The following is a 55813-nucleotide window of genomic DNA, read 5'->3' on the forward strand; positions in this document are numbered from 1 at the left end:
CAGCTTTAATAACCTGTTTACCCAGGCGATGGCTGTGCACCCGAAAGGCATTGAGATCATGCGGCCTGGCGGGCTGGTGCACGACCCCATCTCCGCCCTGTCGTTGGGGCTGGGGCTGATGTTTGGTACCGCCGGTCTGCCGCACATTCTGATGCGCTTCTTCACCGTCAGCGACGCCCGCGAAGCGCGTAAAAGCGTCTTCTACGCCACCGGATTCATGGGCTATTTCTACTTCCTGACCTTTATTATTGGCTTTGGCGCTATCCTGCTGGTCGGCGCTAATCCCGCCTTTAAGGATGCCAGCGGCCTGCTGATTGGGGGGAATAACATGGCGGCGGTGCATCTTGCCGATGCAGTGGGCGGCAGCCTGTTCCTGGGCTTTATCTCCGCCGTTGCCTTCGCCACCATTCTGGCGGTGGTGGCTGGCCTGACGCTGGCAGGCGCATCTGCGGTTTCGCACGATCTCTACGCCAGCGTGTTCCGCAAAGGTCAGGCGACCGAGCTGCAGGAGCTGCGGGTTTCCAAAATCACCGTGGTGCTGCTGGGATTTGTCGCTATCACGCTGGGGATTTTGTTCGAGAAGCAGAACATCGCCTTTATGGTTGGGCTGGCGTTCTCGATTGCCGCCAGCTGTAACTTCCCGATTATCCTGCTGTCGATGTACTGGTCGAAGCTGACCACGCGCGGCGCGATGATTGGCGGCTGGCTGGGGCTGATCACCGCCATTGTGCTGATGGTGCTTGGACCGACTGTCTGGGTACAGGTGCTGGGCAATGCCAAACCGATCTATCCGTATGAGTATCCGGCGCTCTTCTCGATGCTGGCGGCCTTTATTGGCACCTGGCTCTTCTCGGTCACCGATCATTCCGTATCGGGCGCACAGGAGCGTCAGCGCTTCCAGGCACAGTTTGTTCGTTCACAGACGGGTGTGGGCATTGAGGGCGGCAAGGCGCACTGAGTCAAGCTAAGAGGGGCGGATCGAACGATCCGCCCTGTGCATCAGAAGTGAACTGAAGCACCTACATAAGGGCCATCGGCAATGACGTTATCTTTACGACCGTCTTTGCCGTTCAGGCTCATGTATTTATAACCTACACGCACATCAACCAGAGAGATTGGCTGGAAGCTGACGCCGCCTGACGCTTCCTGGTAGTCATCGATGTGGCTGGAGAAGGCGTCCGGAGAGTAGTAGTACTCACCGTAAATGTTGAACATTTTGGTCACAGGCACCCGCACGCCGCCGCCGACCGCAACGGCATAGCCATCTTTGCTGTCAGTAGGGTTTGTGGACATCACTTTCACGCCAGGGGAGAGGAACACATCGCCAACGGCGACGTTGTAGCCCAGACCCAGGCTCTCTACGTTGCCGTCATGATCGCTGCGCAGCCAGTCGCCTGAAAGCGCGAAGCCTGGCGAGTTAGTCCCCAGCCCTACACGCACGTGGGTGTAATCTTCACCGACGTTAACGCCGCCATCGATTGCCTGCGCGGATCCTGCCAGCGCCAGAAGCGCCAGTGCGCCTGCGGTAGTTGCCACTGCTTTCATTTTTTTTCTCCTGATGAATTTACTCACGCCTTTATCGGGCGGCTTCGCAGAGTAAACTAACTGTGGCCTGAATAAAATGAGAGAGGGCCTTATCACTGGAGAATTTAGTTAACATTACAAATCATCTGGTAACAGGATGTGTCCCTCAGACCGCTGCCCAGAGCAAATGCCCGATTGCAGGCGCAATCACCACGGTCACCACGCCAGAGAGCATCATCACCAGGCTTGAGACTACGCCCTCTTCCTGGCCCAGCTCATAAGCACGCGCCGTTCCCGCCCCATGAGAAGCCGCGCCGAACCCGGCACCTTTTGCCATCCCCTGTTTTACCGCCAGCCTGATAAACAGCAGATCGCCCACCGCCATGCCAAATACGCCGGTGATCACCACAAACAGGGCGACGAGGTCGGGTTGACCGCCAAGCTGTTTAGCCGCAGCAAGCGCAAATGGTGTGGTGATGGAACGCACCGCCAAGCTGCGCTGGATCTCCTCTGGCAGCGTCAGCAGCCGCGCCAGCCACACCGAGCTGAATATGGCCACGGTTGTGGCGGTGATAACGCCTGCGGTTAACGACATCCAGTGACGCCTGATAATGGCCAGATTCTCATAGACCGGCACGGCAAAGGCGAGCGTGGCGGGTCCCAGCAACCACAGCAGCCAGTGGCTCTCACCAATATAGTTCTGCCACGAGATGTGCGTGACCAGCAGCAGCGCCACCAGGATCAGCGGCGTCATCACCAGTGGCATCAGCAGCAGCTTGTGCCAGCGGCGGTAGAGACGCTTATTGAGGAAATAGATGCACACCGTGGCAATCAGGCAGAGAATGCTGATAAGGAAGCTGGTCATTGCGCGCCCCTTTTCTTCCGCTCTGCCAGCCAGATCTCCAGGCGATAAACCCGATCGACCACCAGCGCCGTCGCTGCCAGCACCAGCAAAGTGCTGAGGCCAATCACCAGCATAATCCGCCAGCCCTCCACCCGCAGTAGCTGGGAGTAGTTCACTACCGCAACCACGGCCGGAATAAAGAACAGCAGCATTTCGGCCAGCAGCCAGCGCGAGCCCGCCTTCACCCAGCCCAGCGGCAGCACGCGCAGCATGATTAAGGCCAGTAACAGCAGCATGCCGACGATGTTAGCAGGCAACGGCAGATGGAATCTCTCCACCAGCTGCTGGGCGACCAGAAAGAAGGCGATATAGAGTGCGACCTGAAGTGGAACCTGAACACGTTGCAGCCAACCCGTTCTTTGCGAGCTAATGACCAACGCCATACTGACTTCTCCCCAAATGTAGTGAGCCACCAGTATAAAACGGTTACAAACAGTGAAAAAAATGACTTAATATTATTCAAACTATGCCGTACAGGAATGATTATGGACGTTCGGGCCCTGCGCTATTTTGTCGAAGTGGTACGCCAGCAAAGCTTTACGCGGGCGGCGGAGCAACTTTATGTCACTCAGCCCACCATCAGTAAGATGCTCCGCCAGCTTGAGGATGAGCTGGGTTGCACGCTGCTGATCCGTGAGGGCCGCAAGCTGCATCTGACCGATACCGGTCAGGCGGTTTACCAGCGCGGGATGACCATCCTGCAGGAGTTCAAGCAGCTTGAAGCTGAGATCAGCGATATTAACGATTTGAAAACCGGCGAGCTGCGGTTAGGTATTCCGCCGATGGTGGGGATGCAGATTGCGGGTTCAATCTCCGCCTTTCGTCAGCGTTATCCCGGCGTGGAGCTGAAAATCTCTGAGTTTGGCGGCTTAACGGTCCAGCAGGCGGTGCTCTCCGGAAGCCTGGATATTGCGATGACCGCGCTGCCGGTTGCCGATGATTTGCCGCTTAACGCTTTGCCGCTGATGAGCCATCCGCTCTGCGTGCTGGTCCCGCGCACCAGGGAGTGGCTGCGGCGCACGCATATTCCGATTGCCGAGCTGGCCTCGCAACCTATCCTGATTTACAACGAAGAGTTCTCCCTCAATCGCCAGCTGATGAAGGCTTTTCAGTCCAGCGGCTTTACGCCGCAGATAGCCGTACGCAGCGGCCAGTGGGATTTTTTAGCGGCAATGGTGCAGGCCGGAATGGGTGTTGCCATTCTGCCGGAGCCGATCTGCCAGCGGCTGGATAAGAAGCACCTGCTCTGGCTGCCGCTGGAGTCCGACCTGGTCTGGAAGCTGGGGCTTATCTGGCGGGAAGGCAGCTATCTGTCAAAAAGCGCTCAGGCCTGGATCGCCTGCTGCCGCGAGTTCTGGCCCGGTCAGGCCCCGACGCTGTCGGTAGGGTCGAGGACCTGAGGGAGAACTTTAATGTAAATCGTGTACGGCAAAAAGGCATCACTTGTCACCAGCACAAAGCCCTATAGCCTGACGTACAGGATCAAAAGCGAAGAAGGCGCGAATGGGACGACCAGCATACTGTATACGAAGCTCTTTCATATTTTTGTACCTGGAGCCTTTCACCGTATATCGCTCTCACTCTTCCTTCTCGATCAGCAGCGCCTCCAGCAGATCGAGATCGTGCAGCAGCTTCTGCATCGTCTCATTGCTGATCTTCTGCGTGGCGCGCAGGTGATAGAGTTCAGCGCGTTCGGCGCGCAGCGCGGTCAGGCGGAAGCGGCGTTCAAGATTCTCGGCGAAGAGCGAACGCTCAAGATCCTCTTTCCCTACCACCCGACGACGAAGATTACCTGTAACCCGTGAGCTCACCTCTTTGATCAGTTCAGGATCGATATTCTCTTCCGTATCCGCTACCAGACGCTCTTCCATCTTGTGCAGGCTCTCAATGGCGGTACCGGCCATGACCGCACGGGCCATCTGAACCTCGTGGCGATGCGCGTTCTTATCCTTGCCGGCAATCCCGCGCAGCAGCAGCGGCAGCAGCACAACGCCCACCAACAGCGAGAACAGGATCACGCCCGTTGCCAGGAACACCAGCTCATAACGCGCCGGGAAAGCGTCGCCATTGCTCAGATAGAGCGGAATAGAGAGGACACCGGCCAGGGTAATCGCCCCGCGAACGCCAGCGAAAGAGGCGATCAGCAGCTCACGCAGCGAATAGGTGGTGAACTCCATCGGCTTCTTCTTCAGCAGCCGTTTGCTGATCAGCTGCATGGTCCACAGCCAGCCGAAACGCACCACCATCAGCGCGGCGTAAATCAGCACCACGGAGAGCATCAGCATCCATAAATCGACGTTCGGATCGGCATCCGCCTGCGTGACCGAGATCTGCAGGATGGCGGGCAGCTGCAGTCCCAGCATCAGGAACACCATGCCGTTAAACACAAATTCCAGCATCTGCCAGACGCTGTTGGCACGCAGGCGCATCGCCAGCGGAGCCTGACGGATAATCCCGGAGCGGGTGATGGTCATACCGGCCGCTACCGCCGCCAGAATGCCCGATACGCCGATATGTTCAGCAATCAGATAAGAAGCAAAAGGCAGCAGCAGCAGCAGTACGGTTTGCGTAGCCGGATCGTCTCCGCTCCAGCGGCTGAACAAACGCAGCGATTTACCATAAAGCCAGCAGATAGCGATACCCGCCAGCAGGCCGCCGATCGCCACTTTCAGGAATTCGATGGTGGCTCCCGATACGGTAAACACCATCGTTCCCATCGCTACAGCTACCGCAAACTTCAGGGAGACCAGGCCGGAGGCGTCGTTCATCAGCGCCTCGCCCTGCAGAATCGACATAATTTTTTTCGGTATTCGCCCCTCCCCCACAATGCCGGAGAGCGCCACGGCATCGGTTGGTGAAAGGACCGCTGCCAGCGCAAAAGCAGGCAACAGCGGGATCCCAGGCACCAGCCAGTAAATCAGGTAGCCAATCCCCACGACCGTGATCAAAACCAGAACCAGTGCCAGGCCGATAATCTCACGCCCGTGATGCAGGAATTCGCTGGTGGGTGTTTTCCAGCCATCTGCAAACAGCAGCGGCGGGATAAACAGCACCAGGAACAGCTCGGGGTCGAAGTCGACATGCAGGCCAAACGTCGGCCAGGCTAGCAGCGCTCCCAAGCCTATCTGCACCAGCGGCAGCGGGATTTGAAAGGGGATAATGCGGGCGGCAACGCCGGAGAGCGACACCATCAGCGTTAAAATGAGGATAGTAAAAAAGATTTCCATGTTTTCCTTATACGTCTTCCTGGGGAGTGCTAAAACTCAGACGAAAATGCGATCGGACCTGGTGAATAGTAAAACAAAAAGGGGAAGGGTTTAAAAACAGGAAGTGCCTATTTGCAGAAAAAATTGGAGAGAAAATGAGAAGCGGGAGCCGCAAGCCGGCTCCCGGAAAATCAGATCGCCCAGCCGCCGGCATAAAATGCCACCAGCGCGACCGCAATGATCACCGTGCCGGCATTCAGCTTGCGCCACTCGCCTGCGAATATCCGGCCAATTACCAGTGAACCGAAACCAAGCATGATGCCGGTAACGATGTTACAGGTCAGGACGATAAACACCGCCGCCAGCAAACCGGACATCGCGTCGACAAAATCATCAAAATCAATTTTCGACACGTTGCTCAGCATCAGCAGACCGACATACATCAGCGCAGGCGCGGTAGCATAGCCCGGCACCAGGTAAGCCAGCGGGGAGAGGAACAGGATCAGCAGGAACAGGATGCCAACCACAATCGCCGTCAGGCCGGTTTTACCGCCTGCCGCCGTACCCGCTGCGGATTCAATATAGACCGCTGCAGGCGAAGCGCCTACCAGCCCGGAGAAGATGCTGCTGACGGAGTCAGTGGTCAGTGCCTTACCGCCGTTGATGATCTGATTATCTTTATCCAGCAGGTTTGCCTGCCCGGCCACCGCACGGATGGTACCCGTAGCATCAAAAACGGCCGTCATGACCAGCGCCAGCACGCTTGGCAGCACCGCAGGTTTCAGCGCGCCGAGGATATCCAGACTGAACACCAGTGAATTGCCTTGGGCATCGCTCAGACTTGGCATCGCAAACAGCCCCTGATACTTCACCGCCGGGTCAAAGATCAGACCGAGAATGGAGATCGCAATAACCGTCAGCAGGATACCACCCGGCACGCGCAGTTTTTCCAGGCCAAAAATCACCGCCAGCCCCAGCAGCGACATCATCACCGGAAACGACGCAAAGTCTCCCAATGCAACAGGCAGACCTGGCGCCGGGTTTTTCACCACCAGTCCTACGCCATCAGCGGCAATCAGCAGCAGAAACAGGCCAATTCCCACGCCGGTGCCATGCGCCACGCCCATTGGCAGGTTGCGCAGGATCCAGGAACGAATGCCGGTGGCAGAGATAATGGTGAACAGGATCCCCATCAGGAAGACGGCACCCAGCGCCACGGGCACGCTGATATGTTGACCCAATACCAGACTGAACGCGGTAAATGCGGTCAGCGAGATAGCACAGCCTATGGCCATTGGCAGGTTAGCCCACAGCCCCATGACCAGTGAACCGAAGCCCGCGACCAGACAGGTTGAGACAAAGACGGCCGCCGGAGGGAAACCCGCTTTGCCCAGCATGGAAGGAACAACGATAACGGAATAGACCATCGCCAGGAAGGTCGTGAGGCCTGCTATGATTTCCTGGCGAACAGAGCTGCCGCGCGCAGAAATTTTAAACCAGCTGTCCAGCGAACCGCCGGGCTGATGAGAAGGAGTCGACATAGTGAAAAATCCCCTGAGATTTCTTATGAGTTATTGCTGCGTGACGCATGAAGCAGACCTCGTTCAACGTTTTACCATCCCAGGACACTCTGTTCACAGACCGCAAAAAACCCCGTTCAGGGCGGCGGTTGGAAAAAAGGCAAACGTTTACTACGCCACGCAAAAGGCTACCATTTAAAGGCAAACGATTATCCAGCGTTTATTACTGCATTTTCAACTGCTGTTTGTGCCTGTTTTTGCACAAACCCTGAGCCAGCTCCTTGCGGTTTTATTTCGCCGCGGAAAGCGGAAACTCTACCCATCTGCCCTGCCGCCTCGTAATAGTGATTTCTTATAGGTGGATGGGCCGGAGTGAATGCTGAAACGCTGGACCTCTTCAGGGGAAAAAAGATTCAGCTAAGCTTCACTTCACCGCCCTTTTGCAGGGCACGCTGCCAGGCTGCGCGGCTCTGCACTTTTGCCAGCCAGGCCTGAATGGCAGGCGAGGTTGCCGCTCCGCCACGGGCGCTCAGCGCCTGAAGAGGAAAGCTCATCTGCACATCGGCAATGCTGAATTGCGCCCCGGCAAACCACTCGTGGCGGCTCAGATGTTGTTCAATAAAGTCCCTGTGGGTCGCCAGCTGCTTATCCAGATAAGCTTTCTGTACGCCCTTGCCAAAAGCGTTGCCAACGGGCCGTAACAGCCACGGCACCGGGGGCTGCCCCATCCGGCTGAAGATCAGCTTCATCACCAGCAACGGCATAAGAGACCCTTCTGCATAATGCAGCCAGTAGCGAGACTGCAGGCGTGCTTCTTCATCCAGAAGTTTCAGCCTGTTTTCTGTGTCATATCGCTCAGCGAGGTACTCAAGGATCGCACCCGACTCCGCAATCACCCGATTATCGTCGGTGATAACCGGAGATTTACCCAGCGGATGCACTTTTTTTAATGCCTCAGGCGCCAGCATGGTGGCTTCGCGCTGGTAAAGCTTAATCTGATAAGGGAGTTCTAACTCTTCCAGCATCCAGAGCACGCGCTGCGAGCGGGAGTTATTAAGATGGTGAACGGTAATCATGCGCTAACCTTGTGTTAAACGAAGAGTTAGCAGTATAGACCCCACTCAGGCATGGGGCTTATTCCTGTTCCGGCTCCAGCAGAATGGCACCGGTACCGCGCGCGCCTAACTGGTCATTGGGGTTACGCAACGGACAATCCTGCATAGAGAGACAGCCGCAGCCGATGCAGCCATCCAGATCGTCACGCAGCCGGGTCAGGGTTTCAATTCGCCGATCCAGCTCTTCGCGCCACTTTTCCGTCAGCACTTTCCACTCTTTAGGCGACATTCGGTGTCCGACAGGAAGCTGCATCAGATGTTCGCCAATCGTCGCCAGCGGGATCCCAATGCGCTGGGCAATTTTCACAATTGCCACCCGACGAAGCACATCGCGGTGATAACGCCGCTGATTACCGGCATTACGGAAGCTGCTGATTAATCCTTTGCTTTCATAAAAGTGCAGTGCAGAAACGGCCACGCCACAACGCTGGGCGACATCGCCCGGAGTCAGCTCCCGCTTGTTAGGGCAATTGCGATTTATTTTCATTCAGGCCTTTACCTCAAGTTAACTTGAGGAATTATACTCAGCAGCCATTGAGAAGACGAACTGAAATTTCTCACCAGGGAGAAGACCAGTATGCATGACGACATCATTCACACCCTTACCGACTGGATTGAAGGCAATCTCGATAAAACGCTGTCGATTGACGAAGTGGCTGCAAAATCGGGCTATTCGAAATGGCATTTACAGCGGATGTTTCGTACCGTCACTAAACAGACGCTGGGCAACTATATCCGTGAACGCCGCCTGACGCTGGCTGCCGAAGCATTACGCCAGACGCAGCGTCCGGTATTTGATATCGCCATGCAGTATGGTTACGACTCACAACAGACCTTCTCTCGCGTGTTTCGCCGTCAGTTTTCGCAGACCCCAACGGCTTACCGCCACATGATGCGTCGCCAGTCGCTGATCCGCCCTTCTGGCTATCGCTTCGACTGCAGCGATTTTGCTACGCACCCCTGTGCCAGCGTGGTCGATAAAACTGTCACCCCTGCCTGCAGCTGACGAGTGCCAGCCGCGCCCTTTCTGCACAAAGAGGGGCGTTGCCCTGGCATTAGCGCTGCAACCGTTCAGGCCCGATGGCGGATCTGTGGCGCGGCCTGCGGATCCTGGCCCCAAAATGAGGGGGAGAAATACCAGCCGCCGCCCAGCTCTTTGATGTGGTACATCGCCGCATCCGCCGTCGCCAGCAACGCCTCCCCGGACGCATGATCTCTGGCCAGCGCCACGCCAATACTCAGGGATTGCGATACCGTTTCGCCGTTCCCCAGCCGAATCGGCTGCCGCATCGCCTCTATGATATTTTCCGCCACCCTGGCCGCCTGGGCGCCGCTTTCGATTCCGGTCAGTAATACGGCGAACTCATCGCCTCCCAGGCGGGCTACCATATCTTCTTTGCGCAGCTTATTGCGCAGGCGTTGCGCGGTTTCTGCCAGTACGTTATCGCCGGCGGCATGGCCATAGGTATCGTTCACCTCTTTAAAACGATCGCCATCGATAAACAGTACCGCCAGTTTCTTCCTCTGCAGAGGATCGCTACGCAGCTTTTTCAGCTGCAGTTCAAAAGCCATGCGGTTGGGTAAGCCGGTCAGCGCATCATGCAACACCTGATGCGCCAGCGAATCATTTTCACGCTGCAGATGATGCTGCCACTCACTAAGCTCATCCAGCAGGCTGTTGAAATCTCCGCTCAGCTTATTCAGCTCTGCAATAGAGGAAGAAGGCACCCGCATTGAGAAGGCGCGTCGTATCCGGACATCGTGAGCCACAGAGGCAATGTTCAGCAGGCCGCTCAGGATCCCGGCGTGCATCCTGTTTGAGAGCCAGAACGCAAGAATTGCGGTAATCAGCAGGCTGCCGCTCAGCCATTTCAGCGCCTGACTGAGGTAGCGCATCACCCGGCTGGCGTCACCAGTCAGCCACACTTCGCCAATCTGCTGTCGGGCATGCATAATGGGCACGCTGACCGGCTGCGGGAAAAGCCAGTGCGTCACCAGATCTCCCACGCCTTCGGCGTGACGGGTGCCGGAAGCGGGCCAGCTGACCAGTACCCTCTTACTGGCATCAAGAACCCTGGCGTGGCCGAACTCTGCTGTCGCACCAATTTGCCGGACAATATCGCTGGCTGTGGCAGCGTCGCCCGCTAACACCGCCGGTTCCAGGCTGTAGCCCAGCGTGGTGGCGACCAGCTGAAGGTTATTTTCTGCATAGCTGCGCAACGCAAACAGCGACAGCACCGACAGCGAGATGCCGCTGAACATCAGCGACACGACAATGATCGCCAGATAAATCCGTTGCAGGGATTTGCGCAGCGTCGGCAACGGCTTTTTGCCCTTCCCTACAGCCTGTTCAGAATAGTCAGACATGCATCCTCCCTCACCTGTATGGCGGTGAATGAGCGTTGAGTAAAAAACACAAAGGCTCCTTTCTGGTTTTATTGCCCGATGCTGACTACTAAGCCGTTATTCAGCGAGCTAATTTTCAGGCAAAGCCTGCCCGTCCCGTAAAATAACAGGGATAGGAGGTAAGGATTTTGAGTATGAAAAAGCCTACAGCCCAGGGGCAGGTTGCACAACTTTTAACAGGTCGGATTCATCCCAAAGAGAAAATTTGGTTTAAGTCTGAAATAGAAGAAGCTAAAAACGTTACGCAATTAAGCTCTGGAGTGAATGACGGGTTATATCATCAACCTTGGGTAAGCACGTGCAAACAAAGCAGATTAAAAAATAAATAGTTAAATGCGCTCTTAACGGAATTAATTTTCATTTCGCGTCTCAAAAATAATTTTCTCGCCGATTCCGCTAATAACCCTCTTAATAACGACATCATCTCTTTTATGGCGACGCAACAAATTGACAAGCGCTGTTCGGAAGTAGTGCTGCAGCAATAAGCCCACTATTCGCCATTTTTGGAATAATTATGTAAACCTCAGGAAATAAAAGCTTATTTATCACGCCCGCAAAAAACTACCATACCAGGGCTGAATTTTGTTCAAATTTTAAAATCGAGTGATATAATGTGACGGTCGTCACACTTCTATGACCCTTTGTGTCTGCTCAGATGAAAAGCAACCTGGCAACTTTTCGGCTGAACTGGTGATGACTTGGCCTTTTGTCAGGGCAGTCTTACCTGGAGTATGAACAGATATGGGTACCTTAACCGCTAGCCTGGTATTGATGAGATGGGAACTGGTGAGTGCAGTAATGATGTTTTTCGCCAGCACCTTTAACGTGAAGTGCCGTAAAACCAGCCGCAACGGCATCGCCTTCATTTTTACTGGTGTAGGGATCGGCATGTCATGCTGGTTCGTTACAGGGCTGTTAGGCATCACGTTGAGTATGGAAAACCTGCACAACTTCTGGCACATCACAAAAGATGTGTTCATCGACGTCATGAGCCACACCCCTACTGATTATCCTATGCCCTGAAAACAAGCGAGCCGCTTTCTCATAGAGAAACGGCTCGTTAGTCCGATCGGGTCATTCAGATCTTTTTAAGCGCGACCGGCAGCGGCGTTACGTCAGAAGTCGCGGGCAGATTTGCCGCCTTCTTCTCCTGTAGCCACATATCACCCATCATTTTATCCAGACCCATATCCAGTCCCGTTACCAGGCCAGCACCCGGGGTAAAGGTAAGCTCACCAAAGTAGATCTGTCCTTCACTGATGTACCAGTCTACCCGTACATAGTCAAAATCACTTGCCAGCTTCTTACTGAGCGCCAGCGCCTTTTCCAGCGTTTCTCTGTCACCGCTGATATCCAGCCCCGTATCACGAATTTTGTAGAAGCACTGCTGCAAGCTGTTTACGTAGAAGTTCATAGAGAGTGGCGCATTACCGCAGCGGTTATAGATAATCTGCAGAACATACTCAAAATTGCCATCTTTCTTGTTAAACATGTGGAATTTATAATCCACGGCGGCAAGTTTACCGTCGCCCACATACTCTTCCACCACGATGCGCGGCTTAATATAGCGATAATGGATCTCACGGGAATGGTGTGAGAAATCGCGGCTCAGCCACTCTTCACAGCGTTTAACTAACAGCTGTTTCTGAATACAATCTGGCTCTTCCAGCAGTATTTCTACCATACCAGAACCGTGATTTGGCTTAATAACGGTATTTTTAAGAGATTTAAGCCCAAGCAGCGTTTTCGGATCTGCCGTTTCATGCAGCATGGGAATTAAATATTCTTCACCAATTGTTTTTGCTATGTAGTCGCGCACCAGAATTTTATCCGAAAGGTTCCCATATCGAACATAGTCGCCGGTGACAAATTTTCTATACAGAATTTTCTCATTAAATAATTTTGGCTGGTGTATGTTAGGTAACCGCTTAAATTTATGAAAATAATGAATTCTGTCCTGATAGGACCAAGGCATTTTTTTGAGCAGGTATAAGACGCCTTTTCTCAATTCTGCTTTGAGTTTTAACATTTTTTACCTCATTTGTAGGTTTTGTAGTTGAGTGAGGAAAGCTGTATTTTAAGAATGACGCCATTCTTAAAGAGATAATTCATTACCGTCAGGGAGAGCAGTTCTGTTACCAGTACGCTCCAGGCAGCTCCTGTTAATCCCCAGAAACGGATGAAGAACCAGTTGGTCACTACGCTAATTACCACCAGTAAAACAATCTTAACCAGCAGATAATTAAAACCACCTTCTTTCACCATATAGCGATAAGCTACTGTTCCCATTGCCGAAAAGCAGGTTGCTAACGACAATAACGTAACGAGGTTTCCCGATTGTGTGTAGTCATGCCCATAAAGGGTAGTGATGATCTTTTCGCCAAACAGCGCGACGACAAGAAGCATCAAAAATGATACTGCCATAACATAGCCATTCAGCCTTGCGGCCAGTTTCACTGCCACATCCGCGCGCTCCCTGAAGATCTCAGAAAAACAGGATGTAATAATTGCCACCGGAATAAAGATCCACGAGGCAGAAATCGTATTGGCGGCGGTAAAGAGCCCCAGGTCGTGCGCTGACCCCACGCCTACCAGGAAAAACTGCGCCAGCTTCACCTGAATCGAAATGAACACGCTGGATATAGCCAGCGGTAAGCCCGCATGCAGCAGATAGCGCAGATAGCTTCTGTGCCTGCGTTTAGGCGGTGGGCTGATGCTGTTCGCCTGATAGAAGCGGCTACGCTTGATAACGTAAGGCACCAGCGTGACGGCCACTATAGAGAATGAAAGCAGCAGAGGGCTCAGCTTGAACCACGCCACCAGAAAACTGATAGCAAAACTAATGAGCATACCGGTGGCATTGGCAACCGTATTCATCCGTGATTCCAGCCGGGCGTTGTTATATACGCTGAAAATATCCTGGGTAACAAACATCGCAGAGAGAAACGATGCGATAGCGAAAACCAGAAAGTTTTCCCGCATTTCCAGCCAGACATAAATTAATACCGGCACGGAGAGCAGTAACAACAGGGCCATTCGCAGCTGTTTGGCAACCGCCATCAGCCGTATTCCTTTAGCCGCACTTTTGCTGATACTTTTAAACAGAATGGTTTCAGTACCGAAAATGGCAATAGTCTGAACAATTGAAAAAAGTGAAGCAGAAAATGCTATTTGCCCGAATATCGAAGGCCCAAAGGATTTTGCGACATAGGATGTGACAAATATCACACCGAATACGGAAACAACCTTTTCCGACATCATCCAGATGGCGTTTGACATAGCGCTGTGTTTCATCGAAGCATCCTTTGTAAAACTAATCACTTGTTGCAATAACTCGGACATCCATGTTGAAAACGAAAAAGTAATACGCTCAAAAATCCTGGCGATTAAAGTGGACCTAAAATTTATAAAACGGATTAATCCTAATCCGCGCTTATTCAAAAGCGTTCGTTTTTCACATCTTCATCAATGAAAATTTTTTTGAAATTCTTCAGAGGCAAATCTTGAGGGATTTTCCCTAAGCCACTTTTGGCGCTAATTATCATGGCACAGATTTTACCGATTACATGCTGGAGTATTCTGAATTACTCGCTGGTCTTGTTCATGACATGAGACGAATTTATATCAAAAACCCGCATATCGAAAGCTAACTCGGGACTTTGGAAATAAAATAGGAGAAATCCCATGATGATATTTCTTCATAATCACTTAACTTAATCGTTGCCATTCAAATCGCGCACTTACACAGGCTGCCCTAATTTATGGAATTATCAGATCCATTTATTATTGCAGTCATTCTCATCACATTATAGTTAAGAAACGGAAGAGCATTTATGAGAAAGTCACGATATACAGAAGAGCAAATCACCAGCGCCATTAAAGCATCTGAATGCGGTGTAAAGGTGAAAGAGATTTGCGAAGAACTGGGCATCTCTGAAGCGACGTTTTACAGCTGGAAGAAAAAATTTGCCGGTCTTTCTTCTGAGGAAGGAAGGAAAATCAAGGGTTTAGAAGAGAAAGTGCATAACATGGAGCGTGAATTACAGACTCTCTCATCCGATAAAGAGATGCTGCAAAGCGTTCTTAAAAACTTCTTTACTACCAATGACAAACGCCAGGCGGTTAATTATCTGCAGGATACTTTTGATATCGGAACCCGCCGCAGCTGCCGTTTGTTGGATATAAGTCGCAGTGTTTACCACTATCCCTACAATGTAGAAAATCATTAATTGAGATCTATCGCACATTTCATTATTACTTGCAGGACCAAATTAAAATATTTCCAATGCTAATTGAAAAGTACGAACCCATTTCAGGGAGACGCTTTTTTGTGATGAGTTAGTTGTCATTATCGTCCCCTAATGATCTGTTCATTTATTCATCACCAGCTAAAAACCTTTTAACTTCAAGTGCTTCTGAGCGCATTTATCTTTGAGTCCAAAGATAAATGCGCCTTTCATGACATTAACTCTTCTAACAGAAAGCACAAAAAACAACCATACTACTTCAAATTTCGTAAACCTTTTCTTTTTATGAATGGTTCATGAATTTGACGCTTCTGGCAAATTCCTACCCCTTCTGCTACTCCCTGTTCCGGCCTGAAAGCCCGCCCTGCGGTTCACCTCAGGGATAAAGCATCCGCTTTACTACCATAAATTAAGTAGAGATGCTTATACATAACCTTATTACTGATTAAAAAACAGCCAAATCAGAAACCCTAACTTAGCCATTTCTAATGTTTTTAACGAATTTAAAGCGCTTTCCTGACCTTTCCCTGACCAGAATATTTGAGTTAAGTGTGGTTTTACTTTACAGAAGGCGTCTCAAAAAAGGCGTTTTTGTCATTAAGTAGTCTCTGTTGACTGTCCAAAAACAGCACAAATATCATTAGCGATTATTCTTATAGCGGAACAATTACTTACTGTGCCAGGTACCAGAGAGCTATATGCAGGCTCTGAGCGGCTCGGCATAGTCTTAAAAACACGCCCTGCATCACATTTCCTGCAAAATAACGGCGGCCTTTGCGGCCAGCCAGGAGAAAAGGAGCGGGTTAACTTATCAGCAGAAATTTATTTATCAGGGATGACTTTAATGATGACGGGTTCGGGTTTGATGCGGGTAGCGACAACTACGCCCGCCATCAGACAGAGGATGCCGCAGAGCGTCAGCAGAGGCGGCCAGCTCTGGCGAATAAGAAAGGTATAAGCCAGTCCGGCGAGGATTTCGAACACGATTAACGGACCAACCAGCACGGTAGGCAGACGCTGGCTCGCTTCGTTCCAGCATAGTGCGCCCAGCCAGGAACAAAACAGCCCAATCGCTATCATCAGAGGGACAAAAAGCGCGGGATGCGGGCCAAAAGGCAACGCGAAATCGGGCTGGGTCATATGCAGCTGAAGACTCACCAACAGATAGCCCACTATCGCCAGCGGCAAGGTGGCGATGCCCTGTGCCGTTGCCCAAGTGGTCGCCTTTTTCTCCGGATGCTCTCGTAGCCAGCGAGCGTTGCGTAGCGGGTACCATGTCCAGCAGATCGTCGCCATTATGGCCAGCGCAATGCCGCTGAGATAGCGCCACGGATCGGTATGCTGAACACTCCCCGTTAACTCTGCGATATTGACGAACACCAGGCCGCCAGCAATCAATATCAGGGCCGGCGTCAGCTTGCGCCAGGACAACCTGCCTTCATGATGACCATAAAGCAGGTTGGCGCTGACGGATATCACCACCGGCAGCGTGCCGATAATCATTGTGGAAACCGGTGCGCCGGTGCGCTGGATAGCATTTGCCAGAAAGGTGTAATAAAGAAGGTTGCCGACCAGCGCCAGTTTAAGTGCTTCACGCCAGTCGCTACGCTTAAGCTGGCGCAGGCGTTTCCAGTCGCGCCAGGCAAGCGGCAAGGCGATCAGGCCAAACGCCAGATAACGGGCGACAGACTGCAGCGCGCCGGGATAGTCGGGCACCAGTAAAGGACCAACAAAAATCAGACCCCACATCATCCCGGCAGCCAGAGCAAACAATACACCTGCAAACATAGAAACCTGCTTTTCAATAAAAGAGAGGCACATTGTCGGCATCAGGAGAGTAAAAAGCTTGTAGCAAATTGCTATCGCCTGCTGGCGTTGACCTGTTTCTGGTAACGCGCGGGGGTAATGCCATAGCGCCCTGCAAAGCTTTTTGTCAGATGGGCCTGGTCGCTTAATCCTACCATCACCGCCACGTTCGCCGCAGGGATCCCTTGCGTAAGCAGCGTTTTAGCATGGTAAAGACGAAACGCCATAAGCATCTGGTGGGGAGTCACATGGAAATGCGCCTTGAACTGACGCTGGAAATGGTAAGGGCTGAGTGAGACCAGGCTGGCCAGATCGGCAAGAGAATGGGTGTCGGCCAGATTTTCACGAAGACAAGCTTTAACCAGATCAAAACGGTGTCGGGCTTCAGCAGGTAATTTTTCCGCAATGCAGGCGTGAGGACGCAGAAGTTCAGTCAGCGAAAGCAGCAACCCGTCCCGCGCCAGCGGATCGGGCGCTTGCCATAGCGCGGCCAGCAAGCCAGAGAGCTGTTGCGCCCGCAGCGGATCAAACCGCACTGCGTCAGTAAACCACCAGCCCCGTTCCCCTGATAACGCTTCAAGCTGCTGTGGCTCGATATAGATCATCCGATATTGCCACCCCTCTTCAGCAGCCGATTCACCGGTGTGCAGTTCATCCGGATTCATCAGTACCAGCGATTGCGCAGGGGCAAGATGCTGAACCCCGCGATAGCGGAAACGCTCGGCCCCCGCCACAATCGTGCCGATACCAAAGGCTTCATGGGTGTGCGGTTCAAAGGCATAACGGGAGATATGGGCGTGATAAAGCTCCACCCCCGGCAACCCCTCAAGGTGGCGAAACTGGGCGCGATCTTTTTCATCACTGAACTGCGCTGGCACACCCTGCACTTGACTCTCCGTCAGAGAATAGAGAAAAGATAAGCTTACGACGTTTGCGCAGGGCGATCCATTCTTGCCGTTTACCCGACTGATTTGCCTTAATTCTTCCGCAAGATAAACGGTTATTCAACGACTAAGAATTTTCTTAAATCGAGCAGGGACGTTTACCGAATGTTGAGCGTCAGAGTGGTTGACTGTGGTTTTCCTTCTGGATGAGCCGCTATGTCTGATACCACTTTACTTCCCTACCCGGAGACGAACCTGACCTTTTTCTTCTCCCTGATCACCGGAAAATTCAAGCCGGGAAAATTGTGGTATGACCGTGAATATCGCATCAAATATCTGTTCCGTTCCCTTGCCGTGCCAACCACGACCTGGAAGATAGTGAAAGCCATTACCGGCGAACCGGTGATGCGCGATATTTTGCCCGTTCAGCATACGCTACCCAGTAAAATACACCGCCCTTACCTTTATAGCGGCATGCCGACAACTGACCGCGCTGATGCGATCATTAACCACTATCGCTATGTGAAAAATTTGCCCGTTCCGCGCCTGCGTCAGGCGATGCTGACCCGCCAGGGCGTCGATTTAATCACCTTCACGGGAAAGAGTGGCGAAACGTTCACCATTACGCTGGCCTGCACCGGCCGTTGTGAACGAGAGGGGGAGGTCAATCTGCTGTTCCGGCGTGAGGGCGTCCAGCTGGCGATGCTGACCTTTGCGGTGACGGAAAGTCACGGCCAACACGTGGCGATGATTGGTGGCATTCAGGGCGCCCACCGGGATACGCCGCACGAGCTGATCCGCGAAGCGACCAAAGCCTGTTACGGGCTATTCCCAAAACGTTTGCTGATGGAAACGCTGAGCCTGATTTGTACCGGCACCGGCATTGAAAAAATCGAAGCGGTCAGCGACAACGGCCATATCTTCCGCAGCCTGCGCTACCGGCTGAAAAAACGTCAGCTGTTCCACGCCAGTTACAATGAATTCTGGGAGACGCTGAACGCGCAGCCGCTTTCAGACAAACTCTACTCGCTGCCGCTCCGCTTCCCGCGTAAGCCGCTGGAAGAGATAGCCAGTAAAAAGCGGTCGGAATACCGTAAGCGTTATGAGCTGCTGGATGCCATACAGGGGCAGTTCAGTCAGGCGATTGCCTGAGACAAGCGGGGGAAATAGCCCTGTTAAACGGGCTACTTATTCTCTTTTTCGACGTCGTCGATTCGCCAGCCTGCCGCCTCTTTATGCAGCGTGATCAGCAGAAGCTGCCGATCGGCAGGATCGTTGCCCAGCGTCACGTCGCCGGTAGCGGTGGTGCCATTCAGGGTAAAACGCCCTACGTTAACATGATCTACCCAGCTGTCGCTGTAGTCCTGATCCTGAAGAAAATAGTCGTCATCCATGCCTTCCGGGCTTTTGATCAGCACGTTGATTTTCTGAAGCAGCCGCGGCGTAACAAAGGCGTTAAGTTGGGGATCGTGTTCATCAATCGGGCTTTCGTCTTTACTTAAGGCCGTTAAGTACCAGCTGTAAAAATTTCTGCTGGTCGCTTCGGGATCGCTGTTCTGTTCCGCGGCCGTTACCTGCCAAGCCAACAGGGCCATCGCTGACGCCAGTAACCATTTTTTCATCTGATGCCATCTCTACCCGGAAAATTCGGAATGCTGAGCTAATTTACCCTTTCACGCTGCGCTTTGAGCAGAAATTCGCTTTTTTTTTAGTAACTGTTTATACAGGATGTGGCCGCAGCCGGCGCCTGTACCCTGTTTTGCTCAGCTCTGCCCTCCTCCCGACTACAAAAGGCAGATTCATCAGAAACGCAAAATGAGCAAAAAATGGCCGTAAACTGACAATAATTGAGATAAACAGCGGCAAACGGACATTACTTATTTTCGTTAACAAATAACCCGGCATTCCGGCAATCTCTTTTCCGGACAACTCATTTTTTTCACTACAATCAGGTTTTACGGGCATGTGGGTAATTTTGCCTGTGTGGTGAGAACGTCGGGGAGAAGAGATGCAACAGATGTTGATAAAGAGTAAGCGCAACAGAACGCACCTTGAAGATCGCCACTTAGCTCTGGTACTCGCTACCGCCGCTGGACTGCTGAACGCAATGGCGCTGGGTGCGTTCGGCTTTTTCCCCTCCCATATGTCGGGTAACACTTCGCAAATCTCGACGGAAGTCTCTTCATCTGATTTAAGCGACCTGCTGATCCTGGCGGCCATTATTATCGCGTTTGTTACCGGGTCGGTCACTTCCCGTCTGCTGGTCATCAGCGGGATTAAAAATAATATCCGGACAATCTTCAGCCTTATTTTGCTGATGGAGGGCATCGCGCTGATCCTGCTATCGCTGTTTGAGCAGTTCTTCTACTCTTCCAGCCATAATAATGAAGTGATTGTACTGCTGGGATTCCTGATGGGCATCCACAACGCCACCTCCACTCAGCTCTCTGACGGTCGTGTCCGGTCCACCCATATTACCGGCACCTTAACTGACGCGGGCATAGCGCTGGGATCTGTGTTGAGCGCGCTGCTGCGCCGTGATTTTTCGAAAGATTTAAAGGCGCAGCGCAGCCAGCTTTTCACCCACCTGGTGACGATCTTTTCGTTCCTGGCGGGCGGGGTTTGCGGGCTGCTGCTGTTTAAGTTTTATGGCTTTACCGCCATGATTGCCGTCGGCGCGTTTCTGGCACTGGTGTCGTTAAGCTCCATCACGCTTACGCTGCTGATGGCAAAAAAACGCGCCCTGAAGCCGGGGATTTTATGAAGTTTTTGACAACTCCGGGTGATAAACCGGGTAATCGGTAAATCCTTCACTGCTCCCACCATAAAGCGTGGCGGCGTGATGACTGTTAAGCGGCCAGCCATTGGCGATGCGTTCCGGCAGGTCGGGATTCGCGACAAAAGGGCGACCGAAGGCGATCAAATCGGCGAGATTATCCTCAACCAGTCTGGCGCCGCGCTCAGCCGTATAACGGCCTGCATAAATGATACGCCCGCTGAAGATAGCCCGGATCTCACGGCGGAAAGCTTCAGGCAGATCCGGGGCATTTTCCCAGTCCGCTTCGGCTATAGAGAGATAGGACACACCGGCGTTTTCCAGTATTTTCACCGCTTCAACGTAGGTTTTATGGGGATCTTTTTCTACCAGCCCAATATAGACGCGCTCTTCATCGGTGCTGGTAAAGAGCGGTGTAAAACGAACGCCCAGACGTTCTGGCCCTATGGCCTCACTGATAGCCTGAACGATTTCACGCAGGAACCTCAGTCTGTTTTCAACAGAACCACCATATTCATCAATACGCTGGTTGGCATGCTCCGAAATAAACTGATTAACCAGATAGCCATTGGCAGCATGGATTTCAACGCCGTCGAAACCTGCACTGAGCGCATTTTTTGCCGCCTGAGCATAGAGGCCGACCAGGGTTTTAATCTCTGTGTGAGTCAGTTCACGGGGCATCGAAGGCGCAACCAGTGTCCCTGTATTCGGCCCGGTTTCGATAAAAGCTTTTACTTTTTCGGCCATGATGGCAGAGGGCGCTACGGGTGCTCCCTCCTCTGGCTGCAAAGCGGAATGGGAGACGCGTCCCACATGCCAGAGTTGCGCAAAAATGATCCCTCCTTCGGCATGTACCGCACGGGTAACTTTTTGCCAGCCCTCAATCTGCTGCTGACTGTAAATACCCGGTGTCCAGGCATAGCCCTGACCGCGAGGCTCGATTTGCGTTCCTTCGCTGATCATAAACCCTGCGCTGGCGCGCTGGCGGTAGTACTCAGCCATGAGATCGGTGGGCACATTACCTGGCTGGGCGCTTCTCTGCCGCGTAAGAGGCGGAAAGACGATACGGTTCTTAAGCGTATAGGGGCCAAGGGTGGTGGTTTCAAATAAAGCTTTATGATTCATGACGTTTTCCAAAATTATCATCAAAAGGATGGTCACCGACTGCGTTCTGTTCCCTGTTCAGCAGGCTGCCTTAACATGTTCAGAGTTTTACTGACCGATCCTGACGCTGCGAGCATTAATTAGACCGGTCGTCTAAATTCTGGGCAAACCGCTGATGCTGGTAACAAGAGCTGCTCCGGGTGTGATTATCGTACGATTACTGGGATAAGCTTTTTGCCGCCTTCTCAATCAGGGCCGCAATTTTCTCCGGCTGTGAGGCGTAAATAGCGTGACTGCCTTTCAGCTCGGTAACAGGGCTGTGCGCACGTTGCGCCATAAAGCGCTCCAGCTCAGGATTGATTGCGCGGTCTTGCGTTGACACCACGGCCCAGCTTGGTTTGGTTTTCCATGCCGGTTCGCCTGCCGGTGTGTTAAAGGCCACCGCTGCCGTCATAACCTGCGAGCGCGCCATGAAATCAGCCTGTTTTGCCGGTAAATCGGCAGCAAAGTCTGCGTGGAAGTTTTCAGGTTTCAGATAGAGGTAATGATCGGAAGTTTCGGTAATCGCCTTGCTGGCTGGCGGATTTTTGCTGGCAAGGTTCAGCAACGACTCGCCTTTCTCTGGCTGGAAGGCCGCTATATAGACCAGCCCCGCCACCGAGGGGTCATTGCCCGCATCGCTGATGATCATGCCGCCGTAGCTGTGGCCAACCAGCAGCGTTTTTCCTTTCTGTTGTTCCAGAACGCGACGGGTCGCGGCCACATCATCAGCCAGAGAGGTTTCCGGCTCCTGCACTACGGAGACGTTATAGCCCTCTTTACCCAGAATACGCGCTACCGGTAACCAGCCCGATCCATCAGCAAAAGCACCGTGCACCAGAACAACATTTTTCACCGGTTCAGCCATTGAAGCCTGAGCATAGGTGGAGAGGATCAGACCTAATGCCGAGGCGTGCCATCAAGGCTGCCCCCCTCCACCGCTGGCAATTATTCAGCCAGTTGCTTAATCAGCTGCGCCGCCGTGGCCGCTGAAGAGGTTGGGTTCTGACCGGTGATCAGCAGCCCATCGCTGACAACATAAGAGCTCCAGTCCGCACCTTTGGAGTAGATGCCACCCTTAGCGATCAGCTCATCCTCTACCAGGAAAGGCACAACCTTAGTCAGGCCTACCGCTTCCTCTTCAGTGTTGGTGAAGCCGGTCACTTTTTTGCCCTGAACCAGCGGAGTGCCCTCAGGCGTTTTCACGTGTCGAAGCACGCCGGGTGCATGACAGACCAGCGCGACATTTTTGTCTGCCGCCAGGAAGGCCTCAATCAGTGCGATGGAGTGCTTATCTTCCGCAAGATCCCACAGCGGGCCGTGGCCGCCCGGGTAAAAGACCGCGTCGTAATCTGCCTGCGACACGCTGTCCAGACGGACGGTTTCGGCGAGCTTCGCAACGGCATCGGCGTCGGCCTCAAAACGATGCGTCAGCTCAGTCTGGAAATCAGGCTCGTTACTTTTAGGATCCAGCGGCGGGTTGCCCCCTTTTGGCGAGGCCAGCGTGATCTCTGCGCCGGCATCTTTAAAGGCGTAGTAAGGGGCGGCCAGCTCTTCCAGCCAGAAACCTGTTTTACGTCCGGTATCGCCCAGCTTGTCGTGTGAGGTCAGAACCATAAGAATTTTCATTTGTAACTCCTGCTAAGTTGAATTTTAAGTTTGATTAGACCGGTCGTCTATTAACAAGGTAAAAAAACAGCCCGGCCTGATGAAATAATATCTCTAAGAACTTTGCTACTCTTCAGTTCAACACCGGTTTGCGTACTTCCGGTTGATGTCTCTAAGCTACCACCCATTAGACTGGTCGTCTACAAGTAATTTGCTTCTTTTTCCTCTCTTTCCTGACTCTCTGCTGTTTAATGAGAGGCTAACTCAATGATAATTGCTTTATCAAAGAGTTAACCAACTGGCTTCTGAAGGCCCACCATAAATTAATCGATTTTTTTCGCCCAGACCGCCTGTGCGTTAGTAAATTCACGCAGCCCAAAGTGCGAAAGCTCACGGCCATAGCCGCTTTTCTTCACGCCGCCGACCGGGATGCGGGCATTAGTGGCAGAAAATCCATTGATGAAGACACCGCCCGTTTCCAGCCGACGTGCAATACGCTCAGCCCGGGTTAAGTCACTGCTCCAGAGATTACCGCCTAAGCCATAATCGCTGGTATTAGCCAGCTGAATGGCATGCTCCACATTGTCTGCAATGGTGATAGCGGCAACGGGGCCAAACGTTTCTTCATCAAATGCAGCCATACCCGGGGCGACATTACCCAATACGGTAGGCTGATAAAAATTGCCGCTTCCCGCAACGATTTCCCCGCCCAGAAGCAGCGTTGCGCCAGCTGCAAGCGTGCGCTCTACTTGCTGATGCAGCTCTTCCCGCAGATCTTTGCGCGCCATTGGCCCGACGTTAGTACGCGGGTCAAGCGGGTCGCCAATCTTCAGTTGACGGACGGCCGCGATAAATTTCTGCGTGAACTCTTCGGCTATCGGCTTTTCCAGAATAAAACGCTTGGCTGCCAGACAAACCTGGCCCGCATTCTGGAACCGCGCTTCTATACCAGCCTTGACGGCCAAATCAATATTCGCATCAGCAAGCACAATAAAGGCGTCTGAGCCGCCCAGTTCCAGCAGGCTCTTTTTCAGCGCCTTACCAGCGATTGACGCCACGGCTGAACCTGCACGCATACTTCCGGTCAAGGTGACGGCTGCCACGCGGTCATCTTCAATTACCTGCGCCACGGTGTCGTTATCCGTAATGAGATTTGCAAACAGACCAGCCGGGAAGCCTGCGCTCTCATAGGCGTCCTGTAAGGCATAAGCGGAGCCCATAACATTCGGTGCATGCTTGAGAATAAAGCCGTTGCCGGAAAGCATAATCGGCCCCGAGGCGCGGATCACCTGCCATAGCGGGAAGTTCCAGGGCATAACGGCCAGAATGGAGCCAACGGGCAGATAAGAGACATGCACCCGATCGTCATTCTCAACAGAGACAGGTTCATCGGCGAGGATCGCCGGGCCGTTATCGGCAATCCACTCAATGGTAGCGGCACATTTCTCGACTTCCGCACGGGCGGCGGCCAGCGTTTTTCCCATTTCGGCGGTGATGATCCCCGCCAGGCTCTCGGTGCGTTCACGCAAAATCGCCGACAGACGACGGTAAGCGACAACGCGTTCAGACATCGGTGTGGCACGCCACAGACGAAAAGCCGCGTTATTTTCCACCAGCAGGCTTTCTACCTGCTCAGCGGTCTGGAATGCATAGGTCGCTATCAATTCATCAGTCGCAGGATTACGTGAAGTTGCGACGCTGACGGCGGGGGTGGTCACTGGAATCGGTTGAGATGACATGATATTGCCTCCGGGTGGTTTAAGAGAGCACGTTGTGTGCTGCTGTGAATCCACTTTAGGCGCGTCAGATCATCCCTGGAAGGCGTCTTGTTATCCTATGACTCGGGGTCACTGGCAACGTGGCGGGGGATATAGGTCACCAGAGACAGGTCCGGACGCCCCTCCGGCGTCAAGGCGACATAGGTAAATTCAATATGGCCGGAGGTAGGATGTAAAAGACGCTTGCTGCCCTCGCCCATGCCTTTCACTTCCGTATCCTGCCACCACTCCTGAAATTCAGGGCTCTGTTCAGAGAGCTCTTTTATCAGGTTATCGAACGGCGCTTTATTTTGCGCATGCGCCCGGGAAGCGCGGAACACAGAGATCATCCCTCTCGCCATCTGCTCCCAATCCAGGATCAGCGTGCGGTAGGGCCGGTAAAGAAACAGCAGGCGCAACGTATTGCGCTCATGAGGTTGCAGCGAGCCATAATCGATAAACAGCTCTGCAATAGCATCATTCCAGGCAAGAATATCAAGCCGGGTATTGCGGATATAGGCCGGGATAGGGTCGATAGCACGAACCAGACTCTCCAGCCCCTCGCTGACGCCATCATCAATCGTACGGGGCAGAGGCTCTTCACGAGGTGAAAGGGCAAAAAGATGGGAAGACTCAATTCTGTCGAGCCTGAGGACTTTGGCGATACGCTGCAGGGCATCCGCCGAGGGCTTGATTTCTCTGCCCTGCTCCAGCCAGGTATACCAACTCACGCTGACGCCAGCCAGTACCGCCACTTCTTCACGGCGTAGGCCTGGCGTACGACGCGTCCCTGCGGGCAGACCAAATTCCTGCGGGTTAAGACGCGCCCGGCGGCTGACCAGGAAAGCGCCCAGTTCACGACGCTGTTCGGGGGAGGTTTTTTTTACCATGTAACGGTTTATCCCTTAGCTTAATCATTTATGAGAGCTATCTTTCTCTGTGCGCAGCGCCTGAAAATCTTATCGCAAAAAGGAAAGGGTTAACATCTCCTCCCCAGAAATCCAACTGAAAGCGTTGCTTCAACAGGTAACCCTGAAAGATTTCCCTGGCATTACATTTCATCGGTGCTGCCGAAAGCTATTTTCATCGGGGTGAGTTAATGGCCCTCAGTCACTAAAGGATTTGCATCCCGGGCTGACTCAAGTAACCACTCTTTGAACGACTGAGCTGCGGCTGAAGGCTGAGCTTTTGCTATCTGTACAAGGTAATAGGCCAGCGGGCTTGACTGAGCATCACCAAAAGGTCTGACTAAACGACCGGCCTGAAGGTCAGCCATGACCAGACTGCTTCGACCCAATGCGACGCCACTTCCAGCCATGGCTGCCTGTAACCCCGCGGCTGAGTCACGGATTTTCTTCGTCGATGATAGTTGATTTATGCCGGTGATAGCTGGCTTCGGTAAACTATCCGGGAAAGTGGTTATTCAGCCAAACCACAAGAACTAAGCTGCCGCTAAAGAAAAACTATACTCTTTACTCTATCCGTATCGGGAGACAAAGGTATGTTTGAAGGATTTATCCATCAGGAAGTTACGCTTTCTGAAGCCGTCCTGAACGTACGTTATGGCGGCAATGGCCCACCCGTGTTGTTACTGCATGGCCATCCCCGTACGCACGCAACCTGGTCAAAGGTGGCCCCTCTGCTTGCTCAATCCTTTACCGTGGTGTGCCCGGACTTACGCGGCTTTGGCCGCTCTTCCAAACCCGCAGACTCCCCCGATCATGCTGGCTCCGCCAAAAGAGCAAAAGCACAGGATTGTATCGAGCTGATGAGCTTTCTCGGCTTTGAAAAATTTGCGTTAGTGGGGCATGACAGAGGAAGTTATACCGCCTATCGCGCCGCTTTAGATTACCCGGAAAAGATTACGCAGCTGGCGGTTCTGGACGGCGTTCCGATACTCGAAGCACTGGAGCGGTGTAATGAGAAATTTGCCCGCCAGTGGTATCACTGGTTTTTCTTTGCGCAACCCGAAAAGCCTGAACGGGCTATCCTGGCCGACCCTGACCAATGGTACGGAGAGCGTCCCGAAACAATGGGGGATGAAGAGTATGAAGAGTTCAGGCGGGCGATCCACGATCCGGCAACCGTCCATGGAATGATTGAAGATTACCGTGCCGGATTGTCGGTAGATCGACAGCATGAACTTCAGGACCGTCAGGCAGGAAGAATGATCGAGTGCCCTCTGCTTTGCCTGTGGTCAGAACATGATGACCTGGAGGAGATCTACGGCGATATTCCGGCCATCTGGAGAAGCTGGGCGCATAATGTACAAGGTAAAAGCATTAACAGCAGCCACCATATGGCCGAAGAGGCTCCTGAGGAGCTGGCGGCTGCACTCCGTCAGTTTCTGTTGTCATGCAGTTAGCATTCAGCCAGATCGATGCTGTGTCAGTGTGACAATGAAAGATGAGCGCGATATATCTGACAAAGTTTAAAGCGCTCACCAACAGGTTAAAAATCAGTCCGACTGCTCATTCAAATTTACTGACTTACCTCAGCAAATTGTTCAGCTTTTATCCTTTCATGTTTAAGCCTACTATCACTACATCGAGGCAACACGGCCTCTCAATAAAATAATCTCTGAGGAATTAAACATGAAAACCATCAAAACTTTCGTTGCAGTTGCGGCACTTTCACTGATTTCTTTTGGTAGCTTCGCCCAGAGCATCACCGTTTCAGCTCCTACCCTGGATGATGCTGAAGCGAAAATCTCCGCTCAGGCTCTGCAGGCTGGCGCCTCTTATAAAATCACCGGCGCACGTGTTGATAATGGTGCTTACGTCTCGGCTGAACTGACTAAATAAAGAGTCTGGCGTTAAAACAGCGCAATGCAGTACCGCGAGATTGAAACAAAAAACCCTGCCTGAGCAGGGTTTCGTTGTTTTTGGGTAATGGTGATGGAAACGCATCCTAATCATGTTTTCCAGACAAAATGATCATCTCCCGCCTGCCCCGAATATGAACCCTGATGGCACCTTCTTTCCTGGTAAGACGAACCCTGATAAGCGTTCGACAATTATCAGGTTCAGATCAATTATGCTTACCGTGATTTTTATTGGCTCGAACAGAATCTGATATTCCCCCAGAAAGTCCGCTGTAAGCGAAAAGCAGACGTTAATTTCACACGCGTATAATCCTTTTGTCGGAAACGCTCTGAAGATAAAGGGTTCAAATTACAGAAGCGCTCAGATTTCAAGTGCAGCAAGAATTATGGCTTCCATTTTTTCCGGGGTATGGATCGGTGCAAAACGTTTGAGCGGTTTGCCGTCGCGTCCGATCAGGAACTTAGTGAAGTTCCACTTGATTCGCCCACCCAGCACGCCTGGCAATTCATTCTTCAGATAACGAAACACAGGGTGCGCTGCGTTTCCGTTGACCTCCACTTTCTCGAACATCGGGAAGCTCACCCCGTAGTTGATGTGACAGGTCTGCGCGATTTCGTCAGCGCCGCCGGGTTCCTGCTTACCGAACTGGTTACAGGGGAAACCAAGCACCATCAGCCCCTGGGCGGCGTACTTCTTGTAGAGTGATTCAAGGCCTGCGTATTGTGGCGTAAATCCACAGTGACTGGCGGTATTGACTACGAGCACCAGCTTGCCAGCATAGTCGGCCATAGGGATGAGCTGACCACTCAGACTGGTGGCAGTAAGTTGATGAAAAGTGGTCATGTCGAAATCCTCACTATTACTCACATCGCAGATTCGTTGTGTAAGACAGGATAATTGCCTGTCGAACAGAACTACACATTTTCCACGTCCGCTGCTGGCAAAAAGCCACCGGTGCAGACCGCTTCAGGCAAAAAGCGCACTGCCGGGTGCTGAGTTAAGCCTGGCATATCCAATGAAGAGATGACGAGCTGCGAGACAAGTTGGGGTGCATGAAGCATGCGCAGAACATAAACCCATTTACCCTGACATCCGAAAACAGAATCGTGGACTGGCACAGGCATAAAGCCCTCAACACTCAGTTAAAAAGCAACCCGAACTATTATTCAAATTTACTGACTTACCTCAGCAAATTGTTCAGCTTTTATCCCTTCATGTTTAAGCCTACTATCACTACATCGAGGCAGAACGGCCTCCCAATAAAATAATCTCTGAGGAATTAAACATGAAAACCATCAAAACTTTCGTTGCAGTTGCCGCTCTTTCACTGATTTCTTTTGGTAGCTTCGCCCAGAGCATCACCGTTTCAGCTCCTACCCTGGATGATGCCGAAGCAAAAATCTCTGCTCAGGCTCTGCAGGCTGGCGCCTCTTATAAAATCACCGGCGCACGTGTTGATAACGGTGCTTACGTCTCGGCTGAACTGACTAAATAAAGAGTCCGGCGCTAAAAACAGCACAATGCAGTACCGCGAGACTGAAACAAAAAACCCTGCCTGCGCAGGGTTTCATTGTTTCCAGGGAACGGTGACTATGATCATATAGTCCATTCAGGTACACCTGGGTCCGGCGCTTTACTGTGAGCTTACCGGGGATCCTCAGATTGTTCAGGCAGGAAGACAGCAATTGACCAGATAAGCAACCCGCCGAGTGCCAGGGCAAAACCTGTCCAGCCAGCCGACGCCCATCCCAGGCCTGATGCGATAGCTAAACCTGCCAGCCATGGACCAAGCGCATTGGCAATATTGAATGCCACATGATTCAATGAAGCGGCTAAATTCTGGGCATCTCCCGCTACCGCTATCAGCCGCATTTGCAGTATTGTCCCGAGTCCTCCCCCACAGCCAACTGCGAATACCGACAGCGCAATTAACCCTATGTTATGTACGCTGAAAGAATAGAATAATGTTGAGAGCGCACTCCAGAGCAGGATAAGGCCCGCTGCAGGCATAATCCCCTTTCTTACCAACCTGGATGCCATCATATTGCCGAAGGTAATGCCTGCCCCGAACAGGCAAAAAATAAGGACGGTAGCAATATCTGATACCTGCTTTATCGTCTGCAATGTTGAAGCAAGATAACTGTAAATGGCAAACAGGCCGCCGAAGCCAATGGCACCGATACCCACGCTCAGCCACACCTGTGGACGGCGTAACGCGCCAAGCTCCTGACGTATGGAGGCGTTAACACTAACCGGCTGAAGCGGCAGTATGCAGCGTAGCGACACCATAACCAGCACTGAAAAAAGTCCAATAACGGCATATCCCATCCGCCAGCCCGCCCACTGGGTAAGCAGGTTAGTCAGCGGTACGCCAAGTGTGGTAGCCAGTGCCAGCCCCATAAGAATGCGGGCTACGGCACTACTTTGACGCTGCTCTCCTGCAATAGTGACGGCAACCAGAATTGCAGCCCCAAAATAAGCCCCATGAGTCATCCCGGTGACGAAACGCAGTGCGATTAAACTTTGCAGAGTGGGAGCCAGAGCGCTGAGTAAATTACCCACAGCGAACCAGCTTAACAACAGCATCAGCAGCAGGCGGCGTTCAACACGCGCCCCCAACACCGCCAGTAAAGGCGCGCCCAGGACAACGCCAAGTGCATAAGCGCTAACTACGTGTCCTCCTGACGGGGCATCGCCACCCAGCTCATGGGTAATGGCTGGTAAAAAACTCATAGTGGCGAACTCACCCGTACCGAAAGCGAATCCCCCTGATGAGAGGATCAGATGTGCCAGCGTGACAGATGCAGACGGGCGTGAGCGTAGGATGTTAAACATTTTTACTGGCGACATTTTCCGGTTCACTCAGTTTCAGTAAGCGACGGTAAAACGTTCACGGTGATGCTGTGGCTGCTCTGCTTCATCCAGCATGGCAACAGCGTAATCTTCCAGGGAAATCCGGCTTTCCCCGCTGCTGTTGACCAGCAGGTGGTCTTTACCGACCCGATACTGCCCGGTACGTTCGCCAGGCACCAGCATGGCTGCCGGACTAAGAAACACCCAGTCCAGCTGTTTCTCTTGTTCTAGCTGCTGCAGAAATCTGGCGGTGCGCAATGACCCTTCCTTCCACTCGGCAGGAAAATCTTTTTGATCTACAACACGTTCACCGGAGGGCAGCAGTAGTGTTCCGGCACCTCCCACTACCAAAAAGCGACTGACCTCTGCACGTTTTACGCCTTCAATAATAGCCAGCGTGGTGCTGCCATCACTGTCTGCCCCAGGGTTGTAAGCGCTGATAACTACGTCATGCCCGGTGAGTGCAGCAGACAGATCGCCTGCATCTGCCACTTTCACACTCAGGTTTCTCTCATTTAATGAAATGCTGTTGATATTTCTTACAATGGCGGTGACCTCATGGCCCCTTTCCAGCGCTTCAGCGAGCAGTTGAGATCCTACATAACCGGTACTACCAATAAGTGCAATTTTCATGAAACCTCCATAAATTTTCCCAATGCGCAAAAACAAACCCTGAATTTTACGGCCTGTTTTATATTGAGATTTATTATGTCATTTTAATAATGTCGTGATTATCTCGGTTTTATTTAATGGTTCTTTAAGGCAGGCTAATAGATGAATGATTTAAAGCAATATGCTGTGTTTGCTGAAGTGGTCGCATCGGGCTCCATGAGCGCGGCTGCCCGCAGACTGAATCTGACTCCCTCTGCCGTTAGCCAGATTATCAGCACGCTGGAGCGACAGTTCGGCGTAAGCCTGTTACACCGCTCAACTCGCAAACTGGTGCTTACTGATGCCGGAGAGCGCTGTTACCCCCATTGTCTGAGATTACTGGAAGCCAGAAATTCTGCCGCCGCTTCGCTGGAACTTGCCCGTGACGCGCCTGGAGGTGAACTGAAAATTGCTGCCCCTTTGGGGTTTGGTGCCTACGTAGCGCCTGCGCTTGCCCCCTTATTGGCGGAATGGCCACAGCTAAGACTGAGTCTGCTCGTTGATGATGAGCTGACAGATCTGGTGGCATCACGCATTGATGTGGCGCTGCGCGTTGGCTCATTACCTGATTCAAGTTGGGTTGGACGCAAGCTGGGTGATATGGAGACGGTATTGTGTGCCTCGCCAGCCTATCTGGAACGTTGGGGAGCGCCGCAAATGACAGATGATTTATATCATCACCACTGGCTGTCACTGATGAATGAGGTCCATTATACGGCTACCACAAACCGTACTAACGCTACCCCTTTGCCAACGTTTCAACTTCATTTAATGGATGAAAATAATAAGCCGGAAAAGATAACGTTAGCGGTCAGAACCACCACTACTAATCAGATTACACTCCAGCAGATGTGTGAACAGGGGGCAGGCATTGCGCGACTTTTTTATCCAGATGTCCGGGCCGCCCTTGAACATGGCATTCTGGTAAGAGTCTTGCCCACTAAGCAGCTTCCTTTTTACCCGCTAACTTTATTAACATCCGAACGTCACCCGGGGCAGGCAAAAATAAAAATGGCTGTCAGTGCGTTAACCTCCTTTTTTAGTTTTTTGCCTACCGTGAAACGGCATTTTTAATGAGTTAACGCCTTCTCTTTTTAACGTGACTGATTTCTGCCTGCTTTTACAGTGAAGGAAATAACCAGGAATATGAGTGCATAATTTTTTAGCTGAATTTTAATTGTCGGTAAACCATGCCCTTTACTCTCTGAGCAAAAAAGTTGCCGATAGATATTTCAGGGAAATCGTAGCGTAAACCGGTTAACGCCGTGCTCGCTATGCACCTCGCAACTTCCCTGATGTAATCGCATGATGCTACGTACAATAGAGAGCCCCAATCCGCTGCTGCCCTGATGGCGTGAAGTTTCGGCACGCCAGAAACGATCGAAAATACGCGCCTGATGTTCAGCATTCAGCTCAGGGCCATGGTTTTCCACTACCAGTTCGGTGCCCTGCAGCTGCGCCTTGCTAAAGACACGGATCGTGGTGTCACGATTGCCATAGCGCAGCGCATTCGCCATCAGATTTGCCAGCGCGCGTTGCAGCAGCTGCGGATCGGCATACAGTTCGCCCTGCAGCGCCATCTCCAGCCGCATCGCCTTTTCTTCCGCCATACCGTCAAAATATCCCTGCAGTTTCTCGCCGAGCTGCGCCAGATCGATGCGCTGTACATCCATCGCCTGACTGGCATCTTCCGCTTTGGCAAGAAAGAGCATGTTGTCGATCATCTTCGCCAGCCGTTCCAGCTCTTCATAATTGGAACCCAGCAACGCCTGATAGTCGCTGACGCTGCGCGTCTGGCTCAGCGCCACCTCGGTCTGGCCAATCAGCGTCCCGACTGGCGTGCGCAGTTCATGCGCCATATCCGCAGAAACCTGGCTCAGCTGCTGATAACCCGACTCAAGACGACTCAGCATCTGGTTAAAGGCGGCGACCAGCGGCTGCAATTCAGCGGGAGCCTGATTGGGTATGCGGTGTGACAAATGGCGCACATCAATCGCATTCGCTTCCGTCGCCAGAGTGCGCAGCGGGGACAACCCCCGTCGCACCAGCCAGATACTGATCGCTGCCACCAGCAATGCTGTCAGTACAGTTGCCAGAATGACCCGATCGCGGTAGCTGTTCATTGTTTGGGTACGGTCACTCAACAGGCGACCAGTAATGATCTCAATCTGCCCGGTGCCATCACGCGTTGGCGTGAGAGCCGCCGCCGAGATAAACGGCGTGCCGTCTTCGGCTTCAAGATGGTGTACCGACGCCAGCGTCAGCGGCTGGTCAGCAGGGACGGGGGTAATGGCAGGAAGCGGACGCTGGCCAGGATTGACCACAATGAGCGGTGGCTGCCCGGGGAAACGCAGCACCAGCAAAGATTCGGTATTGCCAAGCATGTTGGCGAACAAATGCGGTTTCTGCTGGATCAGCGTAATGGCATCTTCATCGCGCAACAGTGTGCGGATCTGATCTATACGCGTCAGCAGTGCGCCATCATCACGCACGCCAATCTGGCTTGCCAGCGATTGGTAAAGCGCGAAGCCGCTGAATGAAAAAATGACAATCACCGTGGCGCTCAGCATCAGCGACAGACGTGCCGCAAGGGAGCGTTTCCTCATGATTCTGCTTCGCAACGATAGCCTACGCCGTAAACGGTATGGATCAGCGGTTGGGCAAACGGGCCATCAATTTTCTGCCGCAGGCGTTTAACCGCCACATCCACCACGTTGGTGTCGCTGTCAAAGTTCATATCCCATACGCGGGAAGCAATCACGGTGCGCGTCAGCACCTCGCCGGGATAGAGCAGAAACAGATGCAGCAGATTAAACTCTTTGTTGGTGAGATCGATGCGCTGACCGCCGCGCTCGACGCGTCGTTTAAGAATATCGAGCTGCAAATCGGCAAGCGTCAGAATATCCGGCAGCTTATGCTGGCCGCCGCGTCGCAATTGCGTACGAACGCGCGCCAGCAGTTCGGCAAATGAAAAGGGCTTGACCAGATAATCGTCTGCTCCCAGCTCCAGCCCTTTAATGCGATCTTCCAGAGTCCCTTTGGCGGTAAGGAATATAACTGGCGCATGAATTTGTTTATCCATCGCCGCCATCACTTGCCACCCATCCATGCCGGGCATCATCACGTCCAGTAAAATCAAATCGTAATGATGCTCCTGGGCATAGAACAGACCCTCCTGGCCATTTTCTGCCACATCCACGATGAAGCCCGCCTCCGTCAACCCTTTGCGCATGTAATCGCGTGCTTTGGCTTCATCTTCAATGACCAAGATTTTCATGCGCGTCTCCCTGGAACAGGTTTTAAGGTTGTGCGTGTTGCGCGGCTTGCTCGATCAATTTCGCAACTTCGTCAGGATGTGACTGATACACCGAATGGCTGGCACCGGCAATTTCCACCGTATAGCTGTGTGCACGTTTGGCGTACATACGCTCCAGATCGGGATTAATAATTTTGTCAGCTTTCGCCACCATGTACCAGCTGGGCCTGGTTTTCCACGCCGGATCGGGAATATTAGCGGTGAACACTGCCGCGTTCGTCGGCATCTGAGCATGTGCTTCAAAATCGGCCTGTGCGGCAGGCAAGTCAGCAGCGAAATCGCTGTGATAATATTGTGGCGCGATAGTCAGATAGCCGTCGCCCGACCTTGCAAACGGATGGGCGCTGTTGGGGAATTTCTTGCCGTTACTGGCTTCAGTTTCGCCGTTATCCAGCGCATGCGCGGCAATATAGACCAGGCCTGCCACCTTACTGTCGTTACCGGCTTCCGTGATGATTGCGCCGCCGTAGCTGTGGCCGACTAAAATCACCGGGCCATTTTGCTCATCGATTATGCGTCGCGTCGCCGCCACATCTTGTGGAAAGCCGGTCAGCGGCTCCTGTACCAGCGTCACATTATAACCGTCATGCGTTAAACGATCGTACACCGGACGCCAGCCCGCGCCGCCAACGAAAGCACCGTGCACCAGCACAATGTTATGCACCGGCTCTGCCTGAGCTTGCGCCGCGCCGCCTGCGATTGCCAGCAGCATGCCCGCTGCAAGGGTAATTTTGTTCAGTTTCATTTTAATACTCCTGTCTGGAAAGGTTCGCCTACAGGATATGAAACGGGTTCTGACATTCGGGTGAGCCAGTTATGACAAAAAAATGACATTGGTCGAAACGTGACTGCCGTTTCTCCGTTGAGAACCATAACTCAAACTTATGTCCCGAATCGTTGATCTACTATACTGACCATTGCAGTTGTAATTTACCTACGAGGCTGCGCACGGTTGATTACCTGACATCAACCTTACCCATGACCTTCAGGAGAACAAAATGCAGAAGAGTAAAACCTTGAAAGGGCTGTTGGCCCTATCGGTAGTAGCAGCTATGTTCAGCACTGTTAGCGTGCAAGCCCAAACGCCGACGAGCGCCGCAGATCAGACCGCATCGAGCGCAAAACTCAGCTCCGGTGACGAAAAAGCGTTGAAGGATATGGCGCAGGCCGATATCAATGAAGTTGCCGCCGCCAAAATCGCGCTGAGCAAGGCCGAAAGCAGCGACGTCAAAGCGTTCGCTCAGAAGATGGTCGAAGACCACGGTGCTGCCTTGACCAAAGTACAGACGGTCGCCCAGCAAAAGGGCGTGGCGCTGCCGACTGAGCCGGACGCCAAACACAAAACCATGGCCGCCAGTCTGGAAAAGCAGAGCGGCGACGCATTTGACAAGATGTATATGGAAAACGCCGGTACTAAAGACCACAAAATGGTGCTGTCGAAACTGCAGAGTGATGCCAAAAAGATCAAGGATCCTGATGTGAAGGTCCTGGCCGATGCGCACACGCCGGTCGTTGAGCAGCACCTGAAGGCTGCCCAGCAGATGTCGATGTAGTCAGGTAAGTCAATATTGACTGTAAGTGTGCCGAGCGATGCTCGTCCATGAGTGGTCGCAAGCTGACGCTCACTCTACGTGTTGACGAATGGAATTGACCCCGAGCAGCCGCCCGACAGGCTGCATGGGGCAAATATTGCGAAGGACCGCTTCTGGTACAGAGCCGTTGGTGCCTCTTATAAAATCACCGGTGCACGTGTTGATAACGGTGCTTATGTCTCGGCTGAACTGACTAAATAAAGAGTCCGGCGCTAAAACAGCGCAATGCAGGACCGCGAGATTGAAACAAAAAACCCTGCCTGAGCAGGGTTTCATTGTTTGCAGACTAAACCAGAGCAATTGACTACTGACCACCCGCACTATCAGTCATCGGAGTTGGTCAGCGTAGCCCTGAAGTGAGGCAGGCTCTGCGGATAATTTTGCTGAATAAACTCAATCATTTTTTCACGGACGTAACAGCGTAAATCCCAGGCTATAGGGGAATTCTGAGCGGTCATCAACAATCTGATTGTCATGGTTTTTTCACTCGTATCAGTAACCTGAAGCACCTGAGTCTGTTGATCCCAGAGTTTTGTTTCACTGAGTACTTTTTCAAAATGCTGACGGAGAGGCTCTAACGGCATCGAATAATCAACATAAAGAAATACAGAGCCTAATATTTGTGCGTTATTACGCGTCCAGTTCTGAAAGGCATTTTCTGTAAAATAGGTGATAGGCAGGACCAGTCGGCGCAGATCCCAGATACGCACAACGACATAGGTCAGGTTTATCTCCTCAATCCAGCCCCACTCCTTTTCAACTACCACCGCATCATCAATTTTTATAGGCTGCGTAAAGGCTATCTGAATACCGGCAAACAGATTGACAAGCGACTTCTGCAGGGCAAAACCAATGATGATGCCAGCAACCCCTGCCCCGGCCAGGATGGTTGTGCCGAATTTTCGAATGCCAGGGAAACTGAGCAGGATCAGAGAAACACAGAATGAGACGAGGAGTACGATAGCGACCTTTTTTACATAGATTATCTGAGTACGAACTTTACGGGCACGAAGATTATTTGAAAGATTAATGTCATAACGTATAAAAAGCATATCCTGCACAACATTCGTCAGGCGAATTAAAACGGAGCAAAATGATAATATGATGAATATATTAACGGTATTTGTAATAATATAAAGGTAAGTTGGGTGAATGTTAATATAATTAACGCCGATATTTATTAACATCAAGGGAATGAAAAGAAACATCGATCCACGAAGATTTTTTTCAAGTGATTTGAATAGCTTTCGGTCACGATTCTGCCAGTAGCGAATAAACTGGAGAAGTATAAATCGGGCCAGGAACCCCACTATGAATGAGAGAGTGACGAGCAATAAAGCAGGTACCCATGATGGAGCACCAGATAACTCACCGAATATCGTTGGCATTTCTTTCCCTTATATTCAGACAACAACTATCAGTTGTCATATCAGTAATAAAACTTCAGTAACCGTTGTTTTCCCGGTTATCTGAGGATTAAATGGTTAACGCACATAAGCTTAGCTGACTGACGTTTAACGCAAAATAACCATGAAAATAAATCAATATAAAGGGTAGCATAAACGCAACTGACCTCACCCAGTAGGCTCCAGAGACGCTGAAAAAGCGCAAGGCAGTGCCGTGAGACTGAAACAAAAAAACCCTGCCTGAGCAGGGTTTCACTGTTTTTATGGAACGTTGACTGAAGCGAGATCGCTTAGAAAGGAATATCGTCGTCAAAATCCATTGGCGGTTCATTGTTAGCCGGAGCATTGTTCTGCTGTGGCTGCTGCGGACGGGACTGCTGGCCACCGCTGAACTGGTTGTTGCTGCCGCCCTGCGGCTGCTGAGGCTGGCCCCAACCGTTGTTGTTGCCCTGTCCACCGCCGCCTGCCGGTGCGCCTGCACCGCCACCCTGACGGCCACCCAGCATCTGCATGGTGCCGCCAACGTTGACCACCACTTCCGTAGTGTATTTCTCTACGCCAGCCTGGTCAGTCCATTTGCGGGTCTGCAGCGCGCCTTCGATATAAACCTGGGAACCTTTACGCAGGTATTCACCCGCCACTTCCGCCAGCTTGCCAAACAGCACTACGCGGTGCCATTCAGTTTTCTCTTTGGTTTCGCCGGTCTGCTTGTCACGCCAGCTTTCAGACGTGGCCAGGGTAATGTTGGCAACGGCGCCGCCATTTGGCATGTAGCGGACTTCCGGGTCTTGACCCAGGTTGCCCACCAGGATCACTTTGTTTACGCCTCTGCTGGCCATGTTGGTGTCTCCGATAATTGTTCTGCTTTAAGTCTAAGCCGGAAATTCTAACATGCCACTCTTTGAGATCCTACTTTCAGATCGGGATCGAAAAGGGTTTATCCAGCTTGCAACGTTGCAGGTTGCGGCCTGAGAAGGATCGAGAAAATTTCCGGTCAGGCACCCGGCAGGATCCGGATCCTGCTCTGCTCTTGTGGCAAAGCACTGGTTATCCATTCAGGTTTTTTTGTGCCATAATAACAGGCTTCATTCTGACCGTGCCTGCACGGTGAGGTCTGTGTTAATCCGGGAATTGTGAATGGATAAGATCGAAGTACGGGGTGCACGCACCCATAATTTGAAAAATATCAACCTGATCATCCCTCGCGACAAACTGATCGTTGTCACAGGCCTGTCAGGCTCCGGTAAGTCCTCGCTGGCGTTCGATACGCTCTACGCCGAGGGGCAACGCCGTTACGTGGAATCTCTCTCTGCCTATGCGCGCCAGTTTCTCTCCCTGATGGAGAAGCCGGACGTGGATCATATTGAAGGGCTGTCGCCAGCCATTTCGATCGAGCAGAAATCCACGTCGCATAACCCGCGCTCCACCGTGGGGACTATCACTGAAATTCATGACTACCTGCGCCTGCTGTTTGCCCGCGTGGGTGAGCCTCGTTGCCCGGATCACGACGTGCCGCTGGCCGCACAAACCGTCAGCCAGATGGTGGATAACGTGCTGGCCCAGCCGGAAGGCCGTCGCCTGATGCTGCTGGCGCCGATCATCAAAGATCGTAAAGGCGAGCACACCAAGACGCTGGAAAACCTGGCATCACAGGGCTATATCCGCGCCCGTATTGATGGTGAAGTGTGCGATCTGTCAGATCCGCCAAAGCTTGAGCTGCAGAAGAAGCACACCATTGAAGTGGTGGTAGACCGCTTTAAAGTGCGTGAAGACTTACAGCAGCGCCTGGCGGAATCTTTTGAGACTGCGCTGGAGCTTTCCGGCGGTACCGCCGTTGTGGCTGATATGGACGACGAAGCGGCCGAAGAACTGGTGTTCTCCGCTAATTTCGCCTGTCCGGTCTGCGGCTACAGCATGAGCGAGCTGGAACCGCGCCTCTTCTCCTTCAACAATCCGGCCGGCGCCTGCCCTACCTGTGACGGCCTTGGCGTGCAGCAATATTTCGACCCGGACCGCGTGGTGCAGAATCCAGAGCTGTCGCTGGCTGGCGGCGCTATCCGCGGCTGGGACCGCCGCAATTTCTACTATTTCCAGATGCTGCGTTCACTCGCCGATCATCTGAAATTTGATATTGAAGCGCCGTTTGAAACGCTGAAGGATCATGCCCGTCAGGTGATCCTGTTTGGCTCCGGCAAAGAGAGCATCGAATTCAAATATATCAACGATCGCGGTGATACCTCCGTACGGCGCCATCCGTTTGAAGGCGTGCTGCACAACATGGAGCGCCGCTATAAAGAAACCGAATCTTCTGCAGTCCGTGAAGATCTGGCGAAATTTATCAGCAACCGCTCCTGTGCCAGCTGCCAGGGAACGCGCCTGAAGCGTGAAGCGCGTCATGTGTTTGTAGAGAACACCACGCTGCCGACCATTTCTGATATGAGCATCGGTCATGCGCTCGATTTCTTCCAGAACATAAAGCTGAGCGGCCAGCGGGCGCAGATAGCGGAAAAAGTGCTGAAGGAGATTGGCGACCGTCTGCGGTTCCTGGTGAACGTGGGCCTGAACTATCTCTCTATGTCCCGCTCTGCCGATACCCTCTCCGGCGGTGAAGCGCAGCGTATCCGTCTGGCGAGCCAGATCGGGGCGGGCCTGGTAGGCGTCATGTACGTGCTGGATGAACCCTCTATCGGTTTGCATCAGCGCGACAATGAACGTCTGCTGGAGACGCTGGTACATCTGCGCAATCTCGGCAACACGGTGATTGTGGTTGAGCACGATGAAGACGCAATCCGTGCCGCTGACCACGTTATCGATATCGGGCCGGGAGCGGGCGTACACGGCGGCCAGGTGGTGGCGGAAGGTACTGTAGATGACATCATGGCGGTTGAGGAGTCGTTAACCGGCCAGTACCTCAGCGGCAAGCGTGGCATTGCGGTACCGCAAGAGCGCGTGAAGGCGGATCCCAGCAAGGTACTTAAGCTGACCGGCGCCAAAGGCAACAACCTTAAAGATGTGACGCTGACGCTGCCGGTAGGGCTGTTCAGCTGTATTACCGGGGTCTCCGGCTCGGGAAAATCGACGCTGATCAACGATACGCTGTTCCCGATCGCCCAGCGCCAGCTCAACGGCGCAACCGTTGCGGAAGCCGCGCCTTATCGTGAAGTCACCGGCATGGAAAACTTCGATAAGGTTATCGATATTGACCAGAGTCCGATTGGCCGCACGCCGCGCTCTAACCCGGCCACCTATACCGGCATTTTCACGCCGGTGCGTGAGCTGTTTGCCGGCGTACCGGAATCGCGGACGCGGGGTTATACGCCAGGGCGCTTCAGCTTTAACGTTCGCGGCGGGCGTTGTGAAGCGTGCCAGGGTGATGGCGTGATCAAAGTTGAGATGCACTTCCTGCCCGATATCTACGTGCCGTGCGATCAGTGCAAGGGCAAACGCTATAACCGTGAAACGCTGGAAATTAAGTACAAGGCGAAGAACATTCACGAAGTGTTGGATATGACCATTGAAGAGGCGCGCGAGTTCTTTGATGCCGTACCTGCGCTGGCGCGTAAGCTGCAGACGCTGATGGACGTGGGTCTCTCCTATATCCGGCTCGGCCAGTCGGCCACCACGCTTTCCGGTGGTGAGGCGCAGCGCGTGAAGCTGGCGCGTGAGCTCTCCAAGCGCGGAACGGGCCAGACGCTCTATATCCTTGATGAGCCGACCACCGGTCTGCACTTTGCGGATATTCAGCAGCTGCTGGAAGTGCTGCATAAGCTGCGCGACCAGGGTAATACCATTGTGGTAATTGAGCACAACCTTGATGTGATCAAAACCGCGGACTGGATTGTGGATCTCGGTCCGGAAGGGGGCAGCGGCGGCGGTGAAATTCTGGTTTCCGGCACGCCGGAGACGGTGGCGCTCTGCAAAGAGTCGCATACCGCGCGCTTCCTTAAGCCGATGTTGAATCTGAAGTAATAATCTTGTCGGGGTGGAGTGTTCCGCCCCGACAAATGACATTTTGATGTTTATTGCGTGACAAATAAAATCTCCGCTTTTCAATAAATCATCCACCTTTTACGCTGATTTTTGCCGTATTCAGCGCAATCCTGCAGGATCAGGCAAGATTTAGACAGATTCCGGCATACCCCCTTTGCGTTTCGCTAACTATCCTTACTGTTCTCTGATCTGTTCAGATCACAGCGCCCTTTGCAGGGACTCATCTAAGCGTTACGTCGAAAAAACTTTCACTGACTGGAGAGACCATGAATATTACGCATGCCTATGCCGCACAGGATGCAAAATCGAAGCTGGCCCCGTTTGAGTACCAGCCGCGCGAACTGCGTGAACACGATGTCCAGATTGAAGTGATGTTCTGTGGCGTTTGCCACTCCGATCTCCACCAGGCCCGCAACGAGTGGAAAAACACCATTTTTCCCGTCGTTCCAGGTCATGAAATCGTTGGCCGCGTCACTGCGGTAGGCGGCCATACTCATAAATATAAAGTCGGCGATCTGGTCGGCGTCGGCTGTATGGTTGATTCCTGCCGGGAATGCGACAGCTGTAAAGAGGACCTGGAGCAGTATTGTGAAAACGGCTTCACCGGCACCTATAACGGCGAAGACCGCATCACGGGTGATATCACCTACGGCGGTTATTCCACCCAGGTTGTGGTGAATGAGGACTTCGTGCTGCGCGTACCGGAGAATCTGGATCCGGCGGGTACCGCACCGCTGCTCTGCGCCGGTATTACTACCTACTCTCCTTTGCAGCACTGGAAAGTGGGTCCCGGTAAAAAAGTGGGTATCGTTGGTCTGGGCGGCCTGGGCCATATGGGCGTGAAAATTGCTCACGCCATGGGCGCACACGTCGTGCTGTTCACCACCTCTCCTTCTAAAGTGGAAGATGGCAAGCGCCTGGGTGCAGATGAAGTCGTGATTTCTAAAGATGCGGATCAGATGGCTGCGCACGTTAACAGCTTCGACTTCATCCTGAATACCGTGGCAGCTCAGCATGACCTGAACCCGTTCATCAACCTGCTGCGCCGCGACGGCAATATGACGCTGGTTGGCGTTCCTGAACATGACCATCCGTCACCGCAGGTTGTTAACCTGATCTTTAAACGCCGCAGCATTGCCGGTTCGCTGATTGGCGGCATCAAAGAGACTCAGGAAATGCTCGATTTCTGCGGTAAGCACAACATCACTTCTGATATTGAGATGATCAAAATGGATGAAGTGAACGAAGCTTACGAACGTATGCTGAAAAGCGACGTGAAATACCGCTTTGTGATCGATATCGATACCCTGCGTAACCAGTAAGCCGGGCAGTTCTGCTGAGACTACTGACAGTAAACGGGCGGAATTTTCCGCCCGTTTTTTCATTCCGAAGGCTGCCCTGCCTTGATAACCACGGCGCTATTTTTACTCACTTAAGCCTTTGCCAGCAGACAGCCATAGCTGACCTTCTGTGATTTACGCTTTGTCAGAATAAGCGGCAGTATGAAAATCGATCTCCCACTTCAGCACTTTGCCGTAGAGCTCAGAGAGGGCAAACTTATCTTCCTCGCTCATTTCTGCTGCGCAGTGGTCCAGCTCTGCTTTCAGCCAGCTCGCCTGCTGATAGAACTCCTCTTCTGCATGCATCTCCACCCAGCGACGAACATCCACATCGCTCTGCATTTGCAGACTGGCGCGTTTACACCAGTGGTAGTACATCCATTCCGCCCCAAACATCAGCGTGACGATCTCCGCATAGCTGCCGCGCTGTGCCACATTCAGCATGCCCTCGCGGAAACGCCGGACGCCCGGCAGGTTATCAGGATAGCTCTCAGGATTGATCCCACGCTTCGCCAGCACCGTCTCAAACCACGCAATCTGCGTATCGACCAGCGCATTCAGTACGCCGATAAGCCAACGCTGCTGGCGGATATCGGGTGCTTTACTTACCCCCAGCGCAAAGATAGCGATGGCGGTAGCGACAAAATTCCCCTCAAACACCAGATAGCGGTTAAACACCTCTGCTGGCAGGCAATCCTGTTCTGTCTCGCAGACAAAGCGATGCTGCTGCATCGCCTGCCAGCTCACCTGATGCTCACGCAACAGACGATCGCTGAACGCTTCCATCTATTCCGCCTCCAGCACGCTGCGGGCTGCCGCCATAAAATGTTTTACGCGAGCCAGCTCCACCTCATTCCACCAGACGCCATCCACCTTTAATGCACTGGCGACGATCACGCCCTGGGTTCTGCTAAGGATCTGCCCCACGTTGTCCGGCGTGACGCCCGACCCGACCAGCAGCGGCAGTTCGGTTGCGCCGCGGATCTCGTCAATTTCGCCCAGCGTCGCGCTGTCACCAGTTCGCTGTCCGGTGGCTATCACCGCATCAGCCTCAAAGAAATCCACATCCCGGGTCAGCTCCTGAATGGAGCGGTCGGCCACAATAGCGTGGCTGCCATGTTTGACGTGGCTGTCGGCAAAGACTTTGATGTGCTCTGCCCGCAGTTGGCTGCGGTAACGCAGTGCTTTAGCCGCCGCGCCTTCAATAAAGCCCTCATTGGCAATATAGGCGTTCGCCCACTGGTTAACCCGCACGAAGTCTGCCCCGCCCGCCAGCGCGGTGGCCAGTGCGGGAATGGCAGCATTAGCCAGAACGTTGATGCCCAGCGGCACGTTAAACCGGGTGCGGACTTTTTCGGTGATCACCGCCATCAGCGCAGCGGTTTCCGGGCCAATATCTTCCGGCTTGGAAAAAGGAATATCGCCATGATTTTCAATGATCAGGCCATGAACACCGCCGGAAATATAATTATCCGCATCGCGTAGCGCGCGCTCAATAATATCCCCCACAGATTTCCCGCGATACTTTGGCGTGCCGGGAAAGGGGTCACAATGTATTACACCAATGACCGCTTTCTTACGTGAAAAAATAGCTTGTATTGCGTCTGTTTTTTCTGCTGATATAGCAACCATCTTCTTCATCCTGTTCAAGGAAACACAATGCGTGTTTATGTCACCGGTAATATCACCGTCGATGAAACCTGGGCAATATCAGATATTCCCAAAAAAGGCTCATCCATTCATGGCAATAAAATCTCACAAGATATCGGAGGAAAAGGGGCGAATCAGGCTATATTAATTGCCCGCTGCGGAATAGAGACAACGCTCATTGCCGCCGTGGGAAATGACAGTAATGGCAGCTGGATCAGAGAGCAAATACACGCTGAACCGTTACGCCTGTTGCCTGAAAAGTTATTCCCCTGTCACAGTGATACCTCAATTATTTTCAATAGCGAAGATGGCGATAATGCCATCGTGACCACCACCGTTGCGGCTGACTCTTTGAGCCTGGCAGAGATTACGCAGGCACTAAACGGCGCACAGCCTGGCGATGTTTTACTGCAGCAGGGCAATTTCTCCGTGGAGAAAACCCGTAGCCTGTTCGAGCTGGCTAAAGCAAAGGGCATGATCGCCATCTTCAATCCGTCGCCCGTAAAACCTGAGTTCGCCCAGCTCTGGCCGCTGGTCGATATTGCGGTACTCAACGAGCATGAGGCTGACTTACTGAAGCCCACGGACGTAAACACGTTAGTGATCACTCACGGTTCCCAGGGCGCTTCGCTTAAAACCCCGGATAACCACCAGTTTTGTGCCGCAACGCCCGCGCAGGCTGTTGATACCACCGGCGCTGGCGACACTTTTCTGGCGGTGATGCTCGCCTCCGCCCTGCGCCGCCAGAGTGAGATAGACGAGTTAGCACTTACTCACGCCAGTAAAGCGGCGGCAATTACCGTCAGCCGCCCGGGTACCTACAGCGCTTTCCCCAACACCGCTGAACTCAACGCGCTGCTGGAAAGCTGACGCGCAGGCCCACTTCTCCGTGGGCCTGCAGATTTATTTGAAAAGAGGACGATAGGCGTCAACGTTCACTTTTATCACCACTGTAGCGGGCACCAGAATTCTCTTTGGCACCCTTTTTCCGGCGCTGATGTCGTTCAGCGCTTTCAACGCCTCTTCGCCCATCTTCTCAGGATCCTGTTGCAGAACGGCGGCAACATAGCCGCTGTCGATGCCGCTGATGGCTTTAGCCGTAAGATCCCAGCCAAACACCTTAATCTCCTTTTGCCGCCCCTGGTTTTCAACGGCAGCAATCGCCCCCAGCAATGCCGGCTCGCCGGTGGCGTAGATGGCGGTTAAATCAGGGTTGCCGGTGATCAGATTCTCTGCCGCCGTCATGGCGTTATCCTGAATATTGCGCCCATCCACCACGTCGGCCACGGTGATCTGCTTGTTGGCGGTGATGATCTCCTGAAACCCTTTCTGCCGGTCGTTCTGAATAGCCGAGTTCAGCGCGCCAACAATACCCAGCCGCGCCTTGCCGTTCATGTTTTTCTGTACATAATCAAGGAAATAGCGACCAAGAATTTTGCCGCCCTCAATATTATCCACGCCAACCTGTGCCGCCTGCGGCCCTTCAGGCAGCACGGCATCAATGGCAATTACCGGGATCTTTGCCGCTGCCGCCTCTTTGATGGCGGGCATAATGCCGTTGACGTCAATGGCATCGACCAGGATGCCCTTCACGCCCTGCTGAATATAATTTTCGATGGCATCATTCTGCGCAACCGGATTATCAGTAGCATTAAAGACCACCAGATCTTTTCCGCTGGCTTTAGCGGCCTCCTGCGCCCCTTTATTCATCAGATTGAAAAACAGCGCCTGCTGATTAATCTGAACCAGGGCATAAGTGGGCGCGGCCGCCCAGGCCGTAGCCATATAACTGCCCGATGCCAGTAATATTGTTGCCAGTGCCAGAACACGCAATTTCCCGGTGTTAAATACCATCATCATTGTCCTCAGTGGAATTGAGTTATAACCAGCTTGCCGCAGCGAAAATTAATCCGGCGGGGTCGGTGTTGGCAGGACAAATATCAGCGTGGTGACTGACGCTCTTTTTTAAAAAAGAGACGATCGGTAGAAACCGGAAAAAAACATTTTTGCAGCCGGTCCGTGTCGGCGCAGGAATAAAATGCTTTTAACAGGGTGGGAATTTCTTCCCGGGCCGTGCAGGTAAACTGTCTATTACCATTCTCCGTTGCCGTTTTTTTGTCAAGCGTTAATTTTGTTAAGGTCTGAAGATTGGAAAAAATGGTATAACAGCGGCGCTTAACTATGTTACAGATATCCTTCTCTCTGATATGGCCTGCATGATGATAAAAAAACGCGTTCTGCTCTCTGATGTGGCAACCCTTGCAGGTCTCTCTAAAGCCACTGTTTCCCGCTACCTGAACCACAGTATCGTGCTGCCGCAGGAAACCATTACGCGGATTGAATCGGCTATTGCGCAACTGGATTACCGGGGTAACAGCCTGGCTCGCCGTCTGAGTAAAGGCGGCAGCGAAACGCTGGGGCTGGTGCTGCCGGATATCACTAACCCCTTCTTTGCAGAACTGGCCGATGCCGCCGAAGAAGCGGCGTTTGAGCATGGTTACAGCCTGGTGCTCTGCATTACCCGCAACAATCCCGAGAAAGAGAGTCAGTTTATCCGCTGGCTGGATACCTGCCAGGTGGATGGTCTGCTGTTTACCACCAATCGCCCCGATAACGGCCTGCTGCGCAAGGAGATCCAGCGTCATCAGCGCATTGTGCTGCTGGATGAGGATATCCCCGGCAGCACGGTACCCAAAGTCTTCGCCGATAATGTGCAGGGCGGTATGCTGGCCACGCAGCAGCTGATTGCTGCCGGACACCGGCAAATCGCCTTTATCGGTGGGCCGGACGAGTTGATGAGCGTGCGGGAGCGCTATCAGGGTTTCTGCACCGCGCTGGCGCAGGCCGGATTGCACTGCCCGCCGGAGTGGGTAATGTATGGAAATTATCAGCGCGAATTTGGTCAGCGGGCGCTGCACCAGCTGTTCAGCCGCGACAGTCGCCCTACTGCCGTTTTTGCCGCCAGTGACTTTCTGGTACTGGGTCTGCTGGATGGCCTGCGCGAGCTGGGCCTGCATGCACCACAGGATCTCTCACTGGTGGGCTTTGATGACGCCAGCTACGCCGACTTCACTCAGCCCCGCATCTCCACTATCCGCCAGCCCGCCAGGGAACTGGGCAGAACCGCCGTCAACCTGATGCTGCGTCTGCTCAACGGTGAAGAAAATATTGCCCCTGAAACCCGTCTGCCAGTGACATGGATCGGGCGCGACTCCATCCAAATCCGTTAACCCGGCCCAAAATGGCGCACTATTCGCACAAAAATGGCGCAAAAACTGTTCACCTCTCCCTTACAGCCTGCATTCTCGTAAACCGGTTTACTAAACCTGTAAATATTTTCACCATTTATTTCAGTTAGTTATAAAAATTATTTCAGGCTCTTTCTCTCTTCTGGCATGGAAGCTGCTTTACTTTCTGCGGCGAACAAATATTTAAGCGTTTTTCCCGATGTGCAGTGCGGAACGGCCCGTCTGCCAGGTAAACCGGTTTACAAGATGTGAACCGCGACCGACGGGCCCTTTTTCTGCCATCACCGTCCTTACCGCTATCCGGCGAGGGGAGTTAACGATGCAACAGCCACAACCCGTTAAAGCGCGGGTAGAAATGGTCAATATCACCAAGACTTACGGCTCTATTCGCTCGCTGCGTGGGGTTAACCTCAAGCTGGCGCCGGGTGAAGTGCTGGGGCTGGTGGGAGATAACGGCGCGGGGAAATCTACCCTGACCAAAGTCCTTTCCGGTGCCGTAGTGCCCACCAGCGGCGCTATCCGCATTGACGGGGAAGAACAGCATTTTGCTAATCCGGCCGACGCGCGTCGCTGCCATATCGAAATGGTCTATCAGGATCTCTCGCTGTGCGACACGGTGGACGTGGCGGGCAACCTGTTTATGGGCCGCGAGCCGATGAAGCATCTGCTCGGCATCCCTTTTCTCGATCAGACAAAAATGCATGCTGATGCCCGTGAGATGCTGAAAGGCCTGGGGATTTCCATCCCTGATACGCGGCTGCTGGTGCGTAATCTCTCCGGGGGGCAACGCCAGGCGATTGCGATTGCCCGTGCCGCCGCCTTCGAACCGAAAGTCCTGATTATGGATGAACCCACCGCCGCGCTGGCCGTGGCGGAAGTGGAGGCGGTGCTGGAGCTGATCCGACGCGTCAGCGCCCGGGGCGTCAGCGTGATCCTGATCACCCACCGACTGCAGGATCTCTTCCTGGTTTGCGACCGCATTATGGTGATGTATGAAGGTACCAACGTGGCGGATCGCCTGGTGGCTGACACCAGCCTGAGCGATATCGTTAACCTGATTGTCGGTGAGAAGTTCACCGCACATTCAGCCGCCGCGCACTGAGGTCAACGGGATGAGTATGATCAATTTAAGCACTCCACGCGTTATCCGGCACTCACTGCCGCGCCGCCTGCTGCATAACCACTCGGGCGTGGTCAGCATCGCGCTGTTTTTTGTTTTCTGCTGCGTGGTGTTCTCGTTTATCACCGGTAACTTTCTCAGCAGCACCAACTGGCTGAATATCATCCGTCAGAGCGCCCCGCTGCTGATTGTCGCCACCGCTATGACGCTGGTAATCACCACCGGCGGAATCGATCTGTCGGTAGGCTCCACGCTGGCACTGGTGGGCGCGCTTTCTGCTATCGCGCTGAATTACTGGGGCCTACCCTGGCCGGTGGTGCTGCTCGGCGGGCTGATACTGGGCGGTCTGGTTGGCGCTATCAACGGGTTCTTTATTGCTTACGAAGGGATCCCTGCCTTTATCGTGACCCTTGCCACGCTTGCGGTGGTACGTGGCGTGGCGTTGCTGATCACTCAAGGCTACTCCATTCCCATTCCGGCAGACAGCCTGTTTACCGCCATGGGACGAGCCTGGGTGCTGGGCATTCCAATGCCGGCGCTTATCGGCATTGTGGTGTTAATCGTCGGGCATATTCTGTTGAACCATATGCGTTTTGGCCGCTATGTCACCGCTATCGGCGCCAATGCGGAAGGCGCGCGCCGCAGCGGTATCAATACCAAAGCGGTGACGATGCGCGTCTATATCATCAGCGGTATGGCCGCTGCGCTCGCCGGAATGATTATCACCGCCCGCCTGGGCAGCGGCTCCTCCAATCAGGGCGAAGGGTTTGAGCTGCAGGTGATTGCAGCAGTGGTGTTAGGCAGCACCAGCCTGTTTGGCGGCTTCGGCACCATTATCGGCACGCTGCTGGGCGCCATGTCGATCGCCATTATCCAGAACGGGCTGATCCTGTCACACATCTCGCCGTTCTACACCCAGATTGCTACCGGCACCATTATCCTGCTGGCTATCTGGCTGAACACCCGCATTCTCAACCCGGCGCGAGCGCCGTCGAAAGGATAGCTGATGAAAGGATCGATTTTTCGCCATGCAGAGCCGTTGCCGGTAGGCGTCAGCAGCGGTTATGTGATGACGGTGCTGGGGCCCCTGCCGCTGGCAGAAATGGGCGTGACGCTGATGCATGAGCATATTCTGTTGGATGCCTCCGGCAAATGGGTTGCCCCCTGCTGCTGTAGCGATCGCCATATCGCTGAGATGCCGGTCAGGATTGAGAACCTGGGCGAACTGTCGCTTAACCCGTTGATGAGCCGCGATAACTGCCAGCTTTTTGATGTGGAGGTCGCTATTGAGGAGCTGATGAAATTCCGCGCCCTGGGCGGTGAAACGGTTATCGACCCGACCAATATCGGCATCGGTCGCGATCCCAAAGCGCTGCAGCGGATTGCACGGCTGACCGGCCTGAACATCATCATGGGGACCGGGCTCTACCTTGAGCCTTCCCATCCCGAATGGGTGAAAACCATTTCCGTGGAGCAGCTCACTGAAAAGCTGATTTACGACGTGGGTGGCGCAGCGGAAAAACCTGAAGTGATAGCTGGTCTGATTGGCGAAATCGGCGTATCAAGCCGGTTTACGGCGGATGAAGAAAAATCCCTGCGTGCAGCAGGCCGCGCCAGCGCGGCTACCGGCGTGCCGATTGAAGTTCATCTTCCCGGCTGGGAAAGGCTGGGACATAAAGTGCTCGATATCCTGGAGCAGGAAGGCGCAGATCTGCGTCATACCGTGCTGTGCCATATGAACCCCAGCTTTGCCGATAAACGCTATCAGCGTGAGCTGGCTCAGCGCGGGGCTTTTCTCGAATATGACATGATCGGCATGAGCTACTACTACGCCGACGAGTCCGCCCAGTCTCCCTCTGACGAAGAGAATGCCCGCGCCATCTGCGAACTGATCGACGACGGCTTTATTGAGCAGATCCTCCTGTCGCAGGATGTGTTTCTGAAAACCATGCTGACCCGCTACGGCGGCCACGGCTATGGCTATATCCTCAAACATTTCGTGCCTCGCCTGCGCCGTCACGGCGTCAGCGGCGAACAGCTTGAAACCTTATTAATTGCCAACCCGCAGCGCGTTTTTGCCGGGTAAAGGGAGTGGTTATGCCAAAGAATATTTTACTGGTCGGGGAGTCCTGGACCAGTACCTCAACGCACGTAAAAGGCTTCGATCAGTTTGCCACCGCCACCTGGCACAACGGCGCGACGGATTTCCTTGCAGCGCTGGCTGACAGCGATTACGCCATCACGCATATGCCCGCCCATGAAGCGCCGGTGAGTTTTCCGCTGACGCTGGAAGCGCTGCAGCAGTGGGACGCCATCATTCTCTCAGATATTGGTGCCAACACGCTGCTGCTGCATCCCGATACCTGGCTGAAAAGCGTGCGTACTCCTAACCGTCTGGCGCTGATCCATGATTACGTCGCCGCTGGCGGCAGCCTGATGATGATTGGCGGTTATTACAGTTTTCAGGGCATTAACGGCGGCGCCCGCTATCGCAACACCGCAGTGGAAAAAGTTCTGCCTGTGCGTTGCCTGGCCTGGGATGACCGCATTGAGGCGCCGGAAGGCATCTACCCTGAGATCAGGGAACCGCATGCCGTGTTCAGCAATATCTCTGGTGACTGGCCCTGGCTGCTGGGCTACAACGAAGTGGAGATGCAGCCGGAAGGAAAGCTGCTGGCCACCGTGGCGGGCACATCGCATCCGCTGGTCGCCGTACGCGAATATCAGCAGGGCCGTTCTTTAGTCTGGACCAGCGACATGTCCGCCCACTGGCTGCCCAGCGAGTTTGCCGCCTGGTCGGGTTATCGCCAGCTCTGGATCAACTGCCTGGCCTGGCTGACAGAGAGAGCCGCATAAGCGGACACCCCCTGACTTCAACTGCCCACGCAAGGAGAACGCCGGATGGATCATCGTACAACTGAACTGGCCCAACGTTTACTGAGTTTCAACACCATTAATCCCCCCGGCGGTGAGGCGGCCTGCATGGCGTTTTTCGCCGGCTGGCTGGAAGCGCAGGGTTTTGAGGTCACGCTTAGCTCGTTTGGCGAGGATCGCGTTAATCTGATCGCCAGCATCGCTGGCAAAGCTGAAGGCGCTCCGCTGGCTTTTACCGGCCATCTGGACACCGTGCCGCTGGGCAATCAGGCCTGGCAACACGATCCGTTTGGCGCCACCATCGAGGGCGACCGTCTCTACGGACGCGGCGCCAGCGATATGAAAGCGGCGATTGCGGCCTTTGCTGTCGCCTGCGTTACGCACCAGGCAGCAATCCGTGAAGGAACCGGCGTGGTATTGCTGATTACCGGCGGCGAAGAGACGGGTTGCGATGGCGCAAAAGCGCTGATCGCCACGGGAAAACTTCCCGCTGTCGGTGCGCTTATCGTCGGGGAACCTACGGCCAACTACCCGGTAATTGGCCATAAAGGGGCGCTCTGGCTGCGTTGTGAAACACGCGGTAAAACTGCGCATGGCGCTATGCCGGAGCTGGGGATCAATGCGATCTATCTGGCCGCTGAAGCGCTGGGTAAGATCCAACACTTTGAGCCAGGCGAACCGCATCCGCTGATGAAGAAGCCGACGATCAATGTCGGGCGTATCCAGGGTGGCCTGAATATCAACTCCGTTCCGGATCGCACCCAGTTTGATGTGGATATCCGCACCGCGCCCAATTTACACCACGCCACCATCCGGCAGAATCTCTCTACCGCGCTGGGGGAGAGCGTGGTGATCTCCACGCTGGTGGATCTGCCTGCCGTGCTGAGTGCGGAGGAGAATAAGTGGATTGAAAGTGTGTATCGACGTTGCCAGCCACTGCATGCAGAGCCGGTAACGGCAAAAATTGTGCCCTATTTCACCGACGCCTCGCTGCTGCTGCCCGCAATGGGGCATCCGCCCTGCATTATTCTTGGGCCAGGTGAACCCGGCATGGCGCACCAGACGGATGAATATTGCCTGCTGAGCCGCCTGAACCAGGCGGAAATGCTCTACGGTGAGCTGATCCTGGACTGGCAAGTTTAAGCAATTCTGGCAGCAGAAAATCGTTATGTTCAGCCCTACCGCAGCTTATGCTGAAAGGCCATCAAACCGGTTATGACGCAACGAGGTTTAACGTGAGTCAATGCGTGTGGCGGCTGGGCAATCAGTGCGTGCCGCGCGTATCCAGCGCCTTCTGCAGTGAAGCATCCACCAGATAGTAAATCTGCGAATCTTTTAGCGTGCCGTCCAGCAGCACGGTGCTCCAGTGCGACTTGTTGAGATGTTCGCTGGGCTGCACATCATCATGCGCGTCCCGCAGTAACTCCGCCAGCGCAGGTGTCGCTTTCAGCGCCACCGCCGGGCGGCCATCAACTTCATGTACCAGCGCAAATAATACGTCGTCGACTTTAATCTGCGTCGCTTTCCAGTCGCTGTGAACGCTCTGCTCTGCGCCCGGTTTATCCATGCAGTAAGTCAGAAGATCCGAAACGTTCATGCTTTAATTCCCCTTGCAGCGTAGTCATCGTGGTAGGTGAGTATAGGTGATTTCTTTCGCCTGGCCGTCCCTCCCTTCGGAAAATGCGCGATCGGTTTTTTTGTTATCGCAATAACTAATCGCTTGCAAAATAATTCCGCTATGGCAGGATAGCCCCAACGAAGTAAGTAGCACACTATTTAATAGCCAATTAAACTCCTGATAAGGGCGCTGCAATGAACACTAAAAAAACTGCCATAGCCGCTTTACTGTTAGCCACTACCTTGTCTGCCGGGGCTGCCGAACCGGGCCCTGCTCCTACGGCAGGCGTGGCAAAATTCCTGCACGCGTTAAACAGCGGCGGCGGGAAACCTATCGAACAACTTTCCCCGGCAGATGCCCGCAACGTGCTTATCCGGGCGCAGAAAGGGGCAGCCCTTCCTCCGGCAGAGGTTTCAGAGAAAACGATTAATGTGATGGGGAAACCGCTGACCCTGACCATTGTGAAGCCGCTTCACGCCGAGGGTACGCTGCCGGTGTTTATGTTCTTTCATGGTGGAGGCTGGGTGTTAGGTGATTATCCAACCCACGAGCGCCTGGTGCGCGATCTGGTCAATGAGTCGGGCGCCGCTGCCGTCTTTGTTAATTACGATCCTTCACCGGAAGCGCACTTCCCGGTAGCGATTACGCAGGCCTATGAAGCAACAAAATGGGTAGCTCAGCACGGTGAAGAGATTGGTGTGGATGGCAAACGTCTTGCGCTGGTAGGCAACAGCGTGGGGGGAAATATGGTTGCTGCCGTCGCGCTGCAGGCGAAAACGAATCATACGCCAGCCATCCGCTACGATGTCATGCTCTGGCCGGTGACCGATGCCAGCTTTAACACCGCCTCTTATGGGCAGTTTGCCGACGGCTATTTCCTGACGAAAAACATGATGAAATGGTTCTGGGACAGTTACACCCTGTCGGCGCAGGATCGCAACAACATTCTGGCCTCGCCTTTACGGGCTACCTCAGCGCAGCTTCAGGGCTTGCCGCCAACGCTGATTCAGACCGCAGAGCTGGATGTGCTGCGTGATGAGGGTGAAGCTTTTGGCCGCAAACTGGATGCAGCAGGCGTCCCCGTTACCGTGACGCGGTATAACGGCATGATCCATGACTACGGCTTGCTGAATGCCCTGAGTCAGGAACCCACGGTCCGCACCGCTATTCAGCAGGCCTCTGCTGAGCTGCAACGCCATCTTAAATAAGCAGAAGAGAAGGCCACCTGCCGCGCAGGTGGCTTGGGTGAATCCTCTGCATTAAAGAGCAGCCTGTGGAAGCTAGCGGATCATTTCCGTTAGCTTCCTGCTCAGCAATGCTGTTACGCAAAAGCTGGCAGATTAATTCTCGCTGGCTTCCTGTTCAGCAATGCTGTTACGCAACTGAATAATTTTTTCATTCAGCTGCTGCACAGCATCCCCTTCAAGCCCTGAGCGGCACAACAGCGTCTCGGAAAGGCACAGGGAGGTTTTCTCCAGCAGTTCCCCCTTTTCTGTCAACGTGATCAGGACCTTACGTTCATCCTCCAGGCTGCGTTTGCGGCACACGAACCCTTCGTTCTCCAGTCTCTTCAGTAAGGGCGTCAGGGTGCTGGTTTCCAGCGCCAGCGTTTCGGCAATCTGGCTTATCATCAGCTCGCCCTGTTCCCACAGCACATTGAGTACCAGATATTGAGGATAGGTTACCCCCATCTCATCCAGTAGCGGCTTGTAGAGCCGTTTAATCGCCAGTGAGGCGGAATAGATGGAATAACACAACTGCTCTGCCAGACGTGGGTGTTCAGACATGCCGGCCCCTCCTTAGAATTTCAAGCGCCTGAGACTACCACAGCCCCTGCACTCTGCTGAGAGCATATTTATTCCCCCTGCAGCGTGGCCACAATTTTCCGGGAGCCGCCGTGGATGCGGTGTTCTCCCAGCCAGATACCCTGCCACGTCCCGAGAACCAGATGCCCACGGTTGATCGGCAACAGCAGCGAGGTCCCTAACATCGACGATTTGATGTGTGCAGGCATATCATCCGCCCCTTCATAATCGTGTTCGTAGGGCGCTTTTTCAGGTACAGCCCGCAGGAAATGCTGTTCCATATCGCTACGCACGGTGGGATCGCAATTTTCATTCAGCGTCAGCGAGGCGGAGGTGTGTTGCAGCAGCAAATGGAGCAGCCCAACCTGCACGTCGCTGAAGCGCCGCAGTTCATCGACAATTTCATCCGTCACCAGATGAAATCCACGGGATTTAGGGCTTAAGGTAATTGTCTGCTGATACCACATTGTGATGCTCCTTCACGAAACGAGTGCTGTTAAGTGTGCAGCAAGTGGCGAAAAGGTAAACCCGCTAGCGGAAAAAGATCGGAAACGACTGCGGCTCCCGTGGGGAGCCGCAGAAATTATGTAGTGAACAACAGTCATTCACTGCAAAAAGCGTTACATCAC

57 protein-coding genes and 1 pseudogene (2 of these 58 running past the window's edge) are annotated in these 55813 nt (G+C 53.3%); 23 read left to right on the forward strand and 35 right to left on the reverse strand.

The genetic code is table 11. From position 1 onward, the window contains the following. A protein-coding gene (locus Q3V30_RS19200) for a cation acetate symporter (RefSeq protein WP_306208525.1) crosses the window boundary here: on the forward strand, positions 1-958 show its 3' portion. The gene continues 701 nt to the left of window position 1, outside the view; only the last 958 of its 1659 coding nucleotides appear in the window; its start codon lies beyond the left edge, outside the window; its stop codon occupies positions 956-958. A gap of 41 nt (positions 959-999) precedes the next feature. Here the strand turns inward: Q3V30_RS19200 and Q3V30_RS19205 are convergent, their stop codons facing one another. The 3 genes from Q3V30_RS19205 to Q3V30_RS19215 all read right to left on the reverse strand — a co-directional run bounded on the left by Q3V30_RS19205 (position 1000) and on the right by Q3V30_RS19215 (position 2811). After that, positions 1000-1545 carry a YfaZ family outer membrane protein gene (locus tag Q3V30_RS19205; RefSeq protein ID WP_306208526.1) on the reverse strand — a complete coding sequence of 182 codons (546 nt, stop codon included), beginning with the start codon at positions 1543-1545 and terminating at the stop codon, positions 1000-1002. 145 nt (positions 1546-1690) lie between these two features. After that, the gene (locus Q3V30_RS19210) at positions 1691-2389 is read right to left on the reverse strand and encodes an LrgB family protein (protein ID WP_306208528.1); all 699 of its coding nucleotides are present in this window, start codon (positions 2387-2389) and stop codon (positions 1691-1693) included. After that, complete coding sequence (locus Q3V30_RS19215; protein ID WP_306208530.1) at positions 2386-2811, reverse strand: CidA/LrgA family protein; 426 nt, start codon at positions 2809-2811, stop codon at positions 2386-2388. The genes Q3V30_RS19210 and Q3V30_RS19215 overlap by 4 nt, the downstream gene beginning before the upstream one ends. Positions 2812-2913: 102 nt before the next feature. Here Q3V30_RS19215 and Q3V30_RS19220 point away from each other — a divergent pair, with 102 nt between their 5' ends. Continuing rightward, entirely contained in the window at positions 2914-3828 is a 915-nt protein-coding gene (locus Q3V30_RS19220; protein ID WP_306208532.1) for a LysR family transcriptional regulator, read from the forward strand. Positions 3829-3870: 42 nt separating this feature from the next. Here Q3V30_RS19220 and Q3V30_RS19225 read toward each other — a convergent pair. The 5 genes and pseudogenes from Q3V30_RS19225 to soxR all read right to left on the reverse strand — a co-directional run. Continuing rightward, positions 3871-3996 (reverse strand): annotated as a pseudogene (locus Q3V30_RS19225) (type II toxin-antitoxin system RelE/ParE family toxin); the annotation flags it as partial. A 9-nt stretch (positions 3997-4005) separates the two neighbouring features. Continuing rightward, positions 4006-5655, reverse strand: a complete 1650-nt coding sequence (locus tag Q3V30_RS19230) for a Na+/H+ antiporter (RefSeq protein ID WP_306208534.1) — start codon at positions 5653-5655, stop codon at positions 4006-4008. A 170-nt stretch (positions 5656-5825) separates the two neighbouring features. After that, positions 5826-7175, reverse strand: a complete 1350-nt coding sequence (locus Q3V30_RS19235) for an NCS2 family permease (RefSeq protein WP_306208536.1) — start codon at positions 7173-7175, stop codon at positions 5826-5828. Between the two features lie 392 nt (positions 7176-7567). Beyond that, entirely contained in the window at positions 7568-8230 is a 663-nt protein-coding gene (locus tag Q3V30_RS19240) for a glutathione S-transferase family protein (RefSeq protein ID WP_306208538.1), read from the reverse strand. Positions 8231-8288: 58 nt separating this feature from the next. Continuing rightward, complete coding sequence (soxR, locus tag Q3V30_RS19245) at positions 8289-8756, reverse strand: redox-sensitive transcriptional activator SoxR (RefSeq protein ID WP_306208540.1); 468 nt, start codon at positions 8754-8756, stop codon at positions 8289-8291. Between the two features lie 90 nt (positions 8757-8846). On the opposite strand from soxR, the gene soxS reads away from it, so the two are divergent. Further along, positions 8847-9275 (forward strand): superoxide response transcriptional regulator SoxS, encoded by a 429-nt coding sequence (gene soxS / locus Q3V30_RS19250; RefSeq protein ID WP_306208542.1) that lies wholly within the window; start codon positions 8847-8849, stop codon positions 9273-9275. Positions 9276-9340: 65 nt separating this feature from the next. On the opposite strand, the gene dgcN is transcribed toward soxS, so the two are convergent. After that, entirely contained in the window at positions 9341-10636 is a 1296-nt protein-coding gene (gene dgcN, locus Q3V30_RS19255; protein WP_306208544.1) for a diguanylate cyclase DgcN/YfiN, read from the reverse strand. A 173-nt stretch (positions 10637-10809) separates the two neighbouring features. Between dgcN and Q3V30_RS19260 the strand changes: the two genes are divergently transcribed. Together Q3V30_RS19260 and Q3V30_RS19265 are read left to right on the forward strand one after the other, a co-directional pair. Beyond that, positions 10810-11004 (forward strand): hypothetical protein, encoded by a 195-nt coding sequence (locus tag Q3V30_RS19260; RefSeq protein WP_306208547.1) that lies wholly within the window; start codon positions 10810-10812, stop codon positions 11002-11004. 412 nt (positions 11005-11416) lie between these two features. Continuing rightward, positions 11417-11698 carry a YjcB family protein gene (locus tag Q3V30_RS19265; protein ID WP_306208549.1) on the forward strand — a complete coding sequence of 94 codons (282 nt, stop codon included), beginning with the start codon at positions 11417-11419 and terminating at the stop codon, positions 11696-11698. 55 nt (positions 11699-11753) lie between these two features. On the opposite strand, the gene Q3V30_RS19270 is transcribed toward Q3V30_RS19265, so the two are convergent. Next, positions 11754-12704, reverse strand: a complete 951-nt coding sequence (locus Q3V30_RS19270; RefSeq protein WP_306208551.1) for an ATP-grasp fold amidoligase family protein — start codon at positions 12702-12704, stop codon at positions 11754-11756. An 8-nt stretch (positions 12705-12712) separates the two neighbouring features. Then, a complete protein-coding gene (locus Q3V30_RS19275) occupies positions 12713-13969 on the reverse strand; it encodes an MATE family efflux transporter (RefSeq protein ID WP_306213253.1) in 1257 nt (418 codons plus the stop codon). Positions 13970-14508: 539 nt separating this feature from the next. Between Q3V30_RS19275 and Q3V30_RS19280 the strand changes: the two genes are divergently transcribed. Beyond that, on the forward strand, positions 14509-14904 hold the full coding sequence (locus tag Q3V30_RS19280) for a transposase (RefSeq protein WP_306208553.1): 396 nt from the start codon (positions 14509-14511) through the stop codon (positions 14902-14904). Positions 14905-15744: 840 nt separating this feature from the next. Here the strand turns inward: Q3V30_RS19280 and Q3V30_RS19285 are convergent. Both Q3V30_RS19285 and Q3V30_RS19290 read right to left on the reverse strand, forming a co-directional pair. Further along, a complete protein-coding gene (locus tag Q3V30_RS19285; RefSeq protein WP_306208556.1) occupies positions 15745-16710 on the reverse strand; it encodes a DMT family transporter in 966 nt (321 codons plus the stop codon). A gap of 71 nt (positions 16711-16781) precedes the next feature. Beyond that, positions 16782-17615, reverse strand: coding sequence for an AraC family transcriptional regulator (locus tag Q3V30_RS19290; protein ID WP_306208558.1), 834 nt, complete (start codon positions 17613-17615; stop codon positions 16782-16784). 213 nt (positions 17616-17828) lie between these two features. Here Q3V30_RS19290 and Q3V30_RS19295 point away from each other — a divergent pair, with 213 nt between their 5' ends. Then, entirely contained in the window at positions 17829-18764 is a 936-nt protein-coding gene (locus Q3V30_RS19295) for a VirK/YbjX family protein (RefSeq protein WP_306208560.1), read from the forward strand. A gap of 32 nt (positions 18765-18796) precedes the next feature. Here the strand turns inward: Q3V30_RS19295 and Q3V30_RS19300 are convergent, their stop codons facing one another. Next, positions 18797-19234: a DUF3828 domain-containing protein gene (locus Q3V30_RS19300; RefSeq protein WP_306208562.1), complete on the reverse strand. Its 438-nt coding sequence runs from the start codon at positions 19232-19234 to the stop codon at positions 18797-18799. Positions 19235-19620: 386 nt separating this feature from the next. Here Q3V30_RS19300 and Q3V30_RS19305 point away from each other — a divergent pair, with 386 nt between their 5' ends. Beyond that, a complete protein-coding gene (locus Q3V30_RS19305) occupies positions 19621-20376 on the forward strand; it encodes a YoaK family protein (RefSeq protein ID WP_306208564.1) in 756 nt (251 codons plus the stop codon). On the opposite strand, the gene Q3V30_RS19310 is transcribed toward Q3V30_RS19305, so the two are convergent. The 6 genes from Q3V30_RS19310 to Q3V30_RS19335 form a co-directional block, all read right to left on the reverse strand. Beyond that, positions 20371-21513 (reverse strand): alkene reductase, encoded by a 1143-nt coding sequence (locus Q3V30_RS19310; RefSeq protein WP_306208566.1) that lies wholly within the window; start codon positions 21511-21513, stop codon positions 20371-20373. The genes Q3V30_RS19305 and Q3V30_RS19310 overlap by 6 nt on opposite strands. Positions 21514-21709: 196 nt before the next feature. Beyond that, positions 21710-22399 carry an alpha/beta hydrolase gene (locus Q3V30_RS19315; protein WP_306208568.1) on the reverse strand — a complete coding sequence of 230 codons (690 nt, stop codon included), beginning with the start codon at positions 22397-22399 and terminating at the stop codon, positions 21710-21712. Positions 22400-22479: 80 nt separating this feature from the next. Beyond that, positions 22480-23160 (reverse strand): type 1 glutamine amidotransferase domain-containing protein, encoded by a 681-nt coding sequence (locus tag Q3V30_RS19320; RefSeq protein WP_306208570.1) that lies wholly within the window; start codon positions 23158-23160, stop codon positions 22480-22482. Positions 23161-23462: 302 nt separating this feature from the next. Next, positions 23463-24878, reverse strand: a complete 1416-nt coding sequence (locus tag Q3V30_RS19325) for an NAD-dependent succinate-semialdehyde dehydrogenase (RefSeq protein ID WP_306208572.1) — start codon at positions 24876-24878, stop codon at positions 23463-23465. Between the two features lie 95 nt (positions 24879-24973). Continuing rightward, on the reverse strand, positions 24974-25786 hold the full coding sequence (locus Q3V30_RS19330) for a helix-turn-helix transcriptional regulator (RefSeq protein ID WP_306208574.1): 813 nt from the start codon (positions 25784-25786) through the stop codon (positions 24974-24976). A 206-nt stretch (positions 25787-25992) separates the two neighbouring features. Continuing rightward, positions 25993-26319: a LysR substrate-binding domain-containing protein gene (locus Q3V30_RS19335; RefSeq protein WP_306213254.1), complete on the reverse strand. Its 327-nt coding sequence runs from the start codon at positions 26317-26319 to the stop codon at positions 25993-25995. A 78-nt stretch (positions 26320-26397) separates the two neighbouring features. Between Q3V30_RS19335 and Q3V30_RS19340 the strand changes: the two genes are divergently transcribed. After that, positions 26398-27261 (forward strand): alpha/beta fold hydrolase, encoded by an 864-nt coding sequence (locus Q3V30_RS19340; RefSeq protein WP_306208576.1) that lies wholly within the window; start codon positions 26398-26400, stop codon positions 27259-27261. A gap of 229 nt (positions 27262-27490) precedes the next feature. After that, positions 27491-27700: a YdgH/BhsA/McbA family protein gene (locus tag Q3V30_RS19345; protein ID WP_306208578.1), complete on the forward strand. Its 210-nt coding sequence runs from the start codon at positions 27491-27493 to the stop codon at positions 27698-27700. Between the two features lie 381 nt (positions 27701-28081). On the opposite strand, the gene Q3V30_RS19350 is transcribed toward Q3V30_RS19345, so the two are convergent. Then, the gene (locus tag Q3V30_RS19350) at positions 28082-28564 is read right to left on the reverse strand and encodes a glutathione peroxidase (RefSeq protein WP_306208580.1); all 483 of its coding nucleotides are present in this window, start codon (positions 28562-28564) and stop codon (positions 28082-28084) included. 442 nt (positions 28565-29006) lie between these two features. On the opposite strand from Q3V30_RS19350, the gene Q3V30_RS19355 reads away from it, so the two are divergent. Next, positions 29007-29216, forward strand: coding sequence for a YdgH/BhsA/McbA family protein (locus Q3V30_RS19355; RefSeq protein ID WP_306208578.1), 210 nt, complete (start codon positions 29007-29009; stop codon positions 29214-29216). Positions 29217-29365: 149 nt separating this feature from the next. Here Q3V30_RS19355 and Q3V30_RS19360 read toward each other — a convergent pair whose 3' ends face one another. Together Q3V30_RS19360 and Q3V30_RS19365 are read right to left on the reverse strand one after the other, a co-directional pair. Further along, on the reverse strand, positions 29366-30571 hold the full coding sequence (locus Q3V30_RS19360) for an MFS transporter (RefSeq protein ID WP_306208582.1): 1206 nt from the start codon (positions 30569-30571) through the stop codon (positions 29366-29368). A gap of 18 nt (positions 30572-30589) precedes the next feature. Then, on the reverse strand, positions 30590-31207 hold the full coding sequence (locus Q3V30_RS19365; protein WP_306208584.1) for an NAD(P)-dependent oxidoreductase: 618 nt from the start codon (positions 31205-31207) through the stop codon (positions 30590-30592). 141 nt (positions 31208-31348) lie between these two features. Between Q3V30_RS19365 and Q3V30_RS19370 the strand changes: the two genes are divergently transcribed. Continuing rightward, on the forward strand, positions 31349-32299 hold the full coding sequence (locus Q3V30_RS19370; RefSeq protein WP_306208585.1) for a LysR family transcriptional regulator: 951 nt from the start codon (positions 31349-31351) through the stop codon (positions 32297-32299). A gap of 158 nt (positions 32300-32457) precedes the next feature. Here the strand turns inward: Q3V30_RS19370 and Q3V30_RS19375 are convergent, their stop codons facing one another. The 3 genes from Q3V30_RS19375 to Q3V30_RS19385 are packed head-to-tail and all read right to left on the reverse strand — an operon-like array spanning position 32458 to position 35286. Continuing rightward, entirely contained in the window at positions 32458-33831 is a 1374-nt protein-coding gene (locus tag Q3V30_RS19375) for a heavy metal sensor histidine kinase (RefSeq protein WP_306208586.1), read from the reverse strand. Continuing rightward, positions 33828-34502 carry a heavy metal response regulator transcription factor gene (locus Q3V30_RS19380; RefSeq protein ID WP_306208587.1) on the reverse strand — a complete coding sequence of 225 codons (675 nt, stop codon included), beginning with the start codon at positions 34500-34502 and terminating at the stop codon, positions 33828-33830. The genes Q3V30_RS19375 and Q3V30_RS19380 overlap by 4 nt, the downstream gene beginning before the upstream one ends. A gap of 22 nt (positions 34503-34524) precedes the next feature. Continuing rightward, positions 34525-35286 (reverse strand): alpha/beta hydrolase, encoded by a 762-nt coding sequence (locus Q3V30_RS19385; protein ID WP_306208589.1) that lies wholly within the window; start codon positions 35284-35286, stop codon positions 34525-34527. Positions 35287-35539: 253 nt separating this feature from the next. Between Q3V30_RS19385 and Q3V30_RS19390 the strand changes: the two genes are divergently transcribed. Continuing rightward, positions 35540-36094, forward strand: coding sequence for a DUF4142 domain-containing protein (locus tag Q3V30_RS19390; RefSeq protein ID WP_306208591.1), 555 nt, complete (start codon positions 35540-35542; stop codon positions 36092-36094). A gap of 362 nt (positions 36095-36456) precedes the next feature. Here Q3V30_RS19390 and Q3V30_RS19395 read toward each other — a convergent pair whose 3' ends face one another. Both Q3V30_RS19395 and ssb1 read right to left on the reverse strand, forming a co-directional pair. Beyond that, on the reverse strand, positions 36457-37521 hold the full coding sequence (locus tag Q3V30_RS19395) for a mechanosensitive ion channel family protein (protein ID WP_306208593.1): 1065 nt from the start codon (positions 37519-37521) through the stop codon (positions 36457-36459). Between the two features lie 308 nt (positions 37522-37829). Continuing rightward, a complete protein-coding gene (ssb1, locus tag Q3V30_RS19400) occupies positions 37830-38378 on the reverse strand; it encodes a single-stranded DNA-binding protein SSB1 (RefSeq protein WP_306208595.1) in 549 nt (182 codons plus the stop codon). A 298-nt stretch (positions 38379-38676) separates the two neighbouring features. Between ssb1 and uvrA the strand changes: the two genes are divergently transcribed. Further along, positions 38677-41508: an excinuclease ABC subunit UvrA gene (uvrA, locus tag Q3V30_RS19405; RefSeq protein WP_306208597.1), complete on the forward strand. Its 2832-nt coding sequence runs from the start codon at positions 38677-38679 to the stop codon at positions 41506-41508. Positions 41509-41795: 287 nt separating this feature from the next. Further along, a complete protein-coding gene (locus tag Q3V30_RS19410; RefSeq protein WP_306208599.1) occupies positions 41796-42851 on the forward strand; it encodes an NAD(P)-dependent alcohol dehydrogenase in 1056 nt (351 codons plus the stop codon). Between the two features lie 153 nt (positions 42852-43004). Here the strand turns inward: Q3V30_RS19410 and Q3V30_RS19415 are convergent, their stop codons facing one another. Both Q3V30_RS19415 and Q3V30_RS19420 read right to left on the reverse strand, forming a co-directional pair. Then, positions 43005-43655: a TenA family protein gene (locus Q3V30_RS19415; protein WP_306208601.1), complete on the reverse strand. Its 651-nt coding sequence runs from the start codon at positions 43653-43655 to the stop codon at positions 43005-43007. Beyond that, positions 43656-44501 carry a BtpA/SgcQ family protein gene (locus tag Q3V30_RS19420; RefSeq protein WP_306208603.1) on the reverse strand — a complete coding sequence of 282 codons (846 nt, stop codon included), beginning with the start codon at positions 44499-44501 and terminating at the stop codon, positions 43656-43658. 27 nt (positions 44502-44528) lie between these two features. Between Q3V30_RS19420 and Q3V30_RS19425 the strand changes: the two genes are divergently transcribed. Then, positions 44529-45389, forward strand: a complete 861-nt coding sequence (locus Q3V30_RS19425; protein WP_306208606.1) for a ribokinase — start codon at positions 44529-44531, stop codon at positions 45387-45389. Between the two features lie 33 nt (positions 45390-45422). On the opposite strand, the gene Q3V30_RS19430 is transcribed toward Q3V30_RS19425, so the two are convergent. Further along, a complete protein-coding gene (locus Q3V30_RS19430; protein WP_306213255.1) occupies positions 45423-46376 on the reverse strand; it encodes an ABC transporter substrate-binding protein in 954 nt (317 codons plus the stop codon). Between the two features lie 350 nt (positions 46377-46726). On the opposite strand from Q3V30_RS19430, the gene Q3V30_RS19435 reads away from it, so the two are divergent. The 6 genes from Q3V30_RS19435 to Q3V30_RS19460 all read left to right on the forward strand — a co-directional run bounded on the left by Q3V30_RS19435 (position 46727) and on the right by Q3V30_RS19460 (position 52904). Further along, complete coding sequence (locus Q3V30_RS19435) at positions 46727-47749, forward strand: LacI family DNA-binding transcriptional regulator (RefSeq protein WP_306208609.1); 1023 nt, start codon at positions 46727-46729, stop codon at positions 47747-47749. Between the two features lie 373 nt (positions 47750-48122). Continuing rightward, on the forward strand, positions 48123-48869 hold the full coding sequence (locus tag Q3V30_RS19440; protein ID WP_306213256.1) for an ATP-binding cassette domain-containing protein: 747 nt from the start codon (positions 48123-48125) through the stop codon (positions 48867-48869). A gap of 19 nt (positions 48870-48888) precedes the next feature. Then, complete coding sequence (locus Q3V30_RS19445; protein ID WP_306213257.1) at positions 48889-49890, forward strand: ABC transporter permease; 1002 nt, start codon at positions 48889-48891, stop codon at positions 49888-49890. Between the two features lie 3 nt (positions 49891-49893). Beyond that, positions 49894-50973, forward strand: coding sequence for a phosphotriesterase family protein (locus Q3V30_RS19450; protein ID WP_306208611.1), 1080 nt, complete (start codon positions 49894-49896; stop codon positions 50971-50973). A gap of 11 nt (positions 50974-50984) precedes the next feature. Continuing rightward, positions 50985-51743, forward strand: coding sequence for a glutamine amidotransferase (locus tag Q3V30_RS19455; protein ID WP_306208613.1), 759 nt, complete (start codon positions 50985-50987; stop codon positions 51741-51743). A gap of 45 nt (positions 51744-51788) precedes the next feature. Beyond that, complete coding sequence (locus Q3V30_RS19460; protein WP_306208616.1) at positions 51789-52904, forward strand: M20 family metallopeptidase; 1116 nt, start codon at positions 51789-51791, stop codon at positions 52902-52904. 121 nt (positions 52905-53025) lie between these two features. Here Q3V30_RS19460 and Q3V30_RS19465 read toward each other — a convergent pair whose 3' ends face one another. After that, positions 53026-53358: an MmcQ/YjbR family DNA-binding protein gene (locus Q3V30_RS19465; RefSeq protein WP_306208618.1), complete on the reverse strand. Its 333-nt coding sequence runs from the start codon at positions 53356-53358 to the stop codon at positions 53026-53028. Between the two features lie 215 nt (positions 53359-53573). Between Q3V30_RS19465 and Q3V30_RS19470 the strand changes: the two genes are divergently transcribed. Continuing rightward, positions 53574-54587 (forward strand): alpha/beta hydrolase, encoded by a 1014-nt coding sequence (locus Q3V30_RS19470; protein ID WP_306208620.1) that lies wholly within the window; start codon positions 53574-53576, stop codon positions 54585-54587. Positions 54588-54719: 132 nt separating this feature from the next. Here Q3V30_RS19470 and Q3V30_RS19475 read toward each other — a convergent pair whose 3' ends face one another. From Q3V30_RS19475 to Q3V30_RS19485, 3 genes are all read right to left on the reverse strand, one after another. Further along, on the reverse strand, positions 54720-55166 hold the full coding sequence (locus Q3V30_RS19475) for a MarR family winged helix-turn-helix transcriptional regulator (protein ID WP_306208622.1): 447 nt from the start codon (positions 55164-55166) through the stop codon (positions 54720-54722). A 68-nt stretch (positions 55167-55234) separates the two neighbouring features. Further along, the gene (locus Q3V30_RS19480; RefSeq protein ID WP_306208624.1) at positions 55235-55651 is read right to left on the reverse strand and encodes a secondary thiamine-phosphate synthase enzyme YjbQ; all 417 of its coding nucleotides are present in this window, start codon (positions 55649-55651) and stop codon (positions 55235-55237) included. A 153-nt stretch (positions 55652-55804) separates the two neighbouring features. After that, on the reverse strand, positions 55805-55813 hold the 3' portion of the coding sequence (locus tag Q3V30_RS19485; protein WP_306208626.1) for an amino acid aminotransferase. Its footprint extends 1185 nt past the window's final position; only the last 9 of its 1194 coding nucleotides appear in the window; its start codon lies beyond the right edge, outside the window — the gene reads right to left on this strand; it ends in the stop codon at positions 55805-55807.

The organism is Erwinia pyri (assembly GCF_030758455.1).
GTDB classification, from domain to species: Bacteria; Pseudomonadota; Gammaproteobacteria; order Enterobacterales; family Enterobacteriaceae; genus Erwinia; species Erwinia pyri.

Excerpts from the sequence above, each read along its gene's own strand:
- Q3V30_RS19415 (WP_306208601.1), bottom strand. The coding sequence starts at position 43,655 with ATGGAAGCGTTCAGCGATCGTCTGTTGCGTGAGCATCAGGTGAGCTGG.
- Q3V30_RS19440 (WP_306213256.1), top strand. The coding sequence starts at position 48,123 with ATGGTCAATATCACCAAGACTTACGGCTCTATTCGCTCGCTGCGTGGG.
- Q3V30_RS19475 (WP_306208622.1), bottom strand. The coding sequence starts at position 55,166 with ATGTCTGAACACCCACGTCTGGCAGAGCAGTTGTGTTATTCCATCTAT.
- Q3V30_RS19370 (WP_306208585.1), top strand. The coding sequence starts at position 31,349 with ATGAATGATTTAAAGCAATATGCTGTGTTTGCTGAAGTGGTCGCATCG.
- Q3V30_RS19450 (WP_306208611.1), top strand. The coding sequence starts at position 49,894 with ATGAAAGGATCGATTTTTCGCCATGCAGAGCCGTTGCCGGTAGGCGTC.
- Q3V30_RS19435 (WP_306208609.1), top strand. The coding sequence starts at position 46,727 with ATGGCCTGCATGATGATAAAAAAACGCGTTCTGCTCTCTGATGTGGCA.
- Q3V30_RS19295 (WP_306208560.1), top strand. The coding sequence starts at position 17,829 with ATGTCTGATACCACTTTACTTCCCTACCCGGAGACGAACCTGACCTTT.
- Q3V30_RS19380 (WP_306208587.1), bottom strand. The coding sequence starts at position 34,502 with ATGAAAATCTTGGTCATTGAAGATGAAGCCAAAGCACGCGATTACATG.
- Q3V30_RS19325 (WP_306208572.1), bottom strand. The coding sequence starts at position 24,878 with ATGTCATCTCAACCGATTCCAGTGACCACCCCCGCCGTCAGCGTCGCA.
- Q3V30_RS19355 (WP_306208578.1), top strand. The coding sequence starts at position 29,007 with ATGAAAACCATCAAAACTTTCGTTGCAGTTGCCGCTCTTTCACTGATT.
- Q3V30_RS19470 (WP_306208620.1), top strand. The coding sequence starts at position 53,574 with ATGAACACTAAAAAAACTGCCATAGCCGCTTTACTGTTAGCCACTACC.
- Q3V30_RS19275 (WP_306213253.1), bottom strand. The coding sequence starts at position 13,969 with ATGAAACACAGCGCTATGTCAAACGCCATCTGGATGATGTCGGAAAAG.
- Q3V30_RS19345 (WP_306208578.1), top strand. The coding sequence starts at position 27,491 with ATGAAAACCATCAAAACTTTCGTTGCAGTTGCGGCACTTTCACTGATT.
- Q3V30_RS19360 (WP_306208582.1), bottom strand. The coding sequence starts at position 30,571 with ATGTCGCCAGTAAAAATGTTTAACATCCTACGCTCACGCCCGTCTGCA.
- Q3V30_RS19420 (WP_306208603.1), bottom strand. The coding sequence starts at position 44,501 with ATGGTTGCTATATCAGCAGAAAAAACAGACGCAATACAAGCTATTTTT.
- Q3V30_RS19315 (WP_306208568.1), bottom strand. The coding sequence starts at position 22,399 with ATGGCTGAACCGGTGAAAAATGTTGTTCTGGTGCACGGTGCTTTTGCT.
- Q3V30_RS19210 (WP_306208528.1), bottom strand. The coding sequence starts at position 2,389 with ATGACCAGCTTCCTTATCAGCATTCTCTGCCTGATTGCCACGGTGTGC.
- Q3V30_RS19220 (WP_306208532.1), top strand. The coding sequence starts at position 2,914 with ATGGACGTTCGGGCCCTGCGCTATTTTGTCGAAGTGGTACGCCAGCAA.
- Q3V30_RS19265 (WP_306208549.1), top strand. The coding sequence starts at position 11,417 with ATGGGTACCTTAACCGCTAGCCTGGTATTGATGAGATGGGAACTGGTG.
- Q3V30_RS19260 (WP_306208547.1), top strand. The coding sequence starts at position 10,810 with ATGAAAAAGCCTACAGCCCAGGGGCAGGTTGCACAACTTTTAACAGGT.
- uvrA (WP_306208597.1), top strand. The coding sequence starts at position 38,677 with ATGGATAAGATCGAAGTACGGGGTGCACGCACCCATAATTTGAAAAAT.
- Q3V30_RS19465 (WP_306208618.1), bottom strand. The coding sequence starts at position 53,358 with ATGAACGTTTCGGATCTTCTGACTTACTGCATGGATAAACCGGGCGCA.
- Q3V30_RS19350 (WP_306208580.1), bottom strand. The coding sequence starts at position 28,564 with ATGACCACTTTTCATCAACTTACTGCCACCAGTCTGAGTGGTCAGCTC.
- Q3V30_RS19305 (WP_306208564.1), top strand. The coding sequence starts at position 19,621 with ATGCAACAGATGTTGATAAAGAGTAAGCGCAACAGAACGCACCTTGAA.
- Q3V30_RS19320 (WP_306208570.1), bottom strand. The coding sequence starts at position 23,160 with ATGAAAATTCTTATGGTTCTGACCTCACACGACAAGCTGGGCGATACC.
- Q3V30_RS19365 (WP_306208584.1), bottom strand. The coding sequence starts at position 31,207 with ATGAAAATTGCACTTATTGGTAGTACCGGTTATGTAGGATCTCAACTG.
- Q3V30_RS19205 (WP_306208526.1), bottom strand. The coding sequence starts at position 1,545 with ATGAAAGCAGTGGCAACTACCGCAGGCGCACTGGCGCTTCTGGCGCTG.
- Q3V30_RS19460 (WP_306208616.1), top strand. The coding sequence starts at position 51,789 with ATGGATCATCGTACAACTGAACTGGCCCAACGTTTACTGAGTTTCAAC.
- Q3V30_RS19395 (WP_306208593.1), bottom strand. The coding sequence starts at position 37,521 with ATGCCAACGATATTCGGTGAGTTATCTGGTGCTCCATCATGGGTACCT.
- Q3V30_RS19235 (WP_306208536.1), bottom strand. The coding sequence starts at position 7,175 with ATGTCGACTCCTTCTCATCAGCCCGGCGGTTCGCTGGACAGCTGGTTT.
- soxS (WP_306208542.1), top strand. The coding sequence starts at position 8,847 with ATGCATGACGACATCATTCACACCCTTACCGACTGGATTGAAGGCAAT.
- Q3V30_RS19390 (WP_306208591.1), top strand. The coding sequence starts at position 35,540 with ATGCAGAAGAGTAAAACCTTGAAAGGGCTGTTGGCCCTATCGGTAGTA.
- Q3V30_RS19270 (WP_306208551.1), bottom strand. The coding sequence starts at position 12,704 with ATGTTAAAACTCAAAGCAGAATTGAGAAAAGGCGTCTTATACCTGCTC.
- Q3V30_RS19280 (WP_306208553.1), top strand. The coding sequence starts at position 14,509 with ATGAGAAAGTCACGATATACAGAAGAGCAAATCACCAGCGCCATTAAA.
- Q3V30_RS19300 (WP_306208562.1), bottom strand. The coding sequence starts at position 19,234 with ATGAAAAAATGGTTACTGGCGTCAGCGATGGCCCTGTTGGCTTGGCAG.
- Q3V30_RS19455 (WP_306208613.1), top strand. The coding sequence starts at position 50,985 with ATGCCAAAGAATATTTTACTGGTCGGGGAGTCCTGGACCAGTACCTCA.
- Q3V30_RS19410 (WP_306208599.1), top strand. The coding sequence starts at position 41,796 with ATGAATATTACGCATGCCTATGCCGCACAGGATGCAAAATCGAAGCTG.
- dgcN (WP_306208544.1), bottom strand. The coding sequence starts at position 10,636 with ATGTCTGACTATTCTGAACAGGCTGTAGGGAAGGGCAAAAAGCCGTTG.
- Q3V30_RS19240 (WP_306208538.1), bottom strand. The coding sequence starts at position 8,230 with ATGATTACCGTTCACCATCTTAATAACTCCCGCTCGCAGCGCGTGCTC.
- Q3V30_RS19215 (WP_306208530.1), bottom strand. The coding sequence starts at position 2,811 with ATGGCGTTGGTCATTAGCTCGCAAAGAACGGGTTGGCTGCAACGTGTT.
- Q3V30_RS19425 (WP_306208606.1), top strand. The coding sequence starts at position 44,529 with ATGCGTGTTTATGTCACCGGTAATATCACCGTCGATGAAACCTGGGCA.
- Q3V30_RS19375 (WP_306208586.1), bottom strand. The coding sequence starts at position 33,831 with ATGAGGAAACGCTCCCTTGCGGCACGTCTGTCGCTGATGCTGAGCGCC.
- Q3V30_RS19480 (WP_306208624.1), bottom strand. The coding sequence starts at position 55,651 with ATGTGGTATCAGCAGACAATTACCTTAAGCCCTAAATCCCGTGGATTT.
- soxR (WP_306208540.1), bottom strand. The coding sequence starts at position 8,756 with ATGAAAATAAATCGCAATTGCCCTAACAAGCGGGAGCTGACTCCGGGC.
- Q3V30_RS19385 (WP_306208589.1), bottom strand. The coding sequence starts at position 35,286 with ATGAAACTGAACAAAATTACCCTTGCAGCGGGCATGCTGCTGGCAATC.
- Q3V30_RS19285 (WP_306208556.1), bottom strand. The coding sequence starts at position 16,710 with ATGTTTGCAGGTGTATTGTTTGCTCTGGCTGCCGGGATGATGTGGGGT.
- Q3V30_RS19430 (WP_306213255.1), bottom strand. The coding sequence starts at position 46,376 with ATGATGGTATTTAACACCGGGAAATTGCGTGTTCTGGCACTGGCAACA.
- Q3V30_RS19310 (WP_306208566.1), bottom strand. The coding sequence starts at position 21,513 with ATGAATCATAAAGCTTTATTTGAAACCACCACCCTTGGCCCCTATACG.
- Q3V30_RS19340 (WP_306208576.1), top strand. The coding sequence starts at position 26,398 with ATGTTTGAAGGATTTATCCATCAGGAAGTTACGCTTTCTGAAGCCGTC.
- Q3V30_RS19330 (WP_306208574.1), bottom strand. The coding sequence starts at position 25,786 with ATGGTAAAAAAAACCTCCCCCGAACAGCGTCGTGAACTGGGCGCTTTC.
- Q3V30_RS19230 (WP_306208534.1), bottom strand. The coding sequence starts at position 5,655 with ATGGAAATCTTTTTTACTATCCTCATTTTAACGCTGATGGTGTCGCTC.
- ssb1 (WP_306208595.1), bottom strand. The coding sequence starts at position 38,378 with ATGGCCAGCAGAGGCGTAAACAAAGTGATCCTGGTGGGCAACCTGGGT.